This window comes from Agitococcus lubricus, from assembly GCF_003051055.1.
GTDB classification, from domain to species: domain Bacteria; phylum Pseudomonadota; class Gammaproteobacteria; order Pseudomonadales; family Moraxellaceae; genus Agitococcus; species Agitococcus lubricus.
In genome coordinates, this window is the sequence record NZ_QAON01000005.1 from 1 (window position 1) to 57,671 (window position 57,671).

The 57,671-nt window shown below is 43.0% G+C and carries 53 protein-coding genes (1 of these 53 running past the window's edge); 19 read left to right on the forward strand and 34 right to left on the reverse strand.

The features are described from left to right. Nucleotides 1-112 precede the first annotated feature (112 nt). Nucleotides 113-1,111 carry a TonB-dependent receptor plug domain-containing protein gene (locus C8N29_RS06275; protein ID WP_170106910.1) on the forward strand — a complete coding sequence of 333 codons (999 nt, stop codon included), beginning with the start codon at nucleotides 113-115 and terminating at the stop codon, nucleotides 1,109-1,111. Here the strand turns inward: C8N29_RS06275 and cysQ are convergent. Continuing rightward, the gene (gene cysQ, locus C8N29_RS06280) at nucleotides 1,101-1,922 is read right to left on the reverse strand and encodes a 3'(2'),5'-bisphosphate nucleotidase CysQ (RefSeq protein WP_107865202.1); all 822 of its coding nucleotides are present in this window, start codon (nucleotides 1,920-1,922) and stop codon (nucleotides 1,101-1,103) included. The genes C8N29_RS06275 and cysQ overlap by 11 nt on opposite strands. On the opposite strand from cysQ, the gene yrfG reads away from it, so the two are divergent. The 3 genes from yrfG to C8N29_RS06295 all read left to right on the forward strand — a co-directional run bounded on the left by yrfG (nucleotide 1,921) and on the right by C8N29_RS06295 (nucleotide 4,546). Beyond that, a complete protein-coding gene (yrfG, locus tag C8N29_RS06285; protein ID WP_107865203.1) occupies nucleotides 1,921-2,589 on the forward strand; it encodes a GMP/IMP nucleotidase in 669 nt (222 codons plus the stop codon). The genes cysQ and yrfG overlap by 2 nt on opposite strands. 196 nt (nucleotides 2,590-2,785) lie before the next feature. Next, nucleotides 2,786-3,037: a FitA-like ribbon-helix-helix domain-containing protein gene (locus C8N29_RS06290; protein WP_107865204.1), complete on the forward strand. Its 252-nt coding sequence runs from the start codon at nucleotides 2,786-2,788 to the stop codon at nucleotides 3,035-3,037. A 330-nt stretch (nucleotides 3,038-3,367) separates the two neighbouring features. Further along, nucleotides 3,368-4,546, forward strand: a complete 1,179-nt coding sequence (locus C8N29_RS06295) for an outer membrane protein assembly factor BamB family protein (RefSeq protein ID WP_107865205.1) — start codon at nucleotides 3,368-3,370, stop codon at nucleotides 4,544-4,546. 55 nt (nucleotides 4,547-4,601) lie between these two features. Here the strand turns inward: C8N29_RS06295 and C8N29_RS06300 are convergent, their stop codons facing one another. The 3 genes from C8N29_RS06300 to C8N29_RS06310 form a co-directional block, all read right to left on the reverse strand. Further along, nucleotides 4,602-5,267 carry an START domain-containing protein gene (locus C8N29_RS06300; protein WP_170106911.1) on the reverse strand — a complete coding sequence of 222 codons (666 nt, stop codon included), beginning with the start codon at nucleotides 5,265-5,267 and terminating at the stop codon, nucleotides 4,602-4,604. Between the two features lie 399 nt (nucleotides 5,268-5,666). Beyond that, nucleotides 5,667-6,254 carry a response regulator transcription factor gene (locus C8N29_RS06305; protein ID WP_107865207.1) on the reverse strand — a complete coding sequence of 196 codons (588 nt, stop codon included), beginning with the start codon at nucleotides 6,252-6,254 and terminating at the stop codon, nucleotides 5,667-5,669. After that, nucleotides 6,251-7,414 (reverse strand): sensor histidine kinase, encoded by a 1,164-nt coding sequence (locus C8N29_RS06310; RefSeq protein ID WP_107865208.1) that lies wholly within the window; start codon nucleotides 7,412-7,414, stop codon nucleotides 6,251-6,253. The genes C8N29_RS06305 and C8N29_RS06310 overlap by 4 nt, the downstream gene beginning before the upstream one ends. A 92-nt stretch (nucleotides 7,415-7,506) precedes the next feature. On the opposite strand from C8N29_RS06310, the gene hslR reads away from it, so the two are divergent. Then, nucleotides 7,507-7,911 carry a ribosome-associated heat shock protein Hsp15 gene (gene hslR, locus C8N29_RS06315; protein WP_107865209.1) on the forward strand — a complete coding sequence of 135 codons (405 nt, stop codon included), beginning with the start codon at nucleotides 7,507-7,509 and terminating at the stop codon, nucleotides 7,909-7,911. Here the strand turns inward: hslR and C8N29_RS06320 are convergent. The 3 genes from C8N29_RS06320 to C8N29_RS06330 all read right to left on the reverse strand — a co-directional run bounded on the left by C8N29_RS06320 (nucleotide 7,908) and on the right by C8N29_RS06330 (nucleotide 10,656). Then, complete coding sequence (locus C8N29_RS06320; protein ID WP_107865210.1) at nucleotides 7,908-8,567, reverse strand: fumarylacetoacetate hydrolase family protein; 660 nt, start codon at nucleotides 8,565-8,567, stop codon at nucleotides 7,908-7,910. The two genes, hslR and C8N29_RS06320, sit on opposite strands and share 4 nt — an antisense overlap. Then, nucleotides 8,567-9,124, reverse strand: coding sequence for a 2-hydroxychromene-2-carboxylate isomerase (locus C8N29_RS06325; RefSeq protein ID WP_107865211.1), 558 nt, complete (start codon nucleotides 9,122-9,124; stop codon nucleotides 8,567-8,569). The genes C8N29_RS06320 and C8N29_RS06325 overlap by 1 nt, the downstream gene beginning before the upstream one ends. 134 nt (nucleotides 9,125-9,258) lie before the next feature. Continuing rightward, nucleotides 9,259-10,656: an FAD-binding oxidoreductase gene (locus C8N29_RS06330; RefSeq protein WP_107865212.1), complete on the reverse strand. Its 1,398-nt coding sequence runs from the start codon at nucleotides 10,654-10,656 to the stop codon at nucleotides 9,259-9,261. Between the two features lie 262 nt (nucleotides 10,657-10,918). Here C8N29_RS06330 and serA point away from each other — a divergent pair, with 262 nt between their 5' ends. Continuing rightward, nucleotides 10,919-12,148, forward strand: coding sequence for a phosphoglycerate dehydrogenase (gene serA, locus C8N29_RS06335; protein ID WP_107865213.1), 1,230 nt, complete (start codon nucleotides 10,919-10,921; stop codon nucleotides 12,146-12,148). 60 nt (nucleotides 12,149-12,208) lie between these two features. On the opposite strand, the gene C8N29_RS06340 is transcribed toward serA, so the two are convergent. Both C8N29_RS06340 and C8N29_RS06345 read right to left on the reverse strand, forming a co-directional pair. Beyond that, entirely contained in the window at nucleotides 12,209-13,966 is a 1,758-nt protein-coding gene (locus C8N29_RS06340) for a cation:proton antiporter (RefSeq protein ID WP_107865214.1), read from the reverse strand. A 143-nt stretch (nucleotides 13,967-14,109) separates the two neighbouring features. Continuing rightward, nucleotides 14,110-14,313, reverse strand: a complete 204-nt coding sequence (locus C8N29_RS06345) for a SlyX family protein (protein ID WP_107865215.1) — start codon at nucleotides 14,311-14,313, stop codon at nucleotides 14,110-14,112. A gap of 119 nt (nucleotides 14,314-14,432) precedes the next feature. Here C8N29_RS06345 and C8N29_RS06350 point away from each other — a divergent pair, with 119 nt between their 5' ends. The 4 genes from C8N29_RS06350 to C8N29_RS06365 all read left to right on the forward strand — a co-directional run bounded on the left by C8N29_RS06350 (nucleotide 14,433) and on the right by C8N29_RS06365 (nucleotide 18,777). Then, the gene (locus C8N29_RS06350) at nucleotides 14,433-16,343 is read left to right on the forward strand and encodes an ATP-binding cassette domain-containing protein (protein WP_107865216.1); all 1,911 of its coding nucleotides are present in this window, start codon (nucleotides 14,433-14,435) and stop codon (nucleotides 16,341-16,343) included. A gap of 33 nt (nucleotides 16,344-16,376) precedes the next feature. Then, nucleotides 16,377-17,096 carry a hypothetical protein gene (locus C8N29_RS06355; RefSeq protein WP_107865217.1) on the forward strand — a complete coding sequence of 240 codons (720 nt, stop codon included), beginning with the start codon at nucleotides 16,377-16,379 and terminating at the stop codon, nucleotides 17,094-17,096. A gap of 71 nt (nucleotides 17,097-17,167) precedes the next feature. Next, nucleotides 17,168-17,812 carry a glucosaminidase domain-containing protein gene (locus C8N29_RS06360; RefSeq protein ID WP_107865218.1) on the forward strand — a complete coding sequence of 215 codons (645 nt, stop codon included), beginning with the start codon at nucleotides 17,168-17,170 and terminating at the stop codon, nucleotides 17,810-17,812. A gap of 77 nt (nucleotides 17,813-17,889) precedes the next feature. After that, complete coding sequence (locus C8N29_RS06365) at nucleotides 17,890-18,777, forward strand: alpha/beta fold hydrolase (RefSeq protein ID WP_107865219.1); 888 nt, start codon at nucleotides 17,890-17,892, stop codon at nucleotides 18,775-18,777. Nucleotides 18,778-18,878: 101 nt separating this feature from the next. Here the strand turns inward: C8N29_RS06365 and C8N29_RS06370 are convergent, their stop codons facing one another. The 15 genes from C8N29_RS06370 to C8N29_RS06440 form a co-directional block, all read right to left on the reverse strand. Then, the gene (locus tag C8N29_RS06370; RefSeq protein ID WP_107865220.1) at nucleotides 18,879-19,328 is read right to left on the reverse strand and encodes a hypothetical protein; all 450 of its coding nucleotides are present in this window, start codon (nucleotides 19,326-19,328) and stop codon (nucleotides 18,879-18,881) included. Between the two features lie 234 nt (nucleotides 19,329-19,562). After that, nucleotides 19,563-20,828: an ammonium transporter gene (locus tag C8N29_RS06375; protein WP_420836652.1), complete on the reverse strand. Its 1,266-nt coding sequence runs from the start codon at nucleotides 20,826-20,828 to the stop codon at nucleotides 19,563-19,565. A 323-nt stretch (nucleotides 20,829-21,151) separates the two neighbouring features. Further along, a complete protein-coding gene (hemE, locus tag C8N29_RS06380) occupies nucleotides 21,152-22,219 on the reverse strand; it encodes a uroporphyrinogen decarboxylase (RefSeq protein ID WP_107865222.1) in 1,068 nt (355 codons plus the stop codon). A 13-nt stretch (nucleotides 22,220-22,232) separates the two neighbouring features. Beyond that, nucleotides 22,233-22,955, reverse strand: a complete 723-nt coding sequence (locus tag C8N29_RS06385; RefSeq protein ID WP_107865223.1) for a Dph6-related ATP pyrophosphatase — start codon at nucleotides 22,953-22,955, stop codon at nucleotides 22,233-22,235. Continuing rightward, the gene (locus tag C8N29_RS06390) at nucleotides 22,952-23,314 is read right to left on the reverse strand and encodes a DUF5522 domain-containing protein (protein ID WP_107865427.1); all 363 of its coding nucleotides are present in this window, start codon (nucleotides 23,312-23,314) and stop codon (nucleotides 22,952-22,954) included. Before C8N29_RS06390 ends, C8N29_RS06385 begins: the two co-directional genes overlap by 4 nt. A gap of 68 nt (nucleotides 23,315-23,382) precedes the next feature. Then, nucleotides 23,383-24,804: an FAD-dependent oxidoreductase gene (locus tag C8N29_RS06395; protein ID WP_107865224.1), complete on the reverse strand. Its 1,422-nt coding sequence runs from the start codon at nucleotides 24,802-24,804 to the stop codon at nucleotides 23,383-23,385. Nucleotides 24,805-24,882: 78 nt separating this feature from the next. Continuing rightward, a complete protein-coding gene (gene gltB, locus C8N29_RS06400) occupies nucleotides 24,883-29,352 on the reverse strand; it encodes a glutamate synthase large subunit (protein ID WP_107865225.1) in 4,470 nt (1,489 codons plus the stop codon). A 377-nt stretch (nucleotides 29,353-29,729) separates the two neighbouring features. After that, nucleotides 29,730-30,428 carry a hypothetical protein gene (locus C8N29_RS06405; protein ID WP_107865226.1) on the reverse strand — a complete coding sequence of 233 codons (699 nt, stop codon included), beginning with the start codon at nucleotides 30,426-30,428 and terminating at the stop codon, nucleotides 29,730-29,732. Between the two features lies 1 nt (nucleotide 30,429). Next, nucleotides 30,430-31,527, reverse strand: coding sequence for a 3-dehydroquinate synthase (aroB, locus tag C8N29_RS06410; protein ID WP_107865227.1), 1,098 nt, complete (start codon nucleotides 31,525-31,527; stop codon nucleotides 30,430-30,432). 86 nt (nucleotides 31,528-31,613) lie between these two features. Then, the gene (gene aroK, locus C8N29_RS06415; protein WP_107865228.1) at nucleotides 31,614-32,132 is read right to left on the reverse strand and encodes a shikimate kinase AroK; all 519 of its coding nucleotides are present in this window, start codon (nucleotides 32,130-32,132) and stop codon (nucleotides 31,614-31,616) included. 8 nt (nucleotides 32,133-32,140) lie between these two features. Next, on the reverse strand, nucleotides 32,141-34,273 hold the full coding sequence (locus C8N29_RS06420) for a type IV pilus secretin PilQ (protein ID WP_107865428.1): 2,133 nt from the start codon (nucleotides 34,271-34,273) through the stop codon (nucleotides 32,141-32,143). A gap of 72 nt (nucleotides 34,274-34,345) precedes the next feature. After that, nucleotides 34,346-34,879: a pilus assembly protein PilP gene (locus C8N29_RS06425; protein ID WP_146164425.1), complete on the reverse strand. Its 534-nt coding sequence runs from the start codon at nucleotides 34,877-34,879 to the stop codon at nucleotides 34,346-34,348. Nucleotides 34,880-34,881: 2 nt separating this feature from the next. Beyond that, entirely contained in the window at nucleotides 34,882-35,625 is a 744-nt protein-coding gene (locus C8N29_RS06430) for a type IV pilus inner membrane component PilO (protein ID WP_239986971.1), read from the reverse strand. Then, the gene (locus C8N29_RS06435; protein ID WP_107865229.1) at nucleotides 35,622-36,281 is read right to left on the reverse strand and encodes a PilN domain-containing protein; all 660 of its coding nucleotides are present in this window, start codon (nucleotides 36,279-36,281) and stop codon (nucleotides 35,622-35,624) included. Before C8N29_RS06435 ends, C8N29_RS06430 begins: the two co-directional genes overlap by 4 nt. Continuing rightward, the gene (locus tag C8N29_RS06440) at nucleotides 36,281-37,342 is read right to left on the reverse strand and encodes a pilus assembly protein PilM (protein ID WP_107865230.1); all 1,062 of its coding nucleotides are present in this window, start codon (nucleotides 37,340-37,342) and stop codon (nucleotides 36,281-36,283) included. Before C8N29_RS06440 ends, C8N29_RS06435 begins: the two co-directional genes overlap by 1 nt. A gap of 179 nt (nucleotides 37,343-37,521) precedes the next feature. Between C8N29_RS06440 and C8N29_RS06445 the strand changes: the two genes are divergently transcribed. After that, nucleotides 37,522-39,942, forward strand: coding sequence for a penicillin-binding protein 1A (locus tag C8N29_RS06445; protein ID WP_107865231.1), 2,421 nt, complete (start codon nucleotides 37,522-37,524; stop codon nucleotides 39,940-39,942). A 45-nt stretch (nucleotides 39,943-39,987) separates the two neighbouring features. Here C8N29_RS06445 and rpmE read toward each other — a convergent pair whose 3' ends face one another. The 3 genes from rpmE to rpsB form a co-directional block, all read right to left on the reverse strand. Next, nucleotides 39,988-40,200, reverse strand: coding sequence for a 50S ribosomal protein L31 (rpmE, locus tag C8N29_RS06450; RefSeq protein WP_107865232.1), 213 nt, complete (start codon nucleotides 40,198-40,200; stop codon nucleotides 39,988-39,990). A gap of 410 nt (nucleotides 40,201-40,610) precedes the next feature. Beyond that, the gene (gene tsf / locus C8N29_RS06455; protein WP_107865233.1) at nucleotides 40,611-41,498 is read right to left on the reverse strand and encodes a translation elongation factor Ts; all 888 of its coding nucleotides are present in this window, start codon (nucleotides 41,496-41,498) and stop codon (nucleotides 40,611-40,613) included. Nucleotides 41,499-41,759: 261 nt separating this feature from the next. Beyond that, nucleotides 41,760-42,506, reverse strand: a complete 747-nt coding sequence (gene rpsB / locus C8N29_RS06460; RefSeq protein WP_107865234.1) for a 30S ribosomal protein S2 — start codon at nucleotides 42,504-42,506, stop codon at nucleotides 41,760-41,762. A 292-nt stretch (nucleotides 42,507-42,798) separates the two neighbouring features. Between rpsB and map the strand changes: the two genes are divergently transcribed. The 5 genes from map (at nucleotide 42,799) to C8N29_RS06485 (ending at nucleotide 48,984) form a co-directional block, all read left to right on the forward strand. Then, on the forward strand, nucleotides 42,799-43,584 hold the full coding sequence (map, locus tag C8N29_RS06465; protein ID WP_107865431.1) for a type I methionyl aminopeptidase: 786 nt from the start codon (nucleotides 42,799-42,801) through the stop codon (nucleotides 43,582-43,584). A gap of 18 nt (nucleotides 43,585-43,602) precedes the next feature. Then, nucleotides 43,603-46,260, forward strand: coding sequence for a [protein-PII] uridylyltransferase (glnD, locus tag C8N29_RS06470; RefSeq protein ID WP_107865235.1), 2,658 nt, complete (start codon nucleotides 43,603-43,605; stop codon nucleotides 46,258-46,260). 10 nt (nucleotides 46,261-46,270) lie between these two features. Then, entirely contained in the window at nucleotides 46,271-47,470 is a 1,200-nt protein-coding gene (dapC, locus tag C8N29_RS06475) for a succinyldiaminopimelate transaminase (RefSeq protein WP_107865236.1), read from the forward strand. Nucleotides 47,471-47,690: 220 nt separating this feature from the next. Beyond that, complete coding sequence (gene dapD / locus C8N29_RS06480; protein ID WP_107865237.1) at nucleotides 47,691-48,512, forward strand: 2,3,4,5-tetrahydropyridine-2,6-dicarboxylate N-succinyltransferase; 822 nt, start codon at nucleotides 47,691-47,693, stop codon at nucleotides 48,510-48,512. A gap of 97 nt (nucleotides 48,513-48,609) precedes the next feature. After that, nucleotides 48,610-48,984: an ArsC family reductase gene (locus tag C8N29_RS06485; protein WP_107865238.1), complete on the forward strand. Its 375-nt coding sequence runs from the start codon at nucleotides 48,610-48,612 to the stop codon at nucleotides 48,982-48,984. Between the two features lie 101 nt (nucleotides 48,985-49,085). On the opposite strand, the gene C8N29_RS06490 is transcribed toward C8N29_RS06485, so the two are convergent. Then, the gene (locus C8N29_RS06490; protein ID WP_107865239.1) at nucleotides 49,086-49,625 is read right to left on the reverse strand and encodes a TIGR00645 family protein; all 540 of its coding nucleotides are present in this window, start codon (nucleotides 49,623-49,625) and stop codon (nucleotides 49,086-49,088) included. Nucleotides 49,626-49,832: 207 nt separating this feature from the next. On the opposite strand from C8N29_RS06490, the gene C8N29_RS06495 reads away from it, so the two are divergent. The 3 genes from C8N29_RS06495 (at nucleotide 49,833) to C8N29_RS06505 (ending at nucleotide 52,671) form a co-directional block, all read left to right on the forward strand. After that, a complete protein-coding gene (locus C8N29_RS06495; RefSeq protein WP_107865240.1) occupies nucleotides 49,833-50,246 on the forward strand; it encodes a hypothetical protein in 414 nt (137 codons plus the stop codon). 516 nt (nucleotides 50,247-50,762) lie between these two features. Further along, on the forward strand, nucleotides 50,763-51,731 hold the full coding sequence (locus tag C8N29_RS06500) for an O-antigen ligase family protein (protein WP_170106912.1): 969 nt from the start codon (nucleotides 50,763-50,765) through the stop codon (nucleotides 51,729-51,731). Nucleotides 51,732-51,972: 241 nt separating this feature from the next. Beyond that, the gene (locus C8N29_RS06505; RefSeq protein ID WP_170106913.1) at nucleotides 51,973-52,671 is read left to right on the forward strand and encodes an SIMPL domain-containing protein; all 699 of its coding nucleotides are present in this window, start codon (nucleotides 51,973-51,975) and stop codon (nucleotides 52,669-52,671) included. Between the two features lie 88 nt (nucleotides 52,672-52,759). Here the strand turns inward: C8N29_RS06505 and recO are convergent, their stop codons facing one another. The 6 genes in view from recO to lepA are tightly spaced (at most 48 nt apart) and all read right to left on the reverse strand, a layout consistent with a single transcriptional unit that may run on beyond the window. Then, a complete protein-coding gene (gene recO, locus C8N29_RS06510; protein ID WP_107865243.1) occupies nucleotides 52,760-53,434 on the reverse strand; it encodes a DNA repair protein RecO in 675 nt (224 codons plus the stop codon). Nucleotides 53,435-53,439: 5 nt separating this feature from the next. Continuing rightward, nucleotides 53,440-54,387: a GTPase Era gene (era, locus tag C8N29_RS06515; protein ID WP_107865244.1), complete on the reverse strand. Its 948-nt coding sequence runs from the start codon at nucleotides 54,385-54,387 to the stop codon at nucleotides 53,440-53,442. A gap of 3 nt (nucleotides 54,388-54,390) precedes the next feature. Further along, nucleotides 54,391-55,068, reverse strand: a complete 678-nt coding sequence (gene rnc / locus C8N29_RS06520) for a ribonuclease III (protein WP_107865245.1) — start codon at nucleotides 55,066-55,068, stop codon at nucleotides 54,391-54,393. After that, nucleotides 55,068-55,454, reverse strand: a complete 387-nt coding sequence (locus C8N29_RS06525) for a DUF4845 domain-containing protein (protein ID WP_170106914.1) — start codon at nucleotides 55,452-55,454, stop codon at nucleotides 55,068-55,070. Before C8N29_RS06525 ends, rnc begins: the two co-directional genes overlap by 1 nt. Nucleotides 55,455-55,502: 48 nt before the next feature. Beyond that, nucleotides 55,503-56,288 carry a signal peptidase I gene (gene lepB / locus C8N29_RS06530; protein ID WP_107865247.1) on the reverse strand — a complete coding sequence of 262 codons (786 nt, stop codon included), beginning with the start codon at nucleotides 56,286-56,288 and terminating at the stop codon, nucleotides 55,503-55,505. Beyond that, nucleotides 56,288-57,671, reverse strand: the 3' portion of a protein-coding gene (gene lepA, locus C8N29_RS06535) for a translation elongation factor 4 (RefSeq protein WP_107865248.1). 416 nt of this gene lie beyond the right edge of the window; 1,384 of the gene's 1,800 nt are visible here — the last part of the coding sequence; its start codon lies beyond the right edge, outside the window — the gene reads right to left on this strand; its stop codon occupies nucleotides 56,288-56,290. Before lepA ends, lepB begins: the two co-directional genes overlap by 1 nt.

The following is a 57,671-nucleotide window of genomic DNA, read 5'->3' on the forward strand; positions in this document are numbered from 1 at the left end:
ATTCAACGCTAGGTTATAAATCACCATTAATATTTGAACGTGATTTTTTAAGACAAGCTGCCTAAATAACTGTCCTGTTTCTCTTGACCATTACAAACTGCCTGACCATCGTGTGAGCATAGGCACAGGTTTTTACTGGGGCGATTTATTCGAGAGCCACGATATCAATAATTATTATTTTGAAGGCGCAATTCCCAAATTACGGCCAAACTTTAAGGACACCAGCGATACCGCAGACATTTTTCAACCCGAAGCACAACGCACGAGTTTCTTTATTTTTGCACAAGATGAATGGCTGATTAATCCTAACTGGGAACTGACGTCAGGCTTACGTTATGACCACTACTCCGACTTTGGTGACACAGTCAACCCTAGATTGGCGTTGGTTTGGCATACGCACTCCACTCTCACAACTAAGTTGCTCTATGGCCGTGCCTTTCGTGCCCCCGCTTTTTTAGAGCTTTATGGCAAAAATAATCCTGTCGCACTTGGTAATCCCAATCTTTCCCCCGAAGTATTAACGAGTAAAGAGTTGGCTTTTGCATGGCGCCCCTCTAAAAAACTGCATATTGATTGGAATTTTTACCAATTTCATATCCATGACTATATCGACTTTGTCAACGATGCGGGTCAACAAACCTTTAGCGCACAAAATGTCGGTCGTATTGTCGGTCAGGGTTTTGAAACGGAGTGGCGTTATCAAGGGTTAAATCAGATACAAATTCTATTTAACTACAGCCACCAAGACACTAAAAATAAAAATACGCATCAGCCTCAAGGAGGGGTGCCTGTTGATAAATTTTATATCAGAGGGTTGTGGGATATTCCTTTGGGTTGGCAAGTTTCGGGACAATTGACGCGCGAAGGCAAAAGCAAACGCAGTGCAGGCGATGACCGTGAAGCCCTAGCGGCGTACACGACACTTGATGTCAACATTAGGCATGTATGGTCTAACGATTATGAGAGTAGTTTAACGGTGCGTAACGTCTTTGATGCTGACATCAAAGAGGCTAGTCGAGGCCCCAGTCCCAACCAGACTAAAGCCTCTTTGAGTGATGACGTGCCACAGCAAGGCCGAAGCATTAGTGTCAATTTGAAACTTAATTGGTAATACAACACGCCAACCAATCTTGGGTTAAAGCCTTTTCACCAATCACAAAAAACTCGCCATTGGTTAAGGTATCACGCGCATTATAGGTCAAGGGAATCCCCTGAATATCGACAAGTACACCACCCGCTTCTTCTACTAAAATTTGAGCGGCCGCAGTGTCCCACTCCATTGTTGGCCCTAAACGCGGATAAAAGTCAGCAGCGCCTTCGGCCACACGACACATTTTGAACGCACTCCCCACTTCTAAAGCCACATAGTCACCAAAACGTGCAGTGACTTTTTCCAACACAGCGCCCTCTTTGCCACCTTTATGATTACGGCTTAATAATACCCGCGGGATACTTGCTGCTTCTGAAGTCGAAATAGCTGTTTTTTCACCCTGCTGGTTAAACACCCATGCGCCACCACCCAAGAAAGCGGCATAGGTCACTCCATACACTGGGGCATGTAATACCCCTAAAATAGGCTTATTATCAACCACTAAGGCGATATTGACTGTAAAATCGTTAGTACGTTTAATAAATTCCTTAGTCCCATCCAAAGGGTCAACCAACCATAAAGACTGCCATGTGTGACGTTCTCCCATATCGCCATTTGATTCCTCTGACAACACAGGAACCATCGGCAACAATTGTCGTAGCGCAGTATCAATAATATGATGTGAAGCCATATCAGCCGCAGTTAAGGGCGAATTATCAGATTTATTCTGTACTTGCCAACGTTCTGGCTGATTATAAATGGTCAAAATAGCTTCACCTGCTTTCTCGCTAATAGCGACAACAGCAGGTAATAACTCGGATAAATTTAACATGGTCACTTGGTCCTTAATCGATACCGTATTACTGGATATGGACGGTACATTACTCGATTTGCATTTTGACAACCATTTCTGGCAGCAATTTGTTCCCCAAAAATACGCAGAAAAACACGGACTTTCTGTTGAAGAAAGTCAAAAACAGTTATTTCCACGCTTCAAAGCACAATACGGTACACTCAATTGGTATTGTCTAGACTATTGGTCTCAACAATTAGACTTAAATATTGTCGCACTAAAACGTGAGTTACAACATCTTATTCGTATGCGAGTTGACGCGCTTCACTTTTTACAAAGTCTGGCGAATAGCAACAAACAGGTTTGGATGGTCACTAATGCACATCCGCACGCCCTTGCCTTAAAATTAGAACGTACGGCCATTGCCCCCTATTTTCAGCGTATTATTAGTTCGCATGAATTTGGCAAACCCAAAGAATTTTTACAGTTTTGGCATGAGCTACAACAATATCTTCATTTTGACCCACGTCGTACACTGTTTATTGATGACAGCGAAGCCGTTCTAGAGACTGCTCAGCGTTTTGGTATTGAACACATTTTATCTATCAGTCATCCTGATAGTTTAGCGCCTGAAAGGACAGGACTTAAATTTCCTGCCATTAATCAATTCGCGGAAATTTTACCGATTGAGGATATGCTCTGTTGAACGCGTTGATTAGCGTTGCGACAGTAGGGTCTGTTGACGTTTTGCGTGTGAGTCGTTCTATTATATTCCGTCATAAATGTGTAATTCCTGATTTATTGTTGGACAAGATGAGTTGACAGCCGAAGAGTGGCATTGAACAATCTTAAAGTCTATTCTTATTACCAATTATATTTTTGACGATACAAGGTATGCTGTTATGTCTGCTTCTTTGATGTTAAATCAATTACCTGACGCTCTCTTTCAACGTTTGCAGGATGCAGCCACACGCAATCAACGCAGCCTTGAAGAGGAAGCCCTAGCTTGTCTACACAAAGTACTGATGCCGATTGCGACCACAGAAGAGTTAGTTGCACGTAGCCAAGAGTTACGCCAACAATTTGTCTGTGAACAAGACCGTTTAGCCGATGTTATTAAACGCTTAGAAGAAGGCAAACCCTGTCTTATCTAAGTCATCGTGCATCGCCATTCTGACGTGTGGGCTATGCTAGCACGTCACACGTAGTCCTCTCTCAAACATAGAGTAAAAACTCTAATCACTTCAAATACTTAAAAAATACAAACTGTCGCCATTTCACAAAAAACACTGCAAAACTGTCAGCATCTCTCTAGGCGCTGTCATCATTTATCAAAGATTTTTAGGTATGATATTGTCATTCGCTCAGCATCAACTGAGTGCTTTTATCTGAGTAGCAAAAAACACAGCTATTTGATTTATTTATGCTAATTTCAAATTTAGCACCCTCTAAATAGAAGTTAGTAATTCTGACGGAGTCATCGTATGTCTTACTTAAAACCTTCCCAAAAACTCTGCTTAAGTGCGGCTATTGCATCGACATTGATTGCCTGTACCGCCGTACAAGTAAGTCCGACATGGGAGCGTTGGTTTTCTGCGAGTGAACAAGAAGTCCGTTATGAATTGATTCATCAAGTCCATTATGATAGCGCAGGGGCGGTACTCAGTGTGGGCAGTTCCTCTTCGACACAATCTAGCCATGATGTCATTGTCGTCGCGAAGCATGCCACCAATGGCACTTTACTATGGAAAAGCAGCATTGATTTAGACAGTGATGATAAACCTTGGGATAGTGTCATCGGCACTGATGGGAGTATTTACGTCATCACTGAAACTAGCCTCGTCAAACTTAACAGTGCTGGTAGCGAAGTGTGGCGTCGCTCCTTAGCTCAGCTTCTGGGAGCTAACCCGCTATTACGTGATATTGAATTTAATAATAATCGCTTATACCTTGCTGGACGTGATTTATATGTATTTGATATCCATGGCAATCTAAGCAATGCTATCAGTCAAATTGCTCCCTTATGGGATGTGGTTGTACATAACACAGGCATTTACACCGCAGGGACAGGACAAGTAAAGCGCTATAATAGCAATTTTAATATGGTATGGAGTTATGCACTCAATACTGTACAAAATCCACCTGCTGAATTGGCCGTTGCTAATGATGGCAGTGTCTTTGTTGCTACCTATAATAGTAATCCTCAAGATAGCGCCTATTTGACACGCCTAAATCCACAAGGCCAACTGGTATGGTCGAAGTTTTTTAACGACCCCGATACGAACTCTTTCCAATTATCGGGTATTCCTAAAGTGAGGCTAATGGCAAATGGCAATGTTGTCTTTGGCGTATCGCAACACCCCACACGTACACTTTATATTATTGACCCAACAACAGGTGCAATTAAGAACAGTAATACCCAAAAAACGGGTCTCATCAATGAATTAGAGGTAGACAGTAACAATACGATTTATGTGGTTGGTGGAAAAACAGCTCAAAAGTTTGATGCCAATGCAACCCTACTCGCTTATAGCACCTTAGGAAGTGATGCCGATATCACGAGTGGCGGACTCGCCTTTACAGCAACTAATATTTATGTAGGTGCAGGGGTATTGAAGGGTGGCAATATGACGATGTATTTGGCCAATTATAAGAATCAATAAACGCAACAAAACAAAAGCCCTTTAGTTAAAGGGCTTTTTGTTGACAGTCAGCAGATTAGTTCAAAACTGGCTCATGAATACCTGTTAAGCGAGCATTTTGAAAACGAGTTTCACCAATCACTCCTTTTAAGGCCAATAAGGTATTATAAGGATGCTCTTGAATTAACAAATTGACAATCGCCGCAGGCACATAGCCCCCTAATTCGGCATGCCCCGTCATCGTGACTTCGACACTGCCATTGGTCAAAGGTCTAAACAACCAGCCCCCTTCTACTTTAGGCATACGCTCATAACCGTCACGAATAGGATAATCGTTGACACTGTTACTTTCGATACGAACAAAATGATTTTGGGGGTCTTGGGTAATTTTGCCCTCAACCACCGCTTCACGGTCTTTGAATGGCCACGGAAAATCGGTTACAACCCGAATGACAAAATTCATTTTATTATTTTCTAAACTAATGGGTTGTACTTCGAGCGTACGATATAACCAACGGCTGGCAGATTCGGTATCCATAATTAAGGCCACCACACCCGTCAAGGTGCTCTTGACCGTCGTCACTGCTTTAAAACCATAATAGGGACTATCGGGTAAACGATACGACCATATTTTAATGCCGTTTTTATCTAAAATTAACTTCATATTCATTTGCTCTGTTGCCATCACCGACTGAGAAAAAAAACTCAACACGACTAGCAGAACGGTTGCAATTGCCTTCATGAGCATGCTCCTTATTGCACGGTGCAAAGACTAGCGCACAATATTCAAGCCTACTCTATTCGTCTCAAACACACGGTGTGTGAGCAATAACACCTTCTACTCAAGCCAAGCACAGATTAGCGATTTGCACCTTATCATCCACTCAAACCTAGCATTAGATGATTCGCCCAATCATAAAACGACTTCGTGTTTGATGTGTGATATCGCTAATATTGACTTTTATCGCTTAGCAGAAAAAGCGTAGACAACCCTATTTAGACTTCACGTTACCGAGTAGACAGTGACTTGAATACAACTGTATACATAGTACAAAGTGAGGTCGGTCAAGATAAGTGACAAATGTCATTAGCACGGACGTACTTATAAAAACAATACCACTCATCTTCACTTAGATGCCGTTCATGCCAGACCTAATTCACGCAAGCGAATGATGGCTTGCGTGCGATCGCGTACTTCTAATTTTTCTAAAATAATGGATAAATAATTACGCACTGTGCCTGCACTCAACTGCAAGGCATTAGCAATTTCTTTATTTTGCTTACCTGCACATAACTCTCTAATAATTGCCAACTCTCGACGATTAAACACCGTATGGGCGGCCGCTTTAGGATTATTGATAATTTCACCTTTCGCCACAGCGCGAATGGCTGCCGTCAATTGGCTGTGACCAATATCTTTTAATAAGCACGCCTGCGCACCTAATTGCCGACCTTGAGCCATGGTAATCGGTTCATCAAACGTGGTCAGTAAAATGACAGGCGTATGATTTTGCTCTGAACGCAATTGGCGTAAGGTATCTAAACCATTGCGTTTGGGCATTCTAATATCGAGCAAAATCACATCAGGTTTTAATTCTGCTACCTTACTTAGACAATCATCGCCATCTACAGCTTGGCCAATGACGCTTAAATCATCTTCAAAGCCTAATAAGGCAACAATACCATGCCTCACTAACTCTTGGTCATCAACGACTAATAAGCGAATCATGATAAACAATCCTCTGGAAATTGCACAGCCAACATAAAGCCCTCATGGGTGGCACACGTTTGCAACGCCCCACCTAATTCACCAATGCGTTCACCCAAGCCACGCAAACCATTACCCGAACTAAACTCCGCGTTTTTACGTAAGCGGCCATTATCTTTTACCATGAGACGTAAGCCTTCAGGCTCTCGTACCAAACGAATCCATAACCGACACGCATCACTGTGTTTTAGGCTATTTGTAATCGCCTCTTGGACAACACGCAATAAACAGGTTGCCAGTTGTTCATCTAACATCGCCAAATCGGCATCAATATCGACATCAAACTCTAAAAAAGGAATACTCGACAGCATCGATTCCAATAACTCACTAAAACTGGCTTGGTCGGCACGTAATTGTTGTACAGTGGTGCGTACGTCTTTGAATAGTTCTTTCGCTAAGTCTTGTACTTGGACTAACTCGGGGAGCGCTTGCTCTGGCAGTTTACGTTCTAAAATTTGTAATTGTATATTCAGCGCGACTAAATGATGCCCCATTTGGTCATGCAAGTCACGCGCAATTCGGGTGCGTTCGTTGCGTGCGACGGCATCATTTAAGAGTTGTTGCGTAGCGCGTAATTGCGCATGCGCGGTTGCGGTTTCTAAATGCGCTTGCCATTCCGCCAAATTACAGTAGGACATATACCATAAGGCACTTTGCGCCAGTAGCAAATATAAGGTAAACACAATGACGGGTAAGGTATGCTGCAATAAGGCAATCACCAACGATGTGATAATAAAAATACCGTTAGCAATCCATGGCGAAAATCGGTTGAGTAAAGGTGAAAAATTAAACAGTAAGAAGCCTAAGAAAAAACTCTCGATAGCAGGTAGCACCATATGATGTGCCAACATAAATGCACTGCCATAGCCTATGATAATACATAGCCATAAAAAACTATCCCTATTATCCATTTGCCAACGGCGTGTGGTGATAATTAGCCACAATAACCGTAACAAAGCCAATAATGCGGCAATCCCATTAAGCGCAATTAAAACAAAATAAAAAACCACGCCTTGCGCCATGGCCGCTTGACTCAGTTGCCAAACTGCGAGCAACCACGCCAAAACACCAAACATAATAATTAACGGCTGTCGACGTAAAAAAGGAATCGCTTCATGCATGACTTGTCTCGGCTAAGGCGTTATATTATTTTCAACAGGTTTATAGCAGATTCGTTTCTTCCTTGCTATGTTAAACGGAGCGTCGAGATACAATGACAGAAGACAATGAACAACAGGTCGTGCGCATGGATAAATGGCTATGGGCTGCCCGCTTTTTCAAAACACGGACCTTGGCAAAAGATGCGATTGAAGGAGGTAAAGTCCATTGTAACGGTCAACGTGTCAAGGTCAGTAAAGAAGTAAAAACGGGTATGGAGTTACGCATACGGCAAGGATTTGATGAAAAAACGGTGATTGTCACGGCCTTAAATGATGTCCGTCGGGGTGCCAACGAAGCTCAATTATTATACCAAGAGACCGCCGATAGCATTGCACGTCGTGAAGAACACGCATTGCAACGTAAAGCGGCCAACTTGGCATATCCAGACCACCGCCCCAATAAAAAAGAACGCCGACAAATACACCGTTTTCAGGACTCTTGGCAAGAAGACGCTTAACTGACTTTGCTTACAAACGACTGACCAACAACAGACAACACCAACTCATCACCACGCTGCAAAGCTGCCACGCCTTCAGGCGTGCCAGTCAACACAATATCACCTGCTTGCAAGGTAAAAATTTGGCTAATATACGCAATTAACTCATACACAGGCGTAATCATGTCTTGAGTAAAACCCTGCTGACGGCTTTGACCATTCACCGTTAAGCTAAACTCTGTTTGGCTAATATCCTTAAACTGCTCAGGCTTGATAAATGGTGATAATGGACACGCACCATCAAAGGCTTTGGCAACTTCCCACGGATAACCCTGTTTTTTAAGCTGATTTTGTAAATCACGCAAGGTTAAATCTAAGGCTAAACCATAGCCAGCAATCGCTTGAGGCACATCATCAACACTGATTTTGCTAATCGTTTGGCCAATCAACACTGCAATTTCGGTTTCGTGATGACAAGAGCCACGGTCTTGAGGAATCGCAAAAGCAGGCATCAGTGGTACAATGGCCGTACTTGGTTTTAAAAATAAAATGGGTGCTTCTGGCACAGCATTACCCAATTCTTTGGCATGAGCGGCATAATTTCTGCCCACACAGACGGCTTTGCCAACAGGTAAATTTATCTTTTCGCCATTTAACCACTGATGTTGATAGGTCATTATTTAAGAGCCTCTTGAATTAAAAAGAAACGGTCTGAACCAAAAAACATGTCATCACCCAAAAAGAAAGTCGGTGCGCCAAATGCGCCGCGAGCGACCACCTCTTCGGTATTGGCTTTTAAGGCATTTTTTACGCTGTCTTCTTGAGTTTTTGCCACTAACTCTGCACCAACTAATTGGGTTAACAACTCAGCATTGGTGACATCCAAACCTTGTCCCCAATAAGCCTCATATAATTTATGAGTTAATGCTGGACGTTCTACATCACTGGCAGCACATAATACGCGTTGTATGGTCACGGTATTGGCAGGAAAATTGGCAGGAATTTTTAATGGAATTTGATAATAAGCCGATAAGCGTTGTAAGTCTTTGAACATATAAGGCATTTTGGCAGGCACAGTAAAGGCTGGCCCTGAGTTGCCTGTAGCTTTAAATACACCACCTAATAACACAGGCTTCCAAATAACTTCTGCTTTGCCCTCAAACTGACCTAATTGTGTGGCCGCAATATAGCTATAAGGGCTAACAATATCGTAAAAAAATTCGAGCTTTTTCATGTCTTTTCTCTTTGTTATGTTTAGGACAACCACAAGGGTTGTCCCTAGAAAACTTACTCTCTCCCTTCGACTCCGCTCAGGGAGCAGAATCGTGGTAGCTAAGCAAAGTCGTGGTGGCTGAGCGAAGTCGAAGCCTACTTCACATCAAAAATCTTACCGCGATTAATAATGTTATTGGGGTCAAACGCCAATTTAATCGCTTGTAAATAAGCAATTTCTTCGGGGCTACGGCTATAGTCCAAATATGGCTTTTTGGTCATACCCACACCATGCTCTGCCGAGATAGAACCATTGTACTTTTGCACCGTTTCAAACACCTTCTTATTAACCACTTGGCATTTGCCAAAAAACTCATCTTTGGTCAAATTGGCTGGTTTTAAGATATTCAAGTGCAAGTTACCATCACCAATATGACCAAACCAAACAATATCAAAGTCTGGATAGTTTTCTTGCACAATGGCATCAATATCGGCAATAAACGCAGGAACGTGGGTAATCAACACCGAAATATCATTTTTGTACGGGGTATATTTGGCAATGGTTTCAGAAATATCTTCACGCAAACGCCACAAGTTTTGGGCTTGGGTTTCATTTTGGCTCATCACCCCATTAATCACCCAACCCTCTTCCATACATTGCTCAAACACTTGCATGGCTTGTTCTTCAATAGCAGGCGATAAGGCTTCAAACTCTAACAACGCATAAAACGGTGTTGCTTCAGGAAAGGCACGCTGTACATCGCCACTGGCAGTCACACACTGCACCGCTAAATCGGAGAAAAACTCAAACGCCGTTAAATCTAACTTAGCTTGAAAAGCCGATAAAATTTTCATCACCGAGTCAAAGTCAGGCGTACCCAACACCAACACACGCAAATCACGCGGTTTACGTTCGAGTTTAATTTCCGCTTCGGTAACAAAACCCAACGTGCCTTCTGCACCAATAAACAAATGGCGTAAGTCATAACCTGTGGCATTTTTCATCATGCCTTTATTGAGGTGTAAAATATCGCCTTTACCTGTGACCACGGTTAAACCCAAGACCCAAGCACGAGTCATGCCGTATTTAATAACTTTAATACCACCCGCGTTAGTGCCGATATTGCCACCAATTTGGCTAGAACCTGCTGAGGCAAAATCTACGGGGTAATACAAACCTTGCTCATCCGCAAATTGTTGTAATTGTTCAGTCACCACCCCTGCTTGTACTTTGACCATACGGTCGGCGGGATAAAACTGAACAATTTTGTTCATACGGTCAAAGCTAATCACCACCTCATTATTAGCGGCAACTGCCCCCGCAGACAAACCTGTACGACCACCTGATGGCACTAAAACAATATTCTCCTGATTCGCCAATTTGACAATCGCTTGTACTTCTTCAGTCGTTGCAGGAAAAACAATGGCACTCGCGGAGGGTGTGTAGTGTTTTGTCCAATCACAGCCCCATGTTTTTAGGCTGTCCGCATCGGTTTTAACACGCGTTTCGCCAACAATGGCTTGGAGTTGGGTAATAATGGTGGGATTTAACATGGAGTATTTCCTAAAATGAAGACCAAAGACAGATAAAAAAGAAGACGTCAATTGCAATGAATCTTCTGCATAGTCAGCATGAGCATTGGCCATTGGCTATACGGTATGGGCTTATGTTATCATATTTAGCTTGATTCTTGGACTTGCACAAACACCGCTTGCGCCCTCACTGTTTTCACTCAGCGTTTTGTGCTGGCATGCTGCCAAGCGATTATTGTTGAGTCCAAACCTCCAGTTTTCTTATCGGCCTTCAGGAATTGTCATGAGCCAATTATCGTTAGATAAAGCTAAAATTCGCTTTTTATTGTTAGAAGGCGTTCATAAAAACGCCCTCGATGTCTTAAGCAATAATGGCTATACCAATATTGAATACTTACGCGGCGCACTTGATGAAGACGCACTCATCGAGAAAATTAAAGACGTTCACTTTTTAGGTATTCGCTCTCGTACCAATGTCACCGAAAAAGTCTTAGCTGCGGCTAATAAGCTCATTTCTATTGGCTGCTTTTGTATTGGGACTAACCAAGTTAACCTCAAAGCGGCGATGGAAAAAGGCATTCCCGTATTTAACGCCCCCTATTCAAATACGCGTTCTGTGGCTGAATTAGTCTTAGCCGAAACCATTTTGTTATTACGCGGCATTCCCGAAAAGAACGCTTTAGTACATCGTGGTGGTTGGTCTAAATCGGCGGAAGGCTCTTACGAGGCACGTGGCAAAGTCTTAGGTATTGTTGGCTATGGTAGTATTGGTACTCAGCTTTCGGTGTTAGCCGAATCACTGGGTATGCAAGTCATTTATTTTGATGTTGTCACCAAATTACCCTTAGGTAATGCCCGTCAAGTAGGCTCTATGAGCGAATTATTAGCTCAAGCGGATGTTGTGTCTTTACACGTCCCTGAATTAGCCTCTACCAAAAACATGATGGCGGCTGAACAATTCGCCCAAATGAAAAAAGGTAGCATCTTCATTAATGCGGCGCGTGGTACGTGTGTGGATATCGACGCGTTAGCGGCTGCTTTAGAAAGTGGCCATATTGCAGGTGCGGCGATTGACGTGTTCCCTAAAGAGCCCAAAGCGAATGACGAAGAATTTTTATCGCCATTACGCAAATTTGATAACGTCATTTTAACACCACACATTGGCGGCTCTACCTTAGAAGCCCAAGCCAATATCGGTTTAGAAGTGGCTGAGAAATTTGCTCGTTACTCTGATACAGGCACAACCTTATCGGCGGTCAACTTCCCAGAAGTGGCCATTCCTTTACAAGCAGGCAAACATCGTTTATTACACATCCACAAGAACGTGCCCGGTGTGTTATCTGCGATTAACCGTGTCTTTGCCGAAAACAATATCAACATTTCTGCCCAAAGTTTAATGACTAATGAAGCCATTGGTTATTTGGTGATGGACGTTGATGCCGAATACTCTAATGTAGCTTTAGAGAAATTACAGCAAATCGACGGCACAATTCGTACCCGCGTGTTGTTCTAAACACAAGGCCATAAAAAACCACGCTGATGCGTGGTTTTTTTATATCCGCAATCCCCACCGTTAATGTGCTTGCGAATCATCATCTAAGGTTTCTATCAAGGCAATTTGTAACCGTGAGTGTAAACGGACAAAACGTCCCCATAATAACGGCACAAGTACGGCAAATAGCACGAGTACCGCCACCAACAAATTCGCAGGTGGCAAAATACTAGAGCTTAACGCCGAGATTAACAGTAACATCACTAAAATAGCGACGATTGGAATCACCTCAGAAATAATAGTACGTGCTTGTACATTATATTGTCCTGCTTTGTCTGGCTTTACGCTCATTTCGGCTAATAACATACTCAAGGCTTTAAGTTTGCGATAGGCAGCAATGAGGAAAGGCAAAGAAGCTAACAAAGCACCGCTCCACACCACGGCTTTTTCTAAACCTGCAAAGATGGTTAATGACGGCACATAACTTTCGACCACATCCATAAAGTAGGCACAACTGATAAAAATAGCCACGACTAACGCAAAATTGACAAAAACATGAATCAAAATACGGCGGATAATTTTTGCTATCATCACACTGTCGCCTTGCGGCTGAATATTTTGCAGCCATGTTGTGTAAGCGGTTGCCACGTGAATCACTTTAGCAGGCATCCATGTCGCCAGTTTTTGGCCTATGGGGTCGGCACCACGAATCAGATAAGGGGTCAACAAGGTGGTAATAGCGGCCACAGCAACCGCAATGGGATATAAGAAATCGCTGGTCACATGTAAGGTAATGCCTAACGAGGCAATAATAAAGGAAAACTCACCTATTTGTGCCAAGCCCATCCCAATACGCATCGAGGTACGACCATCTTGCCCCGCGACAAATGCGCCAACACTACAACTCACTACCTTACCCACCACGACGGCAACCGTAATGACAATAATCGGAATGGTATATTCAAACAATACGCTCGGATTAAAGAGTAAACCAATTGCCACAAAAAAGATGGCACTAAACATATCGCGAATCGGCTCGATTAAATGCTCTATCTTTTTGACTTGACGCGACTCGGCAATAATTGCCCCAATCACAAACGCGCCTAAAGCCATACTGTATTCGAGCTTAACCACCAATAAGCAAAAACCAAACAATAAACCCAATACCGAAATCAGTAACATTTCTTGGCTTTTGAACGCATCAATATAGTTAAGCAAACGTGGAATCGTCAGAATACCAACCACTAAAGACACCACCATAAACAGTGTCAACTCGCCTAAAGTTGCCATCACGGCCGTCGTACTGAGTGCGCCACTGGTGGCAATCCCTGTCAATAACACAATCATGGCAATCGCCAAAATATCTTCGACAATTAAAATACCAAAAATTAACTGTGCAAAACGGTGATGCTTTAAGTTTAACTCTTCTAAGGCCTTGATAATAATAGTGGTGGATGAAATGGCGAGCATCGCGCCCAAAAACAACGCATCCATATTTTGCCAACCAAACCATCGACCAATTTGGTAGCCTAGCCACATCATCACCACAATTTCAGCAATACCTGCCACAACAGCCGCCACCCCCACGCGTGCTAGTTTTTTGATATTAAATTCCAATCCTAAGGAAAATAACAAAAACATCACGCCTAATTCTGCGAGTGTATGTACCGTATCTTGCTCATGAATTAATGAAAATGGTGGTGTATGCGGGCCAATAATCACGCCTGCCAAAATATATCCCAAGACAACAGGTTGCTTAAACCGATGAAAAATGAGGGTGACGATACCCGCTACAATCATAATAACGGCTAAATCTTGTATAAATCCTGCTGCATGCATGCACTACTCTCCTGTCATGTCTCGGTGATAAAAGCACTGCCAGTCGCGTGATAACTTTGTTAAGAACAATCTGTCATATCATGGCAGTATAGGGCGTATTATCATCCTAACGCATCACTCCCCTCATTTCTAGAAAGAGCGCGTTAATAATGTGGGGGTGGTGCATCTTCTGTAGACAAGGCAATATTAGAGGGTTGTAAGGACTTTAACTGCTGATACACCAATTTCACTTGCGCTTGTAATAAGGTGATTTGTTGTTGCTGCTCGATGACAATACGATTCAGTGTGTCGAGTAGCTCCTCTTGAAACGCCTGCTTAATTTCTAAATCAATAATACGTTGTTCCATACTGTACTCTTTTTGGGTTTAACATTGACCGAATTGTAGAGATGTCGTGGCTAATACTTTGTTGACCACCCTGATTTTGTTACCATGCTCACCGATATTTTTTGGGAAATTATACCATTATGGCTTTATTAACGTTACGCGCTGTCTCTTTGAGCTTTGGTGGGCCAGCTCTACTGCATCAAGTCGAGTTTAGCTTAGAACGCGGCGAGCGTGTTTGTATTCTTGGCCGTAATGGTGAAGGTAAATCCAGTCTACTCAAGCTAATTAACGAGGAACACCATCCTGATAGCGGTGAAATGAGTCGCCAACAAGGACTTATCATCGCAAACTTAGCTCAAGAAGTCCCCCACAGCTTAACAGGCGATGTTTTTGAGATTGTGGCAGGCGGTTTAGGGCAGGCTGCACAATTATTACAACAATATCATCACCTCAATCTTGCGTGTCAGCACGGAGATACAGACGCTTGTTTAGCACTTGGCGATATACAAGCCGAAATGGACAGCCAAGATTGTTGGTCTTTACAACATAAAGTAGAACAAGTGCTCAGTCGGATGGAGCTTGACGGCAATGCCAGTCTTGCCAGTCTATCGGGTGGCCGCAAACGTCGGGTGATGTTAGCGCGTGCCTTAGTTCAAGAGCCTGATATTTTATTACTCGATGAGCCTACAAACCATTTAGATGTCAACAGCATTCAATGGCTAGAAAATTTTCTCGCCAGTTATAACGGTACGGTGATTTTTATTAGTCACGACCGCGCCTTTATCGACAAAGTGGCCACCCGTGTTGTCGAACTCGACCGTGGCCAGTTACGCAGCTTTACAGGCAGCTATAGCCAATACTTAGCCGAAAAGCCGCAGCTACTTGAGGCAGAAGCCAAACAAAATGCCTTATTTGATAAAAAACTGGCCGAAGAAGAAGTCTGGATTAGACAAGGGATTAAAGCACGACGTACGCGTAATGAAGGCCGCGTTCGCGCATTAATTGAGCTACGCAAAGAGCGTGCACAACGACGCGAGCGTATCGGTCATGCACAGGTTAGCATCCAAGAAGCGGATAAATCAGGCAAAGTCGTATTTGATATTCATCGTCTGGTTGTCAAAGCAGGCGACAAACTCTTAGTCAACGATTTTAGCAGCACCGTGATGCGTGGCGATAAAATTGGCTTATTGGGCGAAAATGGGGTCGGCAAAACCAGTCTGATTCGGGCTTTATTAGGCGAATCGCCTGCGGCATCGGGTCAAGTCAAGGTGGGAACCAAATTAGAAGTTGCTTATTTTGACCAATTACGTAACCAGTTAGATGAAGAAAAAAGTGTACTGGAAAATATTGCTCATGGTTCGGACTTTTTAGACATCAATGGCGAACGCAAACACGCGTTGAGTTATCTCCAAGATTTTTTATTCTCTCCGCAACGGGCGCGTACGCCTGTCAAGGCACTCTCTGGTGGTGAGCGTAACCGTGTTTTATTAGCACGTTTGTTTAGCAAACCGTCAAATGTCTTAGTAATGGACGAACCCACCAACGATTTAGACATCGAAACGCTAGAGCTACTCGAAGAACGGTTAATGAATTATCAAGGTACTTTATTATTGATTAGCCATGACCGCGCATTTTTAGATAATGTCGTTACGAGTACATGGGCATTTATGGGTAATGCGGTTGTTGAAGAATTTATTGGCGGCTATCACGATTGGTTACGACAAACGGCACAAAAAACGGTACACTCAGCAACTAAGCCTCATGTGTCGGCACAAAAAAATAGTATAGCAACGCCAATTGCTGAGCAAAACAAAGAAAAAGCCACAATTTCTAAACGTAAACTCAGTTACAATGAGCAACGTGAACTTGACGCCTTGCCACAAAAAATTGCGGCCTTAGAACAAGAACAACACGCTTTACAAACGAAATTAAACGATGCTGACTTTTTTATTAAACAGGCTCAAGATGCCCTTCAGGCAAGTCAGCGTTTAGCGGATATCGAAGAAGAACTATTGCTGCTCTTAGAGCGTTGGACTGAATTAGAGTCTTAAGCATAGTTCGATTAAGTAGACGAGGAGAAAATAATGAATCGCGGATGGCTCGGTTTAGCGTTTTTAGCCAGTATGGTACTGGGTGGCTGTGCACATACCCCCCAGCCCCAAATGCAAGCCTTTTATCATTCCCCATCAAATGCTTATACACTCAACCTCAGTAGTACCGCCTTACAAGGCCATATCTCAATGAGTGAACAGTGTGAGCCTTATGGGGGCAGCTTAAACCTGTGGGACTCTAAAAACCGCTTTTTTCGCGTCGACTACTTAAACTTTATTGAACATCCCAGTGTACGTGCCCCCTCCTTTGCGAATGACCGTACCCTCAACGAATTAGTAATTAACTACTATCAAAATGAAGTGATTACTAAGCAAAAATCCATTCGTAGTAATAAAGTACTATTTCGCGATACGGTGAATAGTACCGTTGGCGAAGGCTTGTTAACGATTATGAGCCTCGAAATGTACAAAGAGGCCGTACCACCTGATGCCCTAGATAATACCGTCTATTATGGTTTCTTTATTTTCCGTCGTGGTGACTACGCCTACATCGTCCAACATCGCCAAGAAATTTATCAGCCAGAACGGATGAAGGCGATGCTCGTCACCTTAGCTCAAGATATGACCATTCCCGGTGCTAAGGCTTATGCACCACAAATTGGTAATCTCAGTGTGGTTGACCAAGTGTTTGGTTCTCAACAAGAAATCAATGCATGGAAAAAAGCCATGAAATGCGACAGCAAAGGCAACTAACTGTTTTTACGAGGCGTTTATATCCTGTAAGCGCTTCGTCATAGTTTGTTTCAACCTGTCTAAGCCTTGATATGATGCTATCTCGTTGCCTGCCAATATACGGTATATTAAGTCTGCTGCTATGTGGTTTTTCGCCTGTTCATAGCAGTGCAGCAACCACCCCACAGCCTGCTATCTACCCGCTTGAGCAAGCCATCGCGCTTTATAATCAACAGATACTCCACCAACGACAACGTATTACTGTCATTGCACAACGCTACCTCAACGAAGATGATATTTCGGAAAGCGATTTTAATTGGCTCAAAAAAATGGCAGATGACTACCAATTAGCTCCCCAACAACGAGGAGATAAACTCTTTTTTGAGACACTACTCAGTCGTGTGGACTATTTACCTACGTCGGTCATTGTCGCTCAAGCACTCATGGAGTCTGGACTTAGCTCGTACAAAATCTCCAATCCTTTTGGTATTCCCTGTTCTGCACGTTGCACAGCCAGATTATCTGACGCGTTACAAGATTATGCTAAGCGTCTAAATACAAGCGATGAGTATCAGACCTTCAGACAACTACGCTTAACAATACGTCAGCATGGCAAGGTTAGCACAGCGCAATTTGTGAATAGTCTAAATCGTCATCCAAACCCTATATCACCGTATCATCAACGGCTTAAAACCATTATTCAACACTATGGTTTAGATAAACCCCACAAATCCTAGTCTCTGATTTGCTAGTTTGATTTAGGCTCAGTAAACTGTGCGACTGCCACTCCTCTGCTCACAATCAACGAAACATAATGATGCTGTCTTTTTATATTTCAACACCTAGTGCAATAAAACTGCATGTACGACTTTGGGATAACCCCAATCCCTTTGCTCCCACCTTAGTGCTAGTACATGGCTTTCCTGATAATAGTCTGGTTTGGCAACAAATTGCCGAACGTTTAAGTCCGTTATTTAAAGTCGTTGCTTATGATGTACGCGGGGCGGGTCAATCGGATATCGCGACGACAACTGCCGAGTATAAGATACCGTGTTTGGTTGAAGACTTAGCGGCCGTGATTGATTATGTCAGCCCCGCACAAAAAGTGCATTTAGTTGGCCATGATTGGGGGTCAATTCAATGTTGGGAGGCCGTTACTACGCCACGCTTACAACATCGTATTGCGTCTTTTAGCTCTATTTCTGGCCCGAGTTTAGACCATGCCGCTTATTGGATGGGTGAAGGGCTACGACGTGGCAGCCATGAAGATAGAGTAAAAATCCTTAATCAGTTACTGCATTCTTGGTACATTGCCGCCTTTCATTTCCCCTTAGCAGGTCAATTGACATGGCGAGTGGCGTTTAATAAATGGCCTCTTGCTATTGCCCGTTTACACCGTCAATTAGTCGCCGACTTGTTTCCTACACAAGCCAATGATGGTAAACACGGCGTCAAGTTGTATAGAGCGAATTTTATTGAGCGCCTATTTAAGCCTCAAATACGTACCACCGACCTGCCGATTCAACTGATTATTCCCACCCAAGATAAATTTGTCACACCCGCCCTATTTGACTATTTACCCCGTTGGGCAAGCCGTGTATGGCGTAAAGAAATTGAGGCAGAGCACTGGGTGCAACTCTCGCATCCCGATGAAATCAGCGCGTATATTCGTGAGTTTGTTGAATTTATTGAAGCGGAATAAAGACACACGCGCCAAAAAAAAGCACAGCAAAGGCTTGCTGTGCCTACCCAAAAACGTTGTGTTTATCACCTATGACTGAGTGAAGTTTAAATAATCTCATCTTAACGTAAGGCACCAATATAGTGATGCGCGACTTCCTCCTCGATTTCCTCTTTATGCACCACCACTTCTGCCACAGGGATTTCAGGTAAAGTCACCTGTTTTTTGCGTAATGGTCTTAAGGTCATACTAAAAATATCCAGCTTTTCTTTTTCGGGTTCTTTGTGATGAACCATATCATCAAGAACGGGTACTTGAGGCTCTACCACTGTTGGAGTGACAGCCACAGGCTTAGCCTTTTCTTCGGTACGCGCTAGCAAAGCCTCAAAACGCGCCACAATATCCAAAATTTCGGCATCGGTTTCACGCGCCGCAATACGCAAAATTTCATGCGCGTATTCATTGTTTTGTGCCATATATACAGCATCAACGACTCGTCCAAAACGACGCATACGCACATATAATTGAGAAGCCAAACTAAAGACTTCGGGATTGATAATCGCTTCATTCATGATGTTATTTCTCCGTGAATGTGAAGAAACATAAATTAGGGTTCGGTTATTGCTACTATCCTTGCCATCAATACGGTATTAACCCTCATACCCTACACCGTTTAAGAGCACGCCCCTCAAACAGGTACTAACGCGTTGACAGCAGTATTAGCAACCCATACATACTGTGGTTCACAGGCCACGGTAGATGAGTTTAAGCAACTAATACTGCAATAAGATGGCAATCCACTGCCCCTAAGGTAAGTGTTCACCATGTTGAGTTAAATCCAAGCCTACACTTTCGTGTTCGGCATCTACCCGTAAACCAATTGTCCAATCAATCAGGGTTAGAATAATCCATGATACGATAATACTGTAAAACAGGGTCGCAAACGCGCCAATCGCTTGTGCGGAAAAGCTGACGTCCAAACCTGATAACTGCTTTTGCGCAAAGATACCTGTCAGTAATGCCCCGACAATACCACCGATACCGTGAATACCAAACACATCTAAAGAGTCATCGGCACCTAGCATACGTTTTAGGCCAGTTGCACCCCAATAACAGCTCACACCTGCAATCACACCAATCAGTAGAGCAGACTGTACATCGACAAAACCAGAGGCAGGTGTAATGGCGACTAAACCAGCCACCGCACCCGAACAAGCACCCAATAACGAGGCTTTAGCACGACGTACCCACTCAACAAACATCCAAGCAAGTGCACCTGTAGAAGCAGCTACTTGTGTCACTAGCATTGCCATCCCTGCACGACCGTCTGCTGCCAATGCAGAGCCTGCATTAAAGCCAAACCAGCCCACCCACAGTAAGGAAGCCCCCATTAGGGTGTAAACCAAATTATTGGGGAAAAAGGGTTCTTTGCCATAACCTAAGCGCTTACCCAACATATAAGCACACACTAAACCAGCCGCACCTGCGTTAATATGCACGACTGTCCCCCCTGCAAAATCTAGCGCGCCCATACTAGCCAACCAACCACTAGGTTCCCAAACCCAATGCGCTACAGGGGCATAGACTAATACAGACCATAAGACCATAAAGATAACAATCGCACTAAAACGCATACGTTCAGCAAATGCGCCTGTAATTAATGCAGGCGTAATAATGGCAAAAGTTAACTGGAACATCACTAATACGGATTCTGGAATGGTAGGCGCAACATGACTCACCGATAAAGTACCTTCGACTTTATCAAAAGATAAACCTTCTAAAAACATGCGGTCTAGGCCACCCAAATAAGGCGTAGAACCCGGTGTAAATGCCAAACTATAACCAATTACCACCCATACAACGGTGACTAAGGCGCAAATTGCAAAGCTCTGTAAAGCGGTACTCAAGACATTTTTCTTGCGCACCATCCCACTATAAAATAAGGCCAAACCGGGAATAGTCATCAATAATACTAAAGCGGTCGAAGCTAACATCCATGCGGTATCACCTGCACTAATTTTATCCATCGTCGTGACATACGGTGCCGTTTCTGCATAGGCTGAGAACGGCATCAACATGACTGTTGCAAGTAAGTAAAGAGGCAACTTATCAAGAGGCCATTTCATGAACGAAAACTCCAATTAGCAATTCAGCAAATACAATGCAAAATAGAGGCCAATTGATAGTATTTTTTACATGCCCCGTTTTAACTCATTTTGCATTGTTATAGTGCATCGACTAACTGTCTATTTTTTATTTAGATTTGAGTTTTAGTCGGCTAAAGTCGTGCTGAGCTATATCGGACATGCCCTATAAAAAGAAAAAGCCATTATCTAGCCTTGCACTAAATAATGGCATTATTTAACAACACATCAAGGCAAGTGCATAACTTGCACTAAGACTGATGATATGGTGCACTCAACTCATGAACTGCACGAATAAATTCACCCGCATGTTGAGGATTCGTATGTTGGTCAATACCATGACCTAAATTCATCACATGACCTTCACCGTGACCAAAACTGGCTAAGATATGTGCAACTTCGTCACGAATACGTTGTGGACTGCCATATAACACTGAAGGGTCCATATTGCCTTGTAAAGCGACTTTACTGCCGACACGCTGACGGGCAGCACCAATATCTATTGTCCAGTCTAAGCCTAAAGCATCTGCACCTGTTGTTGCCATTGACTCAAGCCACAAACCGCCACCTTTAGTAAACAAAATCACAGGTACTTTGCGACCATCATGCTCTTTGATTAAGCCATCAATGATTTTTTTCATATAAGCTAAAGAAAACTCTTGGCAAGCGGCGGCTGATAATGCCCCACCCCAACTATCAAAAATTTGTACAGCTTGTGCACCTGCACGAATCTGCGCATTTAAATAATCAATAATCGATACGGCTAATTTATCTAACAACATATGCAACACTTGTGGTTGTTGATACATCATATTTTTTGCAGCACGAAAATCCTTACTCGACCCACCTTCAATCATATAGGTGGCTAATGTCCACGGACTGCCCGAAAAACCAATTAACGGCACACGACCATTGAGCGCGCCACGAATGGTTTTGACAGCATTAATGACATAGTCTAAATCTTTTTCAGCATTCGGAATGGGCAACGCGACAACATCCGCTTCGGTTTTAACCGTCTTTTTAAAACGAGGGCCTTCGCCTGTTTCAAAATACAAGCCTAAACCCATTGCATCAGGCACAGTCAAAATATCGGAGAATAAAATTGCCGCATCTAAAGGATAACGCTCTAAGGGTTGTAAGGTGACTTCACACGCCAACTGTGGGTTTTTACATAAAGCCATAAAGTCGCCTGCCTGTTGGCGCGTGGCGCGGTATTCTGGCAAATAACGTCCTGCTTGACGCATCATCCAAACAGGTGTGACATCCACAGGTTCACGTAATAAGGCACGTAAAAAACGGTCATTTTTAAGTTCAGACATAATAACCCTAACTTTATGGCGAAATAGAATGCGCTATTAAATCACAAAACCAAAAGCCTTGGGTTTGATTATCGCTGCTACAAACCGCATCGGTGCTTTTAATTACTAACGGCTTATACACTTTTTCACCCAGCTCAAAAGCAATAGGCTGTTTAAAATAAGGCGCATCATAGCAAAACGTATGATATTCGCCATTTTCACCACAAGCATCCACTTGAGTAGGTAACTCAGCAACAAATTGCTGATTAATGTCGCGCCCGACCCATTGCTCATCCAAATAAGCATCGCTAACACAACAGGTAATGGTTTTAAAACCTTGAGCCATAAAATCATTAATCAATTGTGTCGTATTTTTTTGCCATAACGGAAAAACCGCTTCTAAACCCACTTGCGCCAAGTTTTTTTCGCGATAAGCGCGTAAATCGGCTAAAAAAATATCGCCAAAAATGACATGAGTAATACCTTCGGCTTTTGCCTGTAATAGCGTTTGTGCCATTTGTTGTTCATATTCACTATTTGAATCTTGATAAACATTTACTTTTAATAAAGGAATACCAATCGCTACGGCTTGTTGCTCTAACAAAGACTCACGCACACCGTGCATAGAAATACGCTGAAACTCACCATTAATTGTGGTTAATAAATACTTAACCTCATACTCACCTGCTTGCAAAATTTGGTGTAAGGCATAAGCAGAATCTTTGCCACCACTCCAACAAAAAATCGCTTTTTTCATTTTTTGGATTTCACATTGATATGTTGATAAGGACAATGTCGGCAACCATTACCACAACAAGAACCACGTTTACGGTGATACCACTCTGTAAAGACAAAATTGCCATTTTCGAGATAATAATCAATATCTTCAATCAGTTGTATATTGTGATATTGCTTAGGAATTGCCATGTTTACAGGATTATGTTGCACAAAATCGCTAATTTTTTCTTTGATGATATTTGTTAAACAGTTTGAACAATAACAATCTTGACCTTCTATCACTGGCATAAGTGCAGGATATTGACTGCACCAACAGGCTTGCTGGCCAGTATTGCCACAAGCAAAAGCCACACCACAAACCGAACATTTTTTTTGCATGATTAAACCTTTTTTATAATAAAAAAGGCGCATTTCTGCGCCTTTTTATCTGGTCTATGGCATTAAACTTAAATGTCTAAATAATCCAAAATACCTTCGGCAGCTTGACGACCTTCCCAAATCGCCGTTACCACGAGGTCAGAACCACGTACCATATCACCACCCGCAAAAATTTTCGGGTTACTGGTTTGGAACTTAAATTGAGCAGCTTCGGGTGCAACGACACGACCACTATTGTCTAAATTAATACCGACATCAGCAAACCACGGTGCAGGACTTGGGCGGAAACCAAAGGCCAAAATCACCGCATCGGCAGGTAATACTTGCTCAGAGTTTGGAATTGGCTCTGGGCTACGGCGACCACGCGCATCTGGTGTACCTAAACGAGTTTCAACCACTTTTACGCCAGTTACACCGTTTGCATCACCCATAATTTCAATCGGTTGACGATTAAACAAGAAGTTTACGCCTTCTTCACGCGCATTGTTTACTTCACGGCGTGAACCGGGCATATTTTCTTCATCACGGCGATAAGCACAAGTGACCGCTTCTGCACCTTGACGAATAGAGGTACGGTTACAGTCCATTGCCGTATCACCACCGCCTAAGACCACCACTTTTTTACCTTTCATGGAGATAAAATCGTTAGCGTCTTTTTCCCAACCATTGTTATGGTTGACGTTGGCAATCAAGAAATCTAAAGCGTCATAGACATTCGGTAAATCTTCGCCCGCAAAACCGCCTTTCATATAGGTGTAAGTACCCATACCCAAAAACACGGCATCAAATTCATTGAGCAAATCAGTGAATTGAACGTCTTTACCCACTTCGGTATTTAAACGGAATTCAATACCCATATCGGTAAAGATGGTGCGACGACGAGACATCACACTTTTTTCCATTTTAAATTCAGGAATACCAAAGGTTAACAAACCACCAATTTCGGGGTTTTTATCAAATACAACAGGTTTAACGCCGCTACGCACCAATACATCGGCACAACCCAAACCTGCGGGGCCTGCACCAATAATAGCAACACGTTTGTTTGTCCATTTAACTTTGGACATATCAGGCCGCCAGCCCATGGCAAAGGCGGTATCAACGATATATTTTTCAGTGTTACCAATAGTCACTGCACCAAAACCATCATTTAAGGTACAAGCACCTTCACATAAACGGTCTTGTGGACACACACGGCCACACACTTCAGGCAAGGTATTAGTTTGGTGACATAATTCTGCTGCACCAAAAATATTACCTTCAGAGATTAACTTTAACCAGTTGGGAATATAGTTGTGAACAGGACATTTCCATTCACAGTAAGGATTACCACAAGCTAAGCAACGATGTGCTTGTTCGCCTACTTCTACTTTAGTAAAAGAGTGATAAATCTCTACATATTCGCTTTTGCGAACAGCGATATCTTTTTTTGCGGGGTCATGCCGCGCGACGTCTAAGAATTGAAAGTCGTTATTTAGGCGTTCTGCCATGGCCTTGCCTCAATATAAATCTAGCTAGCTTAGCTTATAATTCCATCCCCCTATTTTAGGGGGAGGAACTAACAATAATTACTGTGGATTAGCACGAGTATTTTTCAGCAACTCTTTGATGTTAGCGGCCTTTGGCTTCACTAACCAGAATTTACGCTGATAAGACTCAAACTCGGCCAACAATTCTTGACCCCACGCACTTTGCGTTTCGTTAACATAGTCGGTTAACACACTGCGCAAATGATGACGATGAGCTTCCATTGCTTCAGTGCTAATACGATGAATTTCGATTAACTCATGGTTACAACGGTCATAGAAGTCACCTTCTAAATCCAACACATAAGCAAAACCACCCGTCATACCTGCACCAAAGTTTAGACCTGTACGGCCTAATACCGTGACTAAACCACCTGTCATGTATTCACAACAGTGATCGCCTGCACCTTCGATAACCGCATGAGCACCTGAGTTACGCACTGCAAAACGCTCACCTGCTGTGCCCGCTGCAAATAACTTACCGCCAGTTGCACCATACAAACAGGTGTTACCAATGATTGCGGTATCTTGCGTTTTGAAAGGAGAACCTTTAGGTGGGTAAATCACTAATTTACCGCCAGTCATGCCTTTACCAACGTAGTCGTTAGCATCACCTTCTAGCACTAAATTTAAGCCGCCTGCGTTCCAAACACCAAAACTTTGACCTGCTGTACCTGTTAAGTTAACGGTAATCGGTGCATCACTCATGCCTTGGTCACCATGAACTTTAGCGATTTCACCACTTAAACGCGCACCAATTGAGCGGTCACAGTTGCCTACTTTGAAACTAAACTCACCACCTGCTTTGCTTTGAATAGCAGGAAGAATTTCAGCAACCATTTGTTCAGCCAACACACCTTTATCAAAGGGTGCATTTTTGGGCTGCAAGCAATATTGTGGTTTGTCAGCAGTGATATGGTCATTTTTCAACAAAGGCATTAAATCTAAATGCTGTTGTTTTACAGTTTGACCTTCAATCATTTCTAACAAATCGGTACGACCAATTAATTCAGCAACAGAACGTACACCCAATTGTGCTAACCAATAACGCGCTTCTTGGGCAACGAACTTAAAGAAGTTCATTAACATTTCTGGCTCGCCCACATAATGGTTGGCGCGTAACTTGTCTTGTTGAGTCGCAACACCCGTTGCACAGTTGTTTAAGTGACAAATACGCAAGTATTTACAACCCAAAGCAATCATCGGTGTCGAACCAAAACCGAAGGACTCAGCACCTAAAATAGCGGCTTTAACAACGTCTAAACCCGTTTTTAAACCACCATCGGTTTGTACACGCACTTTGCCACGCAAATCATTGATGCGTAAGGCTTGGTGAGCTTCGGATAAACCTAACTCCCACGGAGAACCTGCATAATGAATTGACGATAAGGGCGATGCGGCTGTACCACCATCATAACCAGAAATGGTAATCAAATCGGCATACGCTTTGGCCACACCTGCGGCAATTGTTCCCACACCGGGTTCAGATACTAACTTAACCGACACTAAAGCACTGGGGTTAACTTGTTTTAAGTCAAAAATTAACTGTGATAAGTCTTCAATCGAATAAATATCATGGTGTGGTGGGGGCGAAATCAAGGTAACACCCGGTACAGAGTGACGTAAACGCGCAATCAAAGCATTTACTTTACCACCAGGTAACTGACCACCTTCACCGGGTTTAGCACCTTGTGCCACTTTAATCTGCAATACTTCGGCAGAGGTTAAATAGGCAGGTGTCACACCAAAACGACCAGAAGCCACTTGTTTGATTTTCGAGTTTTTCAGCGTGCCATAACGTGCAGGGTCTTCACCACCCTCACCCGAATTGGAACGACCGCCCAAGGTATTCATTGCAATCGCAATCGACTCGTGCGCTTCGGGAGATAATGCACCCAAAGACATCCCTGCGGAGTCAAAGCGTGACAAAATAGACTCTAATGGCTCAACGTCATCAATCGTAATGCTGTTATCCGTTTTTAACTTTAACAAGTCACGAATGGTGGCTACAGGACGGTCATTAACCAAATCGGCATACACTTGATATTTGCTATAATCACCCGAACGAACCGCATCATGTAAGGCATTAATCACGTCTGGGTTAAAGGCATGATATTCTTTGCCATAAACAAACTTGAGCAAACCACCTTGGTCAATTGGCTTACGGTCTTTCCATGCATCAGCCGCCAATTGTTTTTGGTCGTCTTCTAAATCAACAAAACGCGCCCCTTGAATACGGCTTGGTACACCTTTGAAGCAAGTCTTCACCACTTCATCACTCAAACCCACTGCTTCAAATAATTGCGCAGCACGGTAAGACGCTAAGGTAGAAATACCCATCTTCGATAAGATTTTTAACAAACCTTTGTTAATGCCTTTACGGAAATAGGCTTGTGCCTCAATGGGGTCACCTAAGACTTCACCTGTACGTGCTAAGTCGGCAATAATTTCGTGCGCTAAGTACGGATAAATCGCCGTTGCACCAAAGCCTAATAACACGGCAAAATGATGTGGATCACGCGCGGTTGCCGTTTCCACAATAATGTTGGCATCACAACGTAAACCAACACTGCTTAAGTGATGATGTACGGCACCTGTTGCCAACAAAGCATTGGCAGGTAAATAGTTGGGGCGAATGTTTTTATCTGACAAAATCAACAAGGTTTTGCCATTTTTAACCGCTGCTTCGGCTTCATCACAAATACGCGCAATGGCTGCTTGTAAACCTTCGCTCTCGGCATAGTTCAAGTCAATAACAGCATTGGCATAACCTTGTGTATCATTCAAGGCTAAAATTTGTTGAAACTTGCTATAAGACAACACAGGACTGGCCAAAATTGCCCGATGTGCGTGTTCTGCGGTTTCTTCAAAGACATTCATTTCTGCGCCAAGGCAAGTCTCTAAAGACATGACAATGGCTTCACGCAAAGGGTCAATCGGTGGGTTGGTAACTTGAGCAAACTGTTGACGGAAATAATCCGCAACATGGCGAACACGACGTGACAATACCGCCATTGGCGTATCATCACCCATTGAGCCAACCGCTTCTTGACCACTTTCTGCCAAAGGACGAATAATTTGGTCACGCTCTTCAAACGTCACCAAGAACATTTTTTGGTAAGTTTTGAGCTGAGCCGCATCCATTTGCCCTAAACCTTGTTTGTCTACGGCTTCTTCATTTTCTAAACGAATCGCTTGGTCACGTAACCATGTTCTGTATGGATGGGCAGATTTTAAGCGTTGGTCAATGTCTGCAGTACGCAATAACTCGCCCGTTTGGGTATCAACCACTAAAATTTGGCCAGGCCCAACACGGCCTTTAGACACGACATCGTCAGGCTGATAATCCCACACGCCAATCTCAGAAGCTAAGGTGATATAACCATTTTTGGTGATTACCCAACGTGCAGGACGCAAACCGTTACGGTCGAGCATACAAATCGCATGGCGACCATCTTGAATCACTAAACCTGCTGGGCCATCCCATGCTTCCATGTGCTTAGAATTGTATTCATAGAAAGCACGTAAATCGGCATCCATGGTTTCGACATTTTGCCATGCTGGCGGGACTAACATCCGTAAGGCACGGAATAAATTCATGCCACCGCCAACCAAAATCTCTAACATATTATCTAAGCTAGAGGAGTCAGAACCTGTACGATTGACCAACGGTTTGCAATCTAATAAACCTGGTAACAAGGGACTTTCAAATTTAGGGGTACGCGCAACCGACCAGTTACGGTTACCCATAATCGTATTAATTTCACCATTATGCGCCAAATAACGGAATGGCTGAGCCAATGGCCATTTGGGCAAGGTATTGGTAGAAAAACGTTGGTGGAACACGACAATATGTGAGGCCAAACGTTCATCTTGTAAATCTTGATAAAAACTTGGCAAGTCCGCAGGCATTACCAAACCTTTATAGGTAATCACTTGCGAAGATAAGGTAGTGACATAAAATAAAGGGTCGTTGGTCAATTGCGCTTCGGCACGACGGCGCGCTAAAAATAATTTGCGATTAAAATCAACCGCAGCCATGCCTTCGGGTGCATTGACAAAGACATGATTAAATTCAGGTAATGTGCGTAAAGCAATTTCACCTAAAATACTTTTATCGGTTGGCACAACACGCCAACCAACCACTGACAAACCTTCTTTTTCGATTTCGGCGGTTAAAATATTTTTGGCATTCGCCGCTAACGCAGGATCAACATTTAAAAAGATTAAACCTGCCGCAAACAAGCTATTTAAGGCTACGCCAAACTCTGCTTGCGCCACAGCACGGAAAAATGCTTGTGGCATGGCTAATAACAAACCACAACCATCACCCGTTTTACCGTCGGCCGCAATCGCACCACGGTGCGTCATACAACTTAAACTATGAATTGAAGTTTGTACGAGGTGATGACTGGCTTGCCCTTGCATATGGGCAATCAAACCAAAACCACAGTTATCCCGAAACTCATCGGGTTGATAGAGGCCAGAATGGGCAACCGGCTGCATGTGCATGGCTTTACCTTAAAAAACGTGGATTTACGCAACACTTAAGTGTGAAATGCTGAAACACAAACCCATAGCAAGTGATTAGCATGCGTAGGAATGTTGGATTCGCTGTATACGCCCGCATAAAATGAGGCGTTTTGCCCCTCTATTGTGCAAGCAGAGACAAAATGGCCAAGTATTTTATATATAAATCGCTTGACACTCAAATACTACTGTGACGTTCACTGCCATTTTTTTGATTTTCGTGGCAATAGACAGCTTAAATCACGGCTATTCGCTCAGAAATTCGTCTACATAACTCAAATGCACATATAACCCGTCTGCCTTGTCTTAAAAACCGCTCAAGACAGACCGTTGTTTATGCGTCACTTATGATATGTGTCTTAAAATGGATCAGCGACTTCTTTGGAGTCTTGATTAGCATTATTTGTGCCATCTTCAGGTGATGGTGTCAGCGTTGTTGGCTCTGTATTGACATCTGGCGAATCAACAGGCACTTCGGGCACCCCCTCATATTTAGGCGGTGGGGGTCTATCTATAGCGGGCTGGATTAAAGGGACATAAGGCACGTAATTAATAAACCGTTCTGGGATGACTCTCGTTCCTTCAGGCAAGGCAAAATCTTTGGTGTCTGCCACACCTAGCGCCAACTCCATCGTCACATAATTACCATAAACGGCTCTAAACTCAACGATATCGCCATTTTTATACATAAAATAGGCATATTGCTCTTTGTCGTCACGCTGTGCGATATAAGATTTAATTTGCTCTTCGTCTGTTGACACCATCACTTGTAGCGTCCATGCCATGGAACCCTGAGCCTTTAGCCAATCTGCCGTACGGTACTGTGGCCCGTGATTTTCTGGTGGAGTGGCCACATAGTTTGTGAATGGAACAATCGATGGCAACTGACCTAAATCTGAAGAAAACTCATGCGTCTCGCCAACAAACACATCTTGAATAGTGGGCTCTTTAGGCGCACTACGGCCTTTGACAGCAATCACTGCCACATCAATCAGTAACAGTGCAACTAAACTCGCACCCACAGGCACCCACAAGCGCGATGGCATGGCTAAAGTCATATTAACGCCCCAATTCTGTGCCTGCTGCCAAGGTTTGCTCTAAAAGCGCCAACGGGAAATCAGCAGTGACGATGGCATGGCCAATACGCTCTAGTAACACTAAGCGTAATTTACCTGCTAACACTTTTTTATCAACAGCCATATACGCCAAAAATTGACTCGGGCTAATTGTGGCGGGTGGCACGACAGGTAAATTCGCACTCACTAATAGACGCTTGATACGCTCTACCTCTTGAGCTTGTAACCATCCTAAACGCCACGATAAATCTGCTGCCATGAGCATACCTGTCGCAACTGCTTCGCCATGTAACCATTCGCCATACCCCATCCCTGTTTCAATCGCATGTCCAAAGGTATGTCCCAAATTTAACAAAGCACGTAAGTCATTGGCCTCCAGTTCATCAGCCGCAACCACATCGGCTTTGTTTTGACACGAACGGGCAATCGCCTCGGCTAGGCATCGTTTATCACGTGCCACTAAGCCTGCCATGTTTTGTTCAAGCCACTCTAAAAATGGCAAATCACGAATCAGGCCATATTTTATAACTTCTGCCAAACCTGCGGCATATTCACGGTCGTTTAAGGTATCTAGGACGGATGTATCGGCCAATACGGCGGTTGGCTGTTTAAAAGCACCAATCATATTTTTGCCTAAAGGATGGTTCACCCCCGTTTTACCACCGACAGAGGAATCTACCTGCGCCAGCAAGGTCGTCGGGATTTGCAGAAAATCAACTCCGCGCTGATAACAAGCGGCAGCAAAACCTGTCATATCACCTACCACACCACCACCTAAGGCTACCAGAGCGCAGTCACGATTAAAACGATGCTCTAGAAGCTGAGTAAAAATCCCTTCGATATGACGTATATCTTTGAATTGCTCCCCATCGGGCAAAATATGCGTTTGTACAATATAACCTTGACCCAGCAATAGCTGAACCACCGTCTGCAAATACAATGGCGCAACCGTCATATTAGTCACTACCAAAATTTGTTTCGCTTTTAGATATGGCTTAAAACAGGCTGGCTGGCTCAGTAAATTTTCACCAATAAAAATAGGATAGCTGCGCTGTTCCAGCGCGACAGTCAAGGTCTGCATAATCAAAAACACTAAAAGAAAAATATGGCCAGATTCTAACGGATTTGGAGGGATTAAACAGCTATAAACACAGGATGTTATTGAGGCTAAGGTAAAGCATTGACAATTTTATGCGCTAAGTCACGCGCGCAGCCATCTGTCGTGGGTACAATTAAATGGGCTGTTTCTCTGTAAAGAGGGTCTCGAATACGGAGCAAGTCATTTAGCCGTTGTTCAGGGTTAGGTGTTTGTAACAATGGTCTATTTTTATCCATTGCCGTCCGCTCTAATTGCATAGAAACGGGGGTTTCTAAATAAATTACGAAGCCTCGTTGGTGTAGGTGTTGACGGTTGGCAGGACGCAAAATCGCGCCGCCCCCTGTTGCTAAAATAATATGTTGCTGTTGTGTCAGTTCGGCTATCATCATCGCTTCACGACGACGAAAGCCTTCCTCTCCTTCCACATCAAAAATCCAAGGAATGGTTGCGCCAGTACGAGCTTCAATTTCGTGGTCGCTATCGACAAATTGCCAATGTAAAATGTCGGCTAAGCAACGGCCAATGGTCGTTTTACCCGCTCCCATTGGCCCCACTAGAAAAATATTTCGACACGTACGCAAACTCATTCACCTGTTTATTTACTAGCAATCGTATCGTTCATTAAACGCGGAGTGACAAAAATCAATAATTCTTGCTTGTCATTACGTGAAATATCTTGACGGAATAAACGACCTAAGTAGGGAATATCTCCCAAAAATGGCGTTTTGACGACACCTTTAGTTGTTTCATTGGTGAATATGCCGCCTAATACAACGGTTTGACCATCGTCAACAATAATATTGGTCGCCACACGGTTTGTATTGACTGTCAAGGCACCATTCGCTAAAGACTCACCCGCACTGTCTTTATTGACGGCTAATTCCATATTGACGCGACCGTCAGGCGTAATACTAGGTGTCACTTCTAAGCGTAGTTCAGCTTCAATAAACTTAATCGCTGTTGCACCACTCGAGGTTGCTACTTGGTAAGGGATTTGTTTACCCGACGCAATCAAGGCCTTTTGCTTGTCTGCTGTTAAAACTTTAGGGGTAGCAACCACTTCGCCGTGACCATCCGATTGTAAGGCAGACAGCTCTAAATCAAGAACAACATTATCAGAGTCCATAAAACCGATTGCTAAGGAGCTTGTACCGACTTTTTCAATACCTAGGTCTACTGCCAAGTCAGCTGGCTGAGTAATATCATAGGTACGTTGACCTGTGGTTCGGTCGATTTGTACTTCACGAATATCACTTAAGGTCGAACGTGTTCCACCTACCATCACCCGACGCTGGGTGTCGATATTGTCATGCGCGACGCCCCATTTGACGCCCAATTCTTTGGCAAAGTTGGTGGTAGCCAGTACGACTCTCGCTTCAATCATCACCTGTTTGACGGGCATATCTAATTTGGCAATCAAATCTCGGATTTCTTCAATTTTCTTAGCGGTATCTTGAATGATGACAGTGTTAGTACGCGCATCAATAGAAATACTGCCTCGATTACTCAATAAGCTACCGTTTTGTGAGCCGCCACGAGAATTATTGACTCCCGAAGTAATCATATTTTGAATATCGGCAGCTTTGGCATAGTTGACTTGGATAAACTCCGAACGTAACGGCGCAAGCTGTTCGGTTTGTGCCATACTTTCGAGCTCTAAACGCTCACGGGTTGCAATCTCGTCTGCAGGCGCAACCAACATCACATTACCCACAGTCCGTTTATCTAAACCTTTGGTTTTAAGAATGAGGTCTAAGGCCTGATCCCATGGAACATTTTGTAAGCGTAAGGTAATACGTCCAGAAACCGTATCACTCGCCACTAAATTTAACGAGGTAAAATCAGCAATTAGCTGTAAGACTGAGCGCACTTCAATATCTTGAAAGTTGAGCGAGAGCTTTTCACCTGTATAGGTAAATTCTTTACGCTTTTTAGGCGCATCTGGCAGTATGGGTTTAACACTAATCGTCAGTTTGTTATCGGTCTGATACGCTAAATATTCAAACTCGCCTTGTGGCTGAATCACCATAATGCCATTATTGCCTTCGTTGTAGGCATCAATACTTTTAACAGGTGTCGCGAAATCACTCACATCCAAACGACGACGCAATTTTTCAGGTAACTTCACACCAATAAATTTGGCGATAATTTTATTACCTTGTTGTTGTACATCCACAGGAATAGAGGCCTGTGATAGCCCAATATTAATTTGGCCATCCCCTTGGTCGCCACGATGAAAATCAATCCCGTTGACTTGCTGAGCTTGCAGTTTAGCTACTTTTGTCGGCTTTGCTGCCACAGGAGCAGGCGATGGCGTAGACGCTGCATTTGCCATCGCAATCAATTCTTGTTTTCCAATCTTTAAGACAAGGGCATTCCCTTCAACACGCGACGTATAACCACTCAACTCACCTAAATTCACAACCACACGGGTACGTTCTTGGTTGTCTACTACCGTTAAACTTCTAGCATTGCCATTGCCTAGATTAAGATAACGCGACGACAATCCATTTTTTGTATCAGGCAAATCAAATACCAAACGTGCAGGCTTTTCAATTTGATACGATTGAAGTTGTGGTGGTGTATCATCAAAACCTAACTTCACTTCGATTTCATCGCCTGGTAGAGTAACAAAATCTACCTGTTTTAAGGTTAAACGCTCAGCAGCAATTGCTACATGTAATGCAGACATTAAGCCAAGACCTAGAACCATACGATGGATTGACATGCTTTTTTTCCCAGTAAGCTTGTTATTGTTCATTGTGATCCGATTGATCATTTGTATTCTCCAGACAGTGGCTTACTTGTCGGCCATAATTAAACTACGCGGACGCTCGACCCAGCCATCACGTCCATCTGGAACGATTTCAACTAAACTAATCTGGCCTTGAGCAATCTCGGTCACTTTACCGTGATTTTTACCCATATAACTGCCGATTTTAATTCGTTGAACGCCACCATCAGCATCTTCTACTAATGCATATAAAGTACCACCAGGTTTTTGAATGGTACCACGCATTCTTAAGGCTTCTAAGGCATAACGCTCTAAGTATTCTTGAGGCCTAGAAAAGTCGGGAGCAACTTTTTTGCCTGCAGGAATTGCCATTAACTCTGCCGTAATCGGAGGAATAAATGGACTACGTAATTGATGCGCAGCATAAGTAAATGTTGGCATTGGCGTAAACTCAGGTGGTGGTTCGACCTTACCTCTGGGTTTAGCACGAATTGCCTCCATGCGCGCACGCATATCATCAAAGTCAGAAGAACATCCTGAGAGATTTAACAATGTTGATACGGCGATGGTGACAACCAGCACTTTTTTAATGTGTTGCATTATCAAGCACCTCCCTTTTTATTGTCATCAGTAGCCTTGCCTTTTTTCGCTTTGTTTTTGTCTTTCTTTTCTTTTGCGAGGTCTTCGGCTGTCAACTCTCTGTAGCGATAGGTTTTAGCTTGAATTTGCATTTCCAAAATGGGCGCGCCATTATCAGCAAACTTACTGCTAATCGGCGAAATTTTCATATCATGCAAGGTCACAATACGAGGTAAAGCAGAAATACCACTCACAAACGCACCAAATGCGTGATAGTCACCTTTCACTTTGATATTAATTGGCAATTCTGCATAAAACTCTTTGGACTGCTCTGTACCTAAATCAATGGTTGTAAACTCAAGACCGCTACCTAATCCCGTATGCGTGATGTCTTCAAGCAGCGCAGGTACTTCGGTATCTTGTGGCAGTTGGCGGAGTAAAGAGCCGAATGAGACTTCCATATCAGCTAACTGCTTTTTATAGGTTTCAAGGTTATTCGCCTTAAAAATTTTCTGTTCATAGTCTTGTAAAAGCGTCTCTTGCGCCTGCTCACCCGATGCATAGTTGGCACGCATAGGGGCGATATCAAACATATAGCCTGCCACCAAGACGACAATAAAGACAATCACATAGACCATGATTTTGACAGCAAGCGGCCAAGAACCTATATTTTCTGGGTCTAAGGTATTGAGGGTATTCATAAAGTCTTGGAGGTCAAACTTTTTACCCTCTTTGACTTCACCCCCCTTTAATGTTTTCAGATTCACTTGGCAGCCTCCTTATTGGTTTTTTTCACCCCTGCTTTCTCATCTTCAGGCGGTGGTTCAGGAGTTTCTAATTCCACAGTTAAAGCAAAACGGTTACTGGCAGGCATGTCGGTTGATGTGCTACTACTAGATGCTTGTTTATTGGGCGCGCCTTTAGCTAGTTTGCTTTCATCAATCGCTTTAACCGTTGACAATACAGGATTTTTGAACCAAGTCGACGCATTCAAATTACGCAAAAAAGAGGAAACTTGGTTATTGCTCTCAGCGAAGCCTTCAATCGTAAATTTGTCACCCTTACGTTCAACCAATACAAGGTGCACTTTATCTGGCGTTGCACGCACAAGCTCATCAAACACGCGAACAATAATTGGACGACGCCCTTGCAAATCCTGAATCACCTTCATACGCGCCAATAATTCTTCTTTACGCTGTTGCAACTCATCAATCTGTTTGATTTGACCATCTAGAGTGGCAATTTCTGATTGAATATAGGCTTTACGCTCTTCTTGGTCGCTTAATTGCGTACTGACATAAATATGGAGGAACATCACAATCGCAACAGCAACCACCGCAACTGCTATGTTAATTGCAATAAACTCTTGTTGACGCTGTTTACGGAGCTCTTGCCGCCATGGCAATAGGTTTATTTTAGCCATTAGTCAAAACTCCTTAATGCCAAACCACATGCAATCATCAACGCGGGCGCATCATTACTAATGGCTGCGGCATTAATTTGTGGAGCAAAAGACATATGCACAAAAGGATTAGCAATACTGACCGCAGTCCCTAATTTTTCTTGCACTATTTCTGCTAGTCCAGGAATAGAGGCTGTACCACCCGCTAATAAAATATGATCTACGTCATTATATTGACTGGATGAAAAGAAAAACTGTAAGGAACGTGTGACTTGCTGCACGATTGCTTCTTTGAATGGCTTGAGCACTTCTGGCTCATAATCATCAGGGAGTCCCCCCTCTTTCTTCAGGCGACCTGCCTCTTCAAAAGAAAGACCGTAACGTCGTTGAATTTCTTCTGTCAGTTGGCGACCACCAAACAATTGCTCACGGGTATAAATAATTTTACCATCGTTAATGACATTGAGCGTCGTCATGGTTGCACCGACATCAATCACCGCGACCGTACCGTCTGCCCCACAAGGCAAACTGTCGACGATTAAACCAAATGCTCTTTCCATTGCATAGGCTTCAACATCGACCACTTTGGCAGTCATATTGGCAATAATCAATGCGTCAGCACGCAGCTCAATATTTTCCGTACGCGATGCCGCTAGTAACACACTGACACGCTCAGGGTTACTCGGTGATGGGCCGATAACCTCAAAATCAAGATTGATTTCTTCAAGCGGATACGGAATATACTGGTCTGCTTCCAAACGGATTTGTGACTCACGTTCGTCATCGTTTAGATCTGCATCCATTTCAATGACTTTGGTAATCACGGCAGAACCCGCAACAGCAACTGCGGCATTTTTGGTGCGCGGTTTCGCTTTAGCCATTAAACGGCTAATTGCTTCGCCTACACCTTCAACGTCGGCAATATTTTTTTCAACCACAGCGTTTTGCGGCAGTGGTTCAACCCCATAACTTTCTACACGGTAGCGATCCCCTTGCAAACTGAGTTCCAAGAGTTTCACAGATGTAGAGCTAATATCTAAGCCTAAAAGGCTTGCATTTTTTTTACCTAGAAAGGGCAGCACGGCATTTGTTCCCTTTTATTTTTTTGTAGTGAAAATGTGGAGTTAGGCCACATTCATACCAAATCGCATTAAATGCTAGTCTTAACACGACTGCAATTACCGCACAAGTGATTATTGCAGTTATAATCCACTATCGCTTCGCGGCTGTCACTTAGTTTGTTATTACACCCTGGTCTCCAATGAAAAATTACACGTCTAACAACATAGAGCGCTTTCATCCCATCATTGCAGCAAGCATCGCGGGTATCCTCTGCTTGCTCCTGCTTGGTAGTGGTACGTATTTATACATCAACCCACAACTACCAAACGTTGAACAACTACGCGAAATTAAACTCGAAACTCCATTACAAATCTATAGCCGAGATGGCAAATTGATAAGTGAGTTCGGAGAAAAGCACAGTCGCCCCCTACATTATGACGAAATTCCCCCCCTATTGGTCAAAGCCTTCTTAGCTGCCGAAGATGATAATTTCTTTAATCATAAGGGCATTAGCTTAAAGGGTTTGGGTCGAGCCTTTGTCGATATTGCCCAAACAGGCTCTATTCAGTCGGGTGGTTCGACAATTACCATGCAAGTTGCTAAAAATTATTTTTTAAGCTCTCAGCGTACATTCAGTCGTAAACTGACAGAAATTTTACTTGCCCGCAATATAGAACAAGCCTTATCTAAAGAAGAAATACTTGAGCTATATGTGAATAAGATCTATTTAGGGCAACGTGCTTATGGTATCGGTGCAGCAGCAGAAGTGTACTACAGTAAAAATGTTAATCAACTATCTTTAGCTGAAATGGCGATGATTGCTGGTTTACCCAAAGCGCCGTCTAAATATAATCCTGTTGTTAATCCCAAACGCTCACTGGAACGTCGCAACTGGATTTTAGGTCGCATGTTAAGTTTGGGTTATATCAAACAAGCGGATTATGAACAAGCGATTGCCACAGGCACAGGTATTTATTATCGCGCCACGGTCGATGAGGTGAGTGCGCCTTTTCTTGCCGAAATGGTGCGCGCTGCCTTAACCGCACGGTTTGGCGATAAGGTATTGGGTGCTGGTTATAGAGTGTATACAACCGTTCGTGCTGACATACAAAATGCTGCCGTTCGTGCCGTACAAGACGGTTTACTGGCTTATGATTTACGTCATGGCTGGCGAGGTATTGAAGCGCATGCCGATGACAAAGCCTTGAATCAATTTAATATTGTTGGTGGACTTGCGCCCGCACAGGTGACCAAAGTGCAACGCAACTCTGTAGAAGCCTTAATGCGTGATGGGACAACCATTACCATCCCTTGGGGAGGCTTAAGTTGGGCTCGCCCTTATAAAACCGTTAACAGCGTTGGCCCTTCCCCGTCTAAAGCCAGTCAAATTCTAAAAGTAGGCGATATTATCCGTGTCAAAAAAGCGGGTGGTATTTGGGTGTTACGCCAAATACCGAATGTACAAGGAGATTTAATTGCACTCAATCCAGAAACAGGTGCGATTGAAGCCCTAGTGGGTGGTTTTGACTTTAGTATCAGCCAGTTTAATCACAGCATTCAAGGTTGGCGACAAGCAGGCTCTACGCTAAAGCCTTTTATTTATGCGCTCGCCTTGGAGCGTGGTTTTACGCCCTATAGCATGGTCAATGACTCGCCATTGACCGTAGGTAATTGGACCCCCAGTAATGCCGATGGGCGTTTTATGGGGCCAATTACGCTGAGAAGAGCGCTTTATTTATCACGCAATTTGGTGTCAGTACGTTTACTGCAATCGGTTGGCGTTAGCCGTGCGCGAACCTATTTAGATAGATTTGGCTTTATAAACAAAGAGCTACCCGACAATTTAACTTTGGCACTTGGCACAGCGCAAGTCGTACCTTTACAAATGGCAACAGCCTATGCAGCTTTTGCAAATGGTGGTTATCGGGTGAATCCTTATTTTATTGAACGTATTGAAGATACCACAGGTAAAGTGTTATTTCAGGCGCAACCCGAACAAGTCTGTCAACCCTGTGAAATGGCAGATAATCCCGCTATTGAAAACACTCAGGCTAGCTTACCCACCGAAATCACAGGGGAAGGCAATCAAATTAATGTTGTAGAGCCGCCTGTCTCCGACACTACGTCTGACGCTATCACGCCATTAGTGAGTAACTCACCGATTGCCAAGCGGATTATGAGTGAGAAATCTGCGAAACAAATGGCAAATATTTTACGGGATGTGATTTTACATGGGACTGGTCGTCATGCGTTACGTTTAGGGCGTAGTGATATTGCAGGTAAAACAGGCACAACCAATGATGCCAAAGATGCGTGGTTTGCAGGATTTAATCCTAAATTAGTCGCGGTAAGTTGGGTAGGTTTTGATAAGCCTGCCTCTTTAGGTCGTTTAGAGTACGGCGGTTATGCTGCATTACCGCTATGGACTTCATTTATGGATTATGCACTTGCTGGCACACCCGATAAATGGCTCAACGAAAATACTGAAAGCAGCACCAATCGCCCCGTATCATCGCCAACTAGTGAAACGCCCCCAACGAACAATAGTGAAACACCAGACACTGATACGCCTTCAGAAGTCGCAACACCGCCTGTAACCCCTCCTGAAGAATTATTTTAGGCCATAAAAAAGGCGAGATAGCTCGCCTTTTTTCTATATTGGCAGTTATTTTTTGCCAAAACGACTGAAGCGTTGTTTGAATTTATCAATACGACCGCCCGTATCTACGACTTTTTGTTGACCAGTGTAGAATGGGTGACATTTGCCACAAACGTCAAGATGGATATTCTTGGCTAAAGTAGAACGTGTAACAATGACATTACCACAAGAACAGGTTGCGGTAATTTCTTCGTATTTTGGATGGATATCAGCTTTCATAATGGAGTCTCAAAGAGTGGTTACGGGGTGCTCGCCCCCCTGCGTATCACGTTTGCCAACACACGCGTGTTTAATCAACAAATTTTAGCAGGAACGAGGCACGACCATTCTTTTGGCTTACCCTAACCGTGACTTCGTTAGAGCCAAGCACAACAAGGGCGCGAAATATAGCAAACTTTGGCGCATTTGACACATATTTTTTATGTGCTTTGTATTAAGAGCCATAAAAAATAGCTATACCCCCGTATCCTTAAGTTTGTGGATTGTATTTAATAACCTGATTGCGTCGTTAAGCATAAGGAACGCACAGGATAGATTGTCGATAGTTGACTGATTTACTTCAGCACTCGATAGCAAACACCTATAAAAATGCCCGCATAAAGCGGGCATTTTTATGAAGTACAACCGTCTTATTTAGCGGCAGCAGCAGCTTGTTGAGCAGCAACTTCAGCAGCGAAATCGACTTCTTTCTTCTCAATGCCTTCACCCACTTCTAAACGTGTGAAGCTATTGAGGGTAGCACCTGCTTTCTTTAATAAAGCACCGACAGTCACGTCTGGGTCTTTCACAAAAGCCTGTTCTGTTAAGCTGACTTCGGCCAAGTACTTTTTCAGGCTGCCTTCAATCATCTTCTCAACGATATTGTCTGGCTTACCAGATTCACGTGCCTTAGCAGCATAAATCTCTTTTTCGCGTGCTAAAATATCGGCAGGGACATCGGCTGGGTTAACCACCATGGGATTGCTGGCTGCAATGTGCATGGCTACATCACGACCTAAATCAGTATCGCCACCTGTTAAGGCAACAGCAACACCAATTTTGGCACTGTGTACATAAGTCGCAACGATATCACCTTGAACTAAGGTTGCACGGCGAATCTGAATGTTTTCGCCAATCTTTTGTACTAAGGCAACACGCGCTTCTTCAACGCTAACGCCTTCGTCATAGCTCAAAGCAGAAATAGCAGCAACGTCTGTTGTGCTGTTAGCTAAGGCAATTTGAGCCACTTTATTAGCAAATTGGGTAAAGTTTGCATCTTTAGCAACAAAGTCAGTTTGGCTGTTTACTTCTAATAATAAAGAAGTTTTGCCATCTGCACTGTTGGCAACCAAAATTGCACCTTCAGCAGCGACATTACCTGCTTTTTTAGCCGCTTTAGTTGCGCCTGATTTGCGTAAGTTGTCAATTGCAACTTCAATATCGCCACCGGCTTCTGTTAATGCTTTTTTGCATTCCATCATGCCTAAGCCAGTACGTTCACGTAATTCTTTCACGAGGCTAGCGGTAATCTCGGCCATGTTATTATCCTCATTGTGTTGAATAATGCGCTGTTATAAACAGCTTTTAATCGGTTTGGAGTTGTGGTCTATCACATCATCATGCGCTAAAACGCGGATAGCATGAGACACTACAACCGAAAGTCGTAAAGGGGAGTCAATGCTCCCCTTTAACAAATTGGTCGCTGAGTGTTACTTAAATCAATGACATCCGTATGACCACTAGTTCAAGTACACTCAGTCGAGAGGAGTCTTCGTCAAAACGATGACTCCCACCTGCTATTAAGCAGTTGCCTCTGGCGCAGCGTCTGTTGCTTCTGGCTCACGACCGCCTGCTTGTGTTGCAGCGTATTCTTTGCCTTCTAAAATCGCATCAGCCATTGAACCTGCATATAACTGAATAGCGCGGATTGCGTCATCGTTACCAGGAATAACAATGTCTACACCGTCTGGATTAGAGTTGGTATCAACCACACCAATCACACGAATACCTAGTTTGCGTGCTTCTTGAATCGCAATCGCTTCGTGGTCAACGTCAATGATAAACAAAGCATCTGGTAAACCACCCATATCTTTGATACCACCAAAGCTCTTTTCTAATTTTTCCATTTCACGTGTACGCTCTAAGGCTTCACGCTTGGTCAATTTAGCAAAAGTACCGTCTTGAGATTGTACTTCTAACTCTTTGAAACGCTTGATGGATTGACGAATGGTTTTCCAGTTAGTCAACATACCACCTAACCAACGATGGTCAACATAAGGCATACCACAACGTTGTGCTTCAGCACGGATAATGCCCGCCGCTGCACGCTTAGTGCCAACGAACAATACTTTGTTACGCTTAGCAGCCAAACCGTTGGCATAATTTAAGGCATCATTTAAAGCAACCACGGTATGCTCTAAGTTGATGATATGGATTTTGTTGCGAGCACCGAAAATGTACTGGCCCATTTTTGGGTTCCAGAAACGGGTTTGGTGACCGAAGTGTGCGCCTGCTTGTAACAGGTCACGCATAGAAACTTGTGCCATGATTAACTCCAATTAGGGTTAGGCCTCCATATATCCCAATTACCGACTGGCCGTTTTCACGTTCAGCACCCAATAATTGTGTCGATATATGTGCGTTTTTACGATGGATTGATATGCTCGCGCCGATACGCAGGTACCACGCGCAAGCCTTTTCTTTATTTGAGCATCATTTTTTGGGTCATTTTTGATATTTTCTGTCTAGAAAACACGATTAACCAAAAGTCTTGTTGCTCAAATAAGGCGCGCTTTATACCATAACGCCCTCTTAGCCTCAATCGTGATTTATGACTTTATGACCGTATCTATTAAAACTGATGAAGAAATTGCCAAAATGCGGGTAGCAGGCAAGCTCGCTGCCGATGTGTTGATGATGATTGGTGAGCATGTCAAAGCTGGCGTGACTACCGAAGAACTAGACCGTATTTGCCATGACTATATTGTCAATGTGCAACAAGCAATTCCTGCTCCGCTAAATTACCGTGGTTTTCCTAAAAGTATTTGTACTTCGGTTAACCATGTCGTTTGTCATGGTATTCCAAGTGATAAAAAAGTCCTCAAACAGGGGGATATTATCAATATTGATGTCACAGTGATTAAAGACGGTTATCATGGCGATACCTCCAAAATGTTTATTGTGGGGTCAGGTTCGGTGTTGGCTGAACGTTTGATTAGTGTCACACAAGAGTGTTTATATAAATCGCTGGCACTGGTGAAGCCCGGTTGTCAACTGGGAGACATTGGTGCTGTCATCCAAAAACACGCTGAAGCAAATCGCTTTTCGGTCGTGCGTGATTATTGTGGTCATGGTATTGGTCGAATTTTCCATGAAGAACCACAAATCGTGCATTATGGCAAAGCTGGGACAGGCATGGCCTTAGTTGCAGGGATGACATTTACCATAGAACCCATGATTAACGCAGGCTCATATCACACCAAACTTTTACCCGATGGTTGGACGGCTGTTACAAAAGACCATAAGCTATCCGCACAATGGGAGCATACTATTTTAGTCACGCCTACGGGTGTCGAAGTGCTGACTGCCCGCCCCGAAGAAGACTTTAGTTTTTTAACGCCTTAAAACGGATACACCTAAACTATGCAACCACCCTCCCTCACGCCTCATGTTTTAGATGTCTTAGCACTCAGCGTCCAAGAAGTGACACCTGCAGTGTATCGTGAGTTACTCAAAGAGGCGCAACAGCAATTATGGGAGCGTTTTCAGGCAGGGGACGCTGTCGCCAATCTCGTCAGTGCACGCGCAGAAGCCGTTGACCTGATTTTAGTCGATGCGTGGCGACGTTTTGATTTAGATAACGAAGCCGAGTTGGCTCTATTGGCCGTTGGTGGTTATGGCCGTGGTGAGTTACACCCCGCCTCTGATATTGATGTGTTGGTGTTGCATAGTTATGATAATTTGAGTGAAATCTTACAAGACAAAGTTAGCCAATTTATTGCTTTATTGTGGGACTTAGGCTTAGACCTAGGTTCGAGTGTCCGTTCATTGAGTGACTGTGTCGAAAAAGTCAGTGAAGATGTCACTATCGCCACCAATTTACTGGAAGTACGTACGCTGATTGGTAATGACAGTTTAAGGCAAACCTTACTTGCCTTAATTCAACCCTTATGGACAGATGCGGCTTTTTTTGAAGCGAAACGTGATGAGCAATTAGCGCGACATGCCAAACATCATCATACGGAATACAACCTTGAACCCGATATTAAAAATGCCCCTGGTGGACTACGCGATATTCAGACGGTCGTTTGGGTAGCTAAACGCCATTTTGGTACAACCAACTTATACGACTTAGTCACTCACGGCTTTTTGACTGAATTTGAATACAAACAATTATCCGAAGGCGAAACGTTTTTATGGCGAATCCGTTTTGCCCTGCATATGGTCGCTAAACGCAACGAAAACCGTTTATTATTTGATTATCAGCGTACTTTAGCCCATTTATTTGGCTTCACAGATAATAACCTCAACCGTGCGGTTGAGCAGTTTATGAAAGATTATTATCGTGTTGCCATGACCTTATCGATGCTTAACGAAATGCTACTTCAGTATTTTGACGAAGCGATTTTGCGTGCCGACGAGCATGCCATCATAGAACCTCTCAATGAAGATTTTCAGATTCGTGATAACTATTTAGAAGTCACACACCATCAAGTATTTGCTCGCAACCCAACGGCGTTAATGGAAATTTTTGCCATTCTCTCCGAAAGCCCACATATTACGGGCATACGTGCCAGCACCATCCGTTTAATTATGGTAGAAGCCCGTAAAATCAATGCCGAATTTCGCCATAACCCACAAAATCGCGCCTATTTTATGGAGATTTTACGCTCGCCTCGCGTACTCTTTTCCACACTACGCAAGATGAAACGTTATGGTGTTTTAGGTCAATATTTACCTGCTTTTGGGGCAATTGTTGGCCAAATGCAATATGACTTATTTCATATTTATACCGTTGATGCCCATACCTTATTGGTCATCAAAAACATGCGCCGCTTTCGCTATAGCGACAGTCACGACAAATTTCCCGTTGTCACCGAAGTTGCTCAAAACTTACCCAAACCCGAATTATTGTATTTAGCGGGCTTATTTCATGATATTGGTAAAGGCCGTGGCGGAGACCACTCGGAATTAGGGGCAGTGGATGCGATTGAATTTTGTTTAGCGCATGGCCTTTCTAATCGTAGTGCAAATATTGTTGCTTGGTTAACACGTCATCATTTATTGATGTCGATGACCGCTCAAAAACAAGATTTAGGCGACCCTGATGTCATTCAAGCCTTTGCCGAAAAGGTTGGCGACCTTGTCCACTTAGATTACTTATATGCTTTAACCGTTGCCGATATTTGTGCCACTAATCCTAAATTATGGAATTCATGGCGGGCGTCTTTATTACGTCAACTCTATCAGCAAACACGCCGCGTATTACGACGAGGCCTCAATAATCCGATTGACCGTGACGAAGTCATTGCCGAAACACGTATTACCGCCTTAGAACTATTGCTGAGCGAAAACTTTGACGAATCGGCTGTCAATTCGATTTGGGCGGAACTCGGCGACGATTATTTCTTACGCGAAAGTGCAACTGATATTGCATGGCAAACTGCGGCTATTCTCAATCATGGCAACAGTCACAGCCCGCTTGTTGCTATTCAAGAAAGCCATACCACTCAATTTCAGGGTGCAACACAAATCTTTGTTTATACTAAAGATTTACCCAATCTATTCGCTGCCTCTGTCGCCACACTTGACCAGCAACATTTAACGGTACTTGATGCACGCATTATTACCGCTACCAGCAAATTTTCATTAGATACTTATATTGTACTCGATGAACAGAATACCCCCATCAGTGACCAATATCGTCTCGAAAGTATTCGTCAAAGTCTTGTCAAAGCCCTGTCACATCCCGAACAATTCCCTACCATTGCTCAAAAGCGTCTGCCGCGGGAGTTAAAGCACTTCAGTGTCAAAACAGAAGTTAACATCAGTAATGATATTAGCAAACAACAAACCTCGCTTGAAATTATTACCTTAGATAGGCCTGGTCTGCTGGCGCGTATTGGCGTGATTTTTATGGAACATGGCGTCAGTATTCATAGTGCGCGTATTGCTACGCTCGGTGAACGTGCAGAAGACGTCTTTTTTATTACTGACCGCGCTGGACAACCTGTGTCTAATCCTGACTTATGCCAAGAGTTAGCAACTGCCTTACGCCAGCAACTCGATACTGTCAACTAAAGTGAATACTATGAACCCTGAGTTAGCGTTATTACATCCCTACCCTTTTGAGAAAATGGCACAACTTTTCAAAGGACTGACTCCCGCTCAGCAACTCACGCCGATTGCGCTATCTATTGGTGAGCCCAAACATCCCTCACCCAGTTTTGTGCTGGAAACCATCAATCAACAGGCTAAACACTTAGCGACCTATCCCACAACCAAAGGAATACCCGAATTACGGCAAGCGATTGCGACTTGGCTACAACAACGTTTTACGCTCAGTACGATAGATGCCGAACATCAAGTCTTGCCTGTGAATGGCACACGCGAAGCGTTGTTTTCGTTTACTCAGGCCGTGGTTAATCGTCAACACCATAGACCTTTGGTGGTGATGCCAAATCCGTTTTATCAAATTTATGAAGGTGCGGCTTATTTAGCAGGAGCAGAACCCTATTTTTTATCTTGCACCCACGAAAATAACTTTATTCCTGATTTTGATGCTGTTCCTGCCGACGTTTGGCAACGCACACAACTGTTATTTATTTGTTCACCTGGTAATCCAACAGGTTCTATTTTAGATCAACAAACCTTAACCAAGCTCATTGCCCTGAGTGATGAATATGGCTTTGTGATTGCCTCTGATGAGTGTTATTCCGAAATTTATTTTGACGAAAACAACCCACCCTTAGGTTTATTGCAAGTGTGTGCCGAATTAGGCCGCCACGACTATAAAAATTGTGTGGTATTTCATTCTTTATCTAAACGCTCCAATTTACCGGGTTTACGCTCGGGTTTTGTTGCTGGTGATGCCAATATTCTCAAGCCTTATTTGTTGTATCGGACGTATCATGGTTCGGCTATGCCTGTTCAACATCAATATGCGTCTGTGGCGGCGTGGCAGGATGAACAACACGTTATTGAAAATCGTGGCCAGTATAGACAAAAGTTTGCTGAATTTTATGCTATCGTTAACCCTGTTTTACCACTCACCATGCCCGATGCAGGTTTCTATTTTTGGGCGAAAGTGCCTGATGGTTTTACCGATGAAACCTTTGCTCAGTTCTTATACGAAAAAGCCCATATTACCGTATTGGCTGGTCGTTATTTAGGTCGCACTGACCCTCTTGGCCAAAACCCTGCCGAACATTATGTGCGTATGGCCTTAGTTGCACCCATCGCTGATTGTGTGGCTGCTGCCCAGCGTATTGTTAATCTTTTAAAAAGTTGATTGGTGTTTTTTGCGATGAATAATTCCCCTCCTCGGAGGTAATGCTGGTCAGTTAAGAAAAATTGGCACTTAAAACCTGCCCTTCGACTCCGCTCAGGGCGCATTTTTGCGTTGACTGAGCGGAGTCGAAGTCAGCAAAAACTGCTTAACTGACTGGCATTACTCTCAAGAGGGGACTTCCAAGAGCGCAAATAAGTGTTATGTAATGAGGAGAAAATCCATGTCCCTGTCCGATATTATTGTTCAAGCCTTTGAAGACCGCTTACAGTTTAGTCCTACAAATGCACCACAAGATGTGCGTGATGCGGTGGCTGAAGCCATTCAATTATTAGATAGCGGTAAAGCCCGTGTTGCCGAAAAAGTAAACGGTGAATGGGTTGTTAATCAATGGTTAAAAAAGGCTGTGTTGTTATCTTTTCGCTTAAATGACAATGAGCCTTTGTCTGGCGGCAGTGCGATTCAGTTTTATGACAAAGTACCAACCAAATTTGCCGACTGGACAGCCGAACAGTTTAAAGAGTCTGGTATTCGTGTTGTGCCACCTGCCACTGCGCGTCGTGGGAGTTTTATTGCACGTAACGTGGTGTTAATGCCTTCCTATGTCAATATTGGTGCTTATGTCGATGAAGGCTCTATGGTTGATACATGGGCAACCGTCGGCTCTTGTGCACAAATTGGTAAAAACGTGCATTTATCGGGTGGTGTCGGTATTGGTGGTGTGTTAGAGCCATTACAAGCCAATCCAACCATTATTGAAGACAATTGCTTTATTGGCGCACGCTCCGAAGTCGTTGAAGGCGTGATTGTTGAAGAAGGCTCAGTGTTGTCGATGGGCGTGTATATTGGTCAATCTACCAAAATTTATGACCGCGAAACAGGCGAAATTCACTATGGTCGTGTGCCTGCGGGTTCTGTGGTGGTTTCTGGTTCTTTACCGTCAAAATGTGGCAAATACAGCTTATATGCTGCCATTATTGTCAAAAAAGTTGACGCTCAAACCCGTAGCAAAGTGGGCTTAAACGAATTGTTGCGTGTTGATTAAGTGAATAGACTTCGACTCCGCTCAGCCAACAAAAGTGTTCCCTGAGCGAAGTCGAAGGGTACGCTTTATAACACCAAACTGTAGGACACTTAAAAATATGCTCACCATTTACGGTATCAAAAACTGTGACACCATGAAAAAAGCTTTTACATGGTTAGACGGTCAAGGCATTGCTTATCAATTTCATGACTATAAAAAAGCAGCTTTAGATGAAAAGACCTTAGACGATTGGTTAAATCGTGTGGGTTGGCAAGCGATTGTCAATCAAAAAGGCACAACATGGCGCAAATTGGCTTTGGATAAAAATACCTTAGATAATCAAAGTATTAAGTCTATTATTTTGCAAAATTTAAGCATGATTAAACGTCCTTTGTTGGTGTTGGATAATAACAATATTGTGTTGGGTTTTGATGTGGAACAATGGCAACATTTCGCCCCTTCGACTATGCTCAGTGCTGGCCAAGCTCAATGACCATTATTTGTGATTAAATTTATATTTTATGTTTGTTGTGTAGAATAGATTGACAAAGGAAACCCATCAAACATCAAAGTGATGGGTTTCACGTCACTCAATCAATGCCCACCATGTTTCATCTTATGCAATTGAGCGGCTTTATATTGAATCAACCAATCTGTTAAGGCAATAAAAATCACCGACAGCACTAAAATGGAATGAATAATCACTTCCCACTTTAGCGTATGCTCCGAAAGATTCTTAGTATCAATAAAACTACGTAACAAATGAATGGACGAAATACTCACCAAGGCCATACCCAACTTAATTTTAAGCACCCCTGCATCAACGTGGTCTAACCATTCAGGCTGGTCGGGATGGTCATCTATATTTAAACGGCTGACAAAAATTTCATACCCGCCAATAATCACCATCACCAATAAATTAGCAATCATCACCACATCAATTAAAGCGAGAACAATCAGTAAAATATCATTCTCGCCATAAGCGCCTAAATTCACCACTAAATTGGATAGCATGACAAAAAACTTATAGCTATAAATAGCCAATGCAACAATCAACCCCAGATACATTGGCAGTTGCAACCATCGGCTCCAAAAAATAAAGCGTCCAATAGCCTGTGTCGTTTTGTTACTCATCGATTAAAAATTCCTTGCTAAATACTAGTCAAAGTCAAAAGAGTAGTTTACCTTATAGAACTCAAAAGTCGTAGGTCTGGATTGTCCTACCAGATATCAACTAATTGCAGCCTGTAACATCTTTTTGCTTGCCAAGCCTATTGTCTTCTACTACGATTCAATGTATAGCCTTTAGGCTGTTTTATATCCATCAAAGGAGTTAAACCTATGCGTAAGTCTCTGCTAGGAATCGTGTTGGCAGCCACTTTGTTGCCAGTTAGCCTTGTACATGCAGGTGTTAAGGAAGATTTGAACAACGGCAAAACTGTCAAAGAAATTATTGCTGCGACAGATGAAAAAGATCTTGAAGCCGTACTTGAAGATTTTATCAAAAATGCACCAGACAAAGCCTATGATGCAATTGCAGCAGCGATGTCCAGCTTTCCAAGTAAAATCGACTTTATCCAGAGCTTCGCAATCAATAGAGGCTTAGATAAAACAACCATACAAAATCTTGCTAGCAATGCAAAACAAAATAGTGGCTTATTCTCTGGCCTTGAAGGTAGAGATGGCCCAAATACCAACCTTAGCTTTAACACAGGTGGTAATACAGGTGGTGGTGTACGAGTTAGCCCCAACTAATATCTTCTTGCTGTGATAAAAAAGGGTCTAAAAGACCCTTTTTTATTGAGTTTATATGAACAACCAATAAAGTTTATGCACTCTTTTTTATTTATTTTTTTATGTATTATTGTTTTTTGGTCGCCGCTGCCACTGGGTAGTAATCGTGACTGGTCTATGTCTTTATTGGCGTTATTGACTAGTTTGTTGGTAGTAAGTTGCCTATTAACATTTCAAAGAAATCATGTCGCCCCTCGTGCACTCAAACAACATAAAGGATTAGTCTTATTATTTTTTATGATTCCTTTGTGGATAGTTATTCAAATCATCCCCTTACCATCATCGTTTATCGCCTATATTTCACCTCAATCTATGGTACTGTCATCTAGTCAAGATGCATGGCTAACGATTTCAACTAATCGTGAGGCTAGTCTAAATAGTCTACAAAAAAGCTTGTGCTACGCCCTTTTCTTTAGTGCATCATTAGTTATTATCAATACGCCTAAACGGCTTGAGACCGTCTGCCAAGTTTTAGTTATGAGTGGAGTGTTTCAAGCCTGTTATGGCGTGATGGTTGTCTTAGGTGGCTCATCATTCGATGTATTGCATATTATGAGTCCCTATTTAGGCTCAACCACAGGAACATTTATTAATAGAAATCATTTAGCAGGCTATTTAGAAATGATTATTCCGATAGGTATCGGTTTATTAATTACACATATTTTACAAAATAAAAATCAATGGGCAGGTTTACGCTCAGCTATCAGAGAATTTATTTCTAGTTTACTCAGTGGTAAAGCGCGTATTCGTATTTTTTTAGCGATTATGGTAGTCGCTCTTGTATTATCTCATTCTAGAATGGGTAATACGGCTTTTTTTGCAAGTTTAGGGTTATGTGGTGTATTTGGTATTTTTATATACCGAAAACATCACAAGGCGAAGTCTTTATTTGTCTTGTTTAGTAGTCTGATTATTATTGATATTTTTATTTTAGGGGCTTGGTTTGGTTTAGATAAATTAGCACAGCGTTTAGAAAAAACATCGAGCGATGAAGAGCAACGTGTTTATGTCTTCCAACAAACCTTACAAGCCATACAGGATTATTGGCTGACAGGCTCAGGTGCTGGTAGTTATTACAGTATTTTTCCACTTTATAGAAATGCCGACATTAGTAACTTTTACGATCATGCACATAACGACTTTCTGCAAATTGGCCTTGAATATGGCCTAATTGGCAGCCTCATTTTTGCTGCTATTGTGATTTATAGTCTAACGTGCGCTGTACAAGCACAAGTTTCTCGACATACCGCCATCCTAAAAGGTGTTGGCTTTGGTGTGATGATGGCAATTCTTAGTATCATGATTCACTCCACAACGGATTTTAATTTACAGATTCCTGCAAATGCGCTTTTATTTAGTTTATTATGTGCACTGGCTTGTATTGCACATGGCATAGAGCACCAAGAACATCCAAAACGTAAATCTTCTAAATCACGTACTGCATAATCCATCAGTCAGCGTAAACATCCTTGTTTACGCTAGAGGCGTAATGCTATATTCACAGTAACAAAGCATCAGTGATGCTAAATATACAATCCTATAGCAAACACGCTATCAATTCATAACACGATAGTTGTCTTAGTTACGATAAGCCATTACAAACAAAGCTAGGATTTACATACACTAGTCGTTAATCACTTTCATGCTGATTGTGTATTTTTTTGAGTTCATTATTGGATATGTTATTATGTTGAAAAAAGCCTTATGTATCAGCTTATTAGCCTTAAGTACACCCGTCTTAGCCGACCATAATCCCCCCCAATATCAGCGTATTGATTTTCAGACCGAAGTCGAAAAAGAAATCGCTAACGACTTATTAACCGCCACATTAAGTATTGAATTAAATAATAAAAACCCCTCGCTGTTAGCTAAAGACTTAACAACCGTCACTAATGACGCCTTAAAATTAGGTGCGGCCTATAATACCGTCAAGTTGACTAGCGGCAATCAACAAACTTACCCTATTTACAATGAAAAAAATAAATTAGATGGCTGGCGTGGTCGTGCAGAAATTCAAATTTCCAGTAAAGACTTCAAAGCGGCAGGCGAGTTAATTAGTCAGCTTCAATCCAAATTACAGCTCAATAATCTCAATTTTAGCGTAGCCCCAGAAACACGCCGCGAATTAGAAAATCAGTTGATTACAGAAGCCGTCACCGCGTTCAAAACCCGCGCTGATAAAATCAAAGCAGCATGGAATGCCAAAGGCTACAAACTTATACAAATGAACTTAGGAACAACGAATAACCAGCCACCTCAACCGATGTATATGATGGCTCGTGCTGCGAAAATGGAAATGGCTGATGCTGCACCTGCAGCCGAGTATGCAGGAGGTCAAAGCCGTTTGAATGTTCAGGTCTCTGGCAGTATTGAATTGGAAAACTAAGTCTATTTAGCTATCAAAGACAAAATACTGAAAGTAAATTTGACACTGGGCTAACACCTAGTGTCATTTGAATACTTAGCAATCACTTTTAGCGCGTTTTTAGCCACAACTCTCGGCTCTTCAATGGCTTATTGCCTAACAGATGCGCTAATGCGCTGCGAAAGATTAACTTTGCCGCTTGACGTGTTGCCGCCTGTGTATAATCTTCAGTCGCAATATTTAAGAGCAACTGCCCTTGCCAAGCATTCGCGTCATGTGCTGTGACACGTACGAAGCCCTGCTCTGGGACAAAGCGATAAAACGCGCGGTCAATCAGTATTTGTTCCTCTGCATCACAATGAAAACAAATACGGTAACCTAATGCACTCAACAAACCAGACTCAAACCGTCTTAGGGTAAGCTCCAAGCTAGCGGGGTCATTTAATTGCGCCAAGGCTTGGCTATATAAGACAAATAGTTCGGTATGACTTTCTTCATCGGCCATCAAACGGACGAGCAACTCGTTGAGATAAAAACCAGCAAACAAGGCATGGCCTTCTAAGACTAAAGGCAATCCTGCTAGCTCACATTGTACGAGGCTTTTAAGACTTTGTTTGCCGCGCCATGCAATTAAACAAGGTTGAAATAAGGGTGGCGGTGTTTGACGCATGACCGCACTGACACGGCCATGCTCTAGAGTCCAAAAATCCACCAGTCGGCTGCGCTCACGATACGGACGACTATGTAATAAATAGGCATGGCACAATATCGGTGTCTGAACCATCTTGTTTAGATATCACCATAACCTAGACTTTTTAAGGCACGCTCATCATCAGACCAACCCCCTTTGACTTTGACCCATAAACTGAGCATCACCTTAGAATCAAACAGCTTTTCCATATCCAAACGTGCTGCTTGACCAATCGTTTTTAATTTTTGGCCACCTTCACCTATCACAATCGCTTTTTGGCCATCACGCTCTACTAAAATAGTGGCATCGATACGATACAAACGCCCTTCCACCTTAAAACTTTCAATTTGCACCGTCAGGTCATAGGGTACTTCATCCCCCATTTGACGCATAATTTTTTCACGAATCATTTCTGCCGCTAAAAAACGTTGGGAACGGTCAGTAATTTGGTCTTCTGCATACATCGGTGGTGCATAAGGCAAATAGCGTCCAACTAACTCATGTAAGGTAGTTAAATTATGACCTCGCAAGGCAGATAGAGGTATCACTTCCGAAAAATGACGTTTTTGACTCAGTGTCGTTAAGTAGGGCAATAAACTCTCTTTATCGGTGACGGTATCGACTTTATTAAGCACCAAAATCACTGGCGTTTCCACGCGGCTTAATTTTTCTAATACTAAGTCATCATCGGGCGTCCATTTCAAACCATCAACGACAAAAAGGACTAAGTCGACATCTTTTAATGCACTTTGTGCGGCTTGATTCATGAGACGGTTGATGGCACGCGGTTCGCGTTTATGCATACCTGGCGTATCGACATAGATAGCTTGGACATTGTTTTCGGTCACAATACCCAAAATTTTATGGCGTGTGGTTTGCGGTTTACGCGAGGTAATAGAAAGTTTTTGACCTAGCAGATGGTTTAATAAGGTCGATTTACCTACATTAGGTCGTCCCACAATCGCCACAAAACCACAGCGATAATTTTCGGCATCGATGGTCTCTTGTTGATTGCCAAAAAAATTCTCAATCAGTTGTTCGCTCATGGCTTATTCTACACCTAATAATTTTAACAATGCTGTGGCGGCTGCCTGCTCGGCATGACGGCGGCTAGACCCTATTCCTTGCACGGGTGGGTACTGTTCGATGGTACATTGGACTTGAAAGGTCTGATTATGGTCTTCGCCTAAGACTTCACTGACGGCATACAGTGGTAAAGCCAAATGCTGTGCTTGCAAATACTCTTGTAGACGACTCTTAGGGTCTTTAAGCACAGGTTCAGCCGCAACTTCTTGTAAACGTGCACCATACCAACCTAACACACAGTCACGACAAATGGCCATTTGCCCTGAGTCTAGATAAATAGCACCGAGCAAGGCTTCTAGGGCATCGGCTAGAATGGAGTCACGTCTAAAGCCACCGCTTTTTAATTCGCCTGCCCCTAAGCTCAAATAATCACCAATTTTGAGTTCACGCGCCATAATAGCTAGGCTATCCTGTTTAACAAGATTGGCACGTAAGCGTGTCAGCCGACCTTCTTTTTCTTGCGGAAAGTGATGATATAAATAATCAGCGACAATCATGCCTAAAATAGAGTCGCCTAAAAACTCTAGACGCTCATTATTATGATTCCCGCTGACACTGCGATGCGTCAGTGCTAATTTAATGAGCTTTTCATCCTTGAATTGATATCCTAATGCGTTCATTAACCGTTGATAATTCACCATTATTCAGTAAAACCGTCAGGACGTTCAGAGGTATAGGACTTTTTGAAGTGTACGACCACATCTAGATTGCCCATCAATTTACGGCGCTCTTCGTAGTCAAGCTCAACAATTAAGAGGTTTCCTTCTCGTTTCAAGACCATCAAATCATCCACTTTACGGTCACGAATGTTATTTCGTTCCATTTGACTTTGTAAATCGGCACCAAATTTACGCAACTCAAATTTATCGACTTGTGTTTCGCGGAATTTAGATTTTAACATTTCGTCGATGGTATAAAAATCTAAATAAATAGGCCCTACAGTCGCAGACACTTTAATGATTAAACCAAATAGGCCTACACCGAATAATACTGTCCAATACGACATACCGCGCTGGAAACGACGCATGCTTACCCCCATAAACGCATAGGCGCATCAGAGTTGATGCGCAAATAATTAGTTAATTGCCCCATTACGATGGAATGAAGGCAAATTAAAGCCTGGCTCTTTGTGTGTCCAAACGTATACTGCTCTACCCACAATATTGGCCTCTGGTACAGGCCCCCAAAAACGACTGTCGTTACTGTTATCACGGTTATCGCCCATCATAAAGTAATGACCTTCAGGCACTGTGATTGACCATTCTTTACCTGCAGGATAACTGCCAACTTCCTGACGCGTCAAATGGATATGTGAGCCAAGCACTTCACGAAAGTACTGCTCCCACGGTTGTACGGCGGGCTCTTGTTTAATCAGTTCACGCTGTACGGCTTGACCATTAATATACAAGGTATCATTTTTGAACTTTATTTTATCACCTGGCAACCCCACAACGCGCTTAATAAAATTCATACTCGGCTTGGGCGGAAACTTAAACACCATGACTTCGCCGCGTTGTGGTTTATTCATGGCTAAGATTTCTGTCCCCACCACAGGCAAGCGCAAACCGTAGGTATACTTATTGACTAAAATATAGTCGCCCACTTCTAAGGTTGGCAACATCGAGCCTGAGGGAATGGTAAAGGGTTCAAACAAGAAAGAACGTAATACCCATACAATCGCCAACACAGGAAAAAACGAGTAGGCATATTCGATAATAATATGTTCTTTATACTCTTTGCCTTCATATTGTGCCAATTGTTTAGGCGATTTATGTTGCTTAAAAAATAACTTGTCGGCTAAACAAATCACGGCCGCCAGTAAAGTCACGGCGGTTAAAATCAATGAAAAATCAAAATCCATTATCGGTCAACCTTTAATACCGCTAAGAAAGCCTCTTGGGGAATCTCTACGCTACCCACTTGTTTCATACGGCGTTTACCCTCTTTTTGCTTTTCTAAAAGTTTCTTTTTACGTGACACGTCGCCACCATAACATTTGGCTAAGACGTTTTTACGCATGGCTTTCACAGTAGAACGGGCAATAATTTGGCTACCAATCGCTGCTTGAATGGCGACATCAAACATTTGACGCGGAATTAAGTCTTTCATTTTGTCTACTAAAGCCAAACCACGATGACGCGCATCGTTGGCATGACAAATCATCGCTAAAGCATCGACTTTATCGCCATTAATTAATACGTCAACTTTCACCAATTTAGCGGTTTCAAACCGATTAAAACCATACTCTAAAGACGCAAAACCACGAGATGTCGATTTGAGTTTATCAAAGAAGTCTAATACCACTTCGGCCATCGGAATGTCATAGCTCAAGGCCACTTGATTACCCAAAAATTTCATATCTTTTTGTACGCCACGACGCTCGGTCGAGAGGGTCATGACGTTACCCACATATTCTTGCGGCACTAAAATATGTACTTCGGCAATCGGCTCGCGTAACTCTTCGATAATTGAACCTTCAGGTAATTTTGAAGGGTTATCGACATAAACAATATCGCCATTTTTCTTTTTCGCTTCGTAAATAACCGTGGGCGCAGACGTAATTAAGTCTAAATTGTATTCACGCTCTAAACGCTCTTGGACGATTTCCATGTGTAACATGCCCAAGAAACCACAACGAAAACCAAAACCTAAAGCATCGGAGGATTCTGGTTCAAAAAACAAAGCTGAATCATTGAGTTTTAACTTTTGTAAGGCTTCACGGAAGGCTTCAAAGTCACTCGAATCCACTGGAAATACGCCCGCATAGACTTGCGGTTTAACGGTTTTAAACCCTGCTAATATTTCAACATCAGGCGTGGCATGATGGGTAATGGTATCACCTACGGGCGCACCAAAAATATCTTTAATCCCCGCAATGACAAAACCGACTTCGCCCGCCTCAAGACCGCCTGTTTCGGTATGTTTGGGGTTAAACACCCCCACACTGGTGACATAATGCGATTGACCTGTACTTTTTACTAACATGCGGTCGCCTTTTTTAATGCGGCCATGACGTACACGTACTAAAGAAACTACACCTAAATAATTATCAAACCAAGAGTCAATAATTAAGGCTTGTAAAGGGGCATCTCGGTCGCCTTCTGGCGCAGGAATTTTAACAATGAGCTCTTCGAGTAAATCGCCAACACCCAAACCTGTTTTGGCACTGACACGACAAGCTTCACTGGCATCAATACCAATAATTTCTTCAATTTCGTGTTGTACACGCTCTGGCTCAACCTGT

What these genes read in the sequence shown, in the direction of transcription:
- yrfG (WP_107865203.1), top strand. Translation starts at nt 1,921, where the DNA reads ATGGTCACTTGGTCCTTAATCGATACCGTATTACTGGATATGGACGGT.
- cysQ (WP_107865202.1), bottom strand. Translation starts at nt 1,922, where the DNA reads ATGTTAAATTTATCCGAGTTATTACCTGCTGTTGTCGCTATTAGCGAG.
- C8N29_RS06290 (WP_107865204.1), top strand. Translation starts at nt 2,786, where the DNA reads ATGTCTGCTTCTTTGATGTTAAATCAATTACCTGACGCTCTCTTTCAA.
- C8N29_RS06295 (WP_107865205.1), top strand. Translation starts at nt 3,368, where the DNA reads ATGTCTTACTTAAAACCTTCCCAAAAACTCTGCTTAAGTGCGGCTATT.
- C8N29_RS06300 (WP_170106911.1), bottom strand. Translation starts at nt 5,267, where the DNA reads ATGAAGGCAATTGCAACCGTTCTGCTAGTCGTGTTGAGTTTTTTTTCT.
- C8N29_RS06305 (WP_107865207.1), bottom strand. Translation starts at nt 6,254, where the DNA reads ATGATTCGCTTATTAGTCGTTGATGACCAAGAGTTAGTGAGGCATGGT.
- C8N29_RS06310 (WP_107865208.1), bottom strand. Translation starts at nt 7,414, where the DNA reads ATGCATGAAGCGATTCCTTTTTTACGTCGACAGCCGTTAATTATTATG.
- hslR (WP_107865209.1), top strand. Translation starts at nt 7,507, where the DNA reads ATGACAGAAGACAATGAACAACAGGTCGTGCGCATGGATAAATGGCTA.
- C8N29_RS06320 (WP_107865210.1), bottom strand. Translation starts at nt 8,567, where the DNA reads ATGACCTATCAACATCAGTGGTTAAATGGCGAAAAGATAAATTTACCT.
- C8N29_RS06325 (WP_107865211.1), bottom strand. Translation starts at nt 9,124, where the DNA reads ATGAAAAAGCTCGAATTTTTTTACGATATTGTTAGCCCTTATAGCTAT.
- C8N29_RS06330 (WP_107865212.1), bottom strand. Translation starts at nt 10,656, where the DNA reads ATGTTAAATCCCACCATTATTACCCAACTCCAAGCCATTGTTGGCGAA.
- serA (WP_107865213.1), top strand. Translation starts at nt 10,919, where the DNA reads ATGAGCCAATTATCGTTAGATAAAGCTAAAATTCGCTTTTTATTGTTA.
- C8N29_RS06340 (WP_107865214.1), bottom strand. Translation starts at nt 13,966, where the DNA reads ATGCATGCAGCAGGATTTATACAAGATTTAGCCGTTATTATGATTGTA.
- C8N29_RS06345 (WP_107865215.1), bottom strand. Translation starts at nt 14,313, where the DNA reads ATGGAACAACGTATTATTGATTTAGAAATTAAGCAGGCGTTTCAAGAG.
- C8N29_RS06350 (WP_107865216.1), top strand. Translation starts at nt 14,433, where the DNA reads ATGGCTTTATTAACGTTACGCGCTGTCTCTTTGAGCTTTGGTGGGCCA.
- C8N29_RS06355 (WP_107865217.1), top strand. Translation starts at nt 16,377, where the DNA reads ATGAATCGCGGATGGCTCGGTTTAGCGTTTTTAGCCAGTATGGTACTG.
- C8N29_RS06360 (WP_107865218.1), top strand. Translation starts at nt 17,168, where the DNA reads ATGATGCTATCTCGTTGCCTGCCAATATACGGTATATTAAGTCTGCTG.
- C8N29_RS06365 (WP_107865219.1), top strand. Translation starts at nt 17,890, where the DNA reads ATGATGCTGTCTTTTTATATTTCAACACCTAGTGCAATAAAACTGCAT.
- C8N29_RS06370 (WP_107865220.1), bottom strand. Translation starts at nt 19,328, where the DNA reads ATGAATGAAGCGATTATCAATCCCGAAGTCTTTAGTTTGGCTTCTCAA.
- C8N29_RS06375 (WP_420836652.1), bottom strand. Translation starts at nt 20,828, where the DNA reads ATGCCGTTCTCAGCCTATGCAGAAACGGCACCGTATGTCACGACGATG.
- hemE (WP_107865222.1), bottom strand. Translation starts at nt 22,219, where the DNA reads ATGTCTGAACTTAAAAATGACCGTTTTTTACGTGCCTTATTACGTGAA.
- C8N29_RS06385 (WP_107865223.1), bottom strand. Translation starts at nt 22,955, where the DNA reads ATGAAAAAAGCGATTTTTTGTTGGAGTGGTGGCAAAGATTCTGCTTAT.
- C8N29_RS06390 (WP_107865427.1), bottom strand. Translation starts at nt 23,314, where the DNA reads ATGCAAAAAAAATGTTCGGTTTGTGGTGTGGCTTTTGCTTGTGGCAAT.
- C8N29_RS06395 (WP_107865224.1), bottom strand. Translation starts at nt 24,804, where the DNA reads ATGGCAGAACGCCTAAATAACGACTTTCAATTCTTAGACGTCGCGCGG.
- gltB (WP_107865225.1), bottom strand. Translation starts at nt 29,352, where the DNA reads ATGCACATGCAGCCGGTTGCCCATTCTGGCCTCTATCAACCCGATGAG.
- C8N29_RS06405 (WP_107865226.1), bottom strand. Translation starts at nt 30,428, where the DNA reads ATGACTTTAGCCATGCCATCGCGCTTGTGGGTGCCTGTGGGTGCGAGT.
- aroB (WP_107865227.1), bottom strand. Translation starts at nt 31,527, where the DNA reads ATGCAGACCTTGACTGTCGCGCTGGAACAGCGCAGCTATCCTATTTTT.
- aroK (WP_107865228.1), bottom strand. Translation starts at nt 32,132, where the DNA reads ATGAGTTTGCGTACGTGTCGAAATATTTTTCTAGTGGGGCCAATGGGA.
- C8N29_RS06420 (WP_107865428.1), bottom strand. Translation starts at nt 34,273, where the DNA reads ATGTCAATCCATCGTATGGTTCTAGGTCTTGGCTTAATGTCTGCATTA.
- C8N29_RS06425 (WP_146164425.1), bottom strand. Translation starts at nt 34,879, where the DNA reads ATGCAACACATTAAAAAAGTGCTGGTTGTCACCATCGCCGTATCAACA.
- C8N29_RS06435 (WP_107865229.1), bottom strand. Translation starts at nt 36,281, where the DNA reads ATGGCTAAAATAAACCTATTGCCATGGCGGCAAGAGCTCCGTAAACAG.
- C8N29_RS06445 (WP_107865231.1), top strand. Translation starts at nt 37,522, where the DNA reads ATGAAAAATTACACGTCTAACAACATAGAGCGCTTTCATCCCATCATT.
- rpmE (WP_107865232.1), bottom strand. Translation starts at nt 40,200, where the DNA reads ATGAAAGCTGATATCCATCCAAAATACGAAGAAATTACCGCAACCTGT.
- tsf (WP_107865233.1), bottom strand. Translation starts at nt 41,498, where the DNA reads ATGGCCGAGATTACCGCTAGCCTCGTGAAAGAATTACGTGAACGTACT.
- rpsB (WP_107865234.1), bottom strand. Translation starts at nt 42,506, where the DNA reads ATGGCACAAGTTTCTATGCGTGACCTGTTACAAGCAGGCGCACACTTC.
- map (WP_107865431.1), top strand. Translation starts at nt 42,799, where the DNA reads ATGACCGTATCTATTAAAACTGATGAAGAAATTGCCAAAATGCGGGTA.
- glnD (WP_107865235.1), top strand. Translation starts at nt 43,603, where the DNA reads ATGCAACCACCCTCCCTCACGCCTCATGTTTTAGATGTCTTAGCACTC.
- dapC (WP_107865236.1), top strand. Translation starts at nt 46,271, where the DNA reads ATGAACCCTGAGTTAGCGTTATTACATCCCTACCCTTTTGAGAAAATG.
- dapD (WP_107865237.1), top strand. Translation starts at nt 47,691, where the DNA reads ATGTCCCTGTCCGATATTATTGTTCAAGCCTTTGAAGACCGCTTACAG.
- C8N29_RS06485 (WP_107865238.1), top strand. Translation starts at nt 48,610, where the DNA reads ATGCTCACCATTTACGGTATCAAAAACTGTGACACCATGAAAAAAGCT.
- C8N29_RS06490 (WP_107865239.1), bottom strand. Translation starts at nt 49,625, where the DNA reads ATGAGTAACAAAACGACACAGGCTATTGGACGCTTTATTTTTTGGAGC.
- C8N29_RS06495 (WP_107865240.1), top strand. Translation starts at nt 49,833, where the DNA reads ATGCGTAAGTCTCTGCTAGGAATCGTGTTGGCAGCCACTTTGTTGCCA.
- C8N29_RS06500 (WP_170106912.1), top strand. Translation starts at nt 50,763, where the DNA reads ATGAGTGGAGTGTTTCAAGCCTGTTATGGCGTGATGGTTGTCTTAGGT.
- C8N29_RS06505 (WP_170106913.1), top strand. Translation starts at nt 51,973, where the DNA reads ATGTTGAAAAAAGCCTTATGTATCAGCTTATTAGCCTTAAGTACACCC.
- recO (WP_107865243.1), bottom strand. Translation starts at nt 53,434, where the DNA reads ATGGTTCAGACACCGATATTGTGCCATGCCTATTTATTACATAGTCGT.
- era (WP_107865244.1), bottom strand. Translation starts at nt 54,387, where the DNA reads ATGAGCGAACAACTGATTGAGAATTTTTTTGGCAATCAACAAGAGACC.
- rnc (WP_107865245.1), bottom strand. Translation starts at nt 55,068, where the DNA reads ATGGTGAATTATCAACGGTTAATGAACGCATTAGGATATCAATTCAAG.
- C8N29_RS06525 (WP_170106914.1), bottom strand. Translation starts at nt 55,454, where the DNA reads ATGCGTCGTTTCCAGCGCGGTATGTCGTATTGGACAGTATTATTCGGT.
- lepB (WP_107865247.1), bottom strand. Translation starts at nt 56,288, where the DNA reads ATGGATTTTGATTTTTCATTGATTTTAACCGCCGTGACTTTACTGGCG.